Origin of the sequence: uncultured Luteimonas sp., assembly GCF_947492465.1 — a bacterium.
In the GTDB taxonomy this organism is placed as follows: Bacteria; Pseudomonadota; Gammaproteobacteria; order Xanthomonadales; family Xanthomonadaceae; genus Luteimonas.
Genome location: NZ_CANLNF010000008.1, coordinates 57,672 through 110,180 on the forward strand (window position 1 = coordinate 57,672; position 52,509 = coordinate 110,180).

Here is a 52,509-nt window from a genome sequence, read left to right on the forward strand (position 1 = left end):
ACGGCAGCGAGGACGCGGTCACCATGTATGGCGGCGAAACCACCGCACCCGGCACGGCAGTGCGACAGGAGTTCCCGGTCGATGCCGAATCGGTTGCGATGTTCGAGCGCGAGGGGTTGACGGCATCAGTCACCAATACCTGGGGGATGGAGATCGATCCGGGGCGACGTTTCGTCTACGAGCTGCGGCGCCCCGACGGCCGCCAGTTCCGGGTCGAGTTCGACCTGACCCTTCCGGTCGAGCTGCCGCCGGCTCCCTGGGGCAGCGCGCCGCAGGAATAGGCCAGGACCCGGCCCGCGGCGAAGCTGCCGCGGGTCCACCGCATCGGCTGCACCGGCGTGTGCCGCCCGCCTTGAATTCGGCTGCGCCGTCCCCACACTGCGCGCCGAGACGAATCCTCCATCCCGACATCGCCATGCCCATCTATGCGTTCCGCTGCGAACAGTGCGGCCACAGCTTCGACCGGCTGCAGAAGCTTTCCGACCCGGATCCCGAGACCTGTCCGTCCTGCAGCGCGGCCTCGGTGAAGCGCGCGGTCACCGCGCCTTCGTTCCGCCTGGCCGGCGGCGGCTGGTACGAGACCGACTTCAAGAAGGACGGCGACCGCAAGCGCAACCTGGCCGGCGACGACGGTGCCAAGGCGCCGAAGGCCGATGCGCCCTCCGCCGAGGCCGCCAAGCCGGCTGCCGCGCCAGCCGCCGCGACGCCCGCGGCCAAGTCCGGCGACGCCTGAGGCGCAACGCCGTCCTCCGGCCACGCGCGCGGCGCGGCGAGCGTCGCGCCTGCCCGGCTCAGGAGCGCGATCGCGGCGCGGTGCGCACCATCGCCAGGCTGTCGAGTTCCATGTACTCGGCCCAGTCCAGCCAGGCGCGGAACTCGAGATCGTCGATGGTGTCGTCCACGCCGATCTGCAGGCGGATCGGCTCGGTCGGACGGCGCCCCTTGGGCTGGATCCACTCGCGCGCGACCACGCGTCCGTCCGAGGCCACGGCTTCCAGCCAGAACGGATGGGTCGGCCACTCGCGCGGGCGCACCCGCAGCTGGTACTGGCCGGCCACCACTTCGGTTTCGTGGCCCAGCCAGATCGCGCGTCGCGGCCGAGGCCGCGGGCCGCTCGCCGCTTCCAGCGGCGCATCCACGCGCACGCCCCGCTGCAGGGCCGCGTCGGCGAACAGCTTGCGGTTGTTCTGCGCATCCACCAGCAGCGCGCACCACTCGCCGCTCAGGGCATCGCCGTCGAAGGCGGTGCAGCGGTCCACGTAGGCGCGCACGTTGGCCGGATCGTCGATCCCGAACTGTCGTGGCGCGTCCTCCATCGTGATCGCCTCCAGCGCCCAGTCCTCGTCGTACTCGATCATCACCGGCGGCTGCACGTGCTGCAGGCCGATGCGGATCTGGCCGTCGTCGATGCGCAGGGTGCGCGCGTCGCCACCGGTCCACAGCTCGCGCGCGTACGCCAGGTAGGGCGCGTAGTCCGTCCCGGAGCCGTCCAGCGCGGCCAGGCTCGCGCTCGGCGCCGCGCCCGGCGCCAGCAGCGAGCGGCCGAAGCCGAGCGCGTCGCGGGCCGGGTCGATCAGCGACAGCAGCGTGGCGCCCGAGTCGAGCGTCGTGCCCGGCACCGCCATCTGCTGGCCTTCGATCCCCGGGCCGAGGAACAGCAGCAGGTTCTCGCGACGCATCCCGGCCAGCACGTCGCCCAGGTCGTTGGGCATCGCCAGGTGGTCGGAGGCGAGCACGATCAGGGTGTCGTCGGCGTAGGGGCTGGCGCGGATGCGCTCGACCAGCCGCGAGATCAGCATGTCGCTGCACTTGATCGCGTGCAGCAGTCCGATGTCGCCCAGCGCGCTCTCGTAGCGCACGTCGCGGCAGGCCACGGGCAGGTGGCCTGCCGGGTGGTGGGTGTCCATGGTCAGCGCGTTGAGCATGAACGGCGTCCCGGCCGCCGACAGCCGGAGGAAGGTGTCGAACGCGTCCTCCAGCAGCACGTCGTCGTGCAGGCCCCAGTTGGAGAAGTGCGCAGGGGCGATGCCGGCCTTGCGGTAATGCGCCAGGTCGCGCACCTCGTCGAAGCCGTGCTGGCGCAGGAACCGGCCCTTGGCCGCGAAACCGGAATCCGCGCCGCCCAGGAACAGGTTGCGGTAGCCCTGGCCCTGCAGGAAATCGCCCAGGCAGTGCGCGCCAGGCAGGAACTCGCGCATCCGCCCCAGGCTGTTCTCGTCGCCGCGCGCGGCGGTGAGCGGCAGGCCGCACTGCGAGGTGACCAGTCCGGCGATCGTCCAGCCGCCGCCTTCGGGCGAGGCGATGTCGCGGAAGTCCAGGCCCTGCCGGACCAGCTGCGAGAGCTGCGGCATCAGGCCCGGGAACACCGTGTCGTCCAGGTAGGTCCGCTCCAGGCTCTCGGCGTAGATCCAGACGATGTTGGGGCGGCGCGGCAGTTCGCCGCCCGGCACGTGGTACTGGCCGGCGATGCCGGTGGCGTCCACCGGCGCCAGATGGCGCTGCAGGCGCTGGGCGTCGGCATACAGCGGGCTGGCCACGACGGCCGCGACGAAGATCGCCGCGAATCCCGCCGAGACGGCCGGCGCCGGATGCCGGCGGCGGAAACCCTGCAGCCGGCCGCGCAGCAGCGGCACCAGCGCCAGCGGCAGCAGCGACAGCAGGGCCAGTCCGAGAAAGCGTGCGATATCGCCGCTGAAATCGCCCACGCCCGCGCCCTGCAGGCCGGCCTGCAGGTGGTAGAGCGTGGCCGGGTCGATGCCGTTGCCGCTGAGCCGGTCGACCAGCCACCAGGCGCTGAGCCCGAGCAGCAGGATCGAGAGCAGCCCCGCCTTGAACCACGCAAACCGCTCGGAAGCGACCAGCAGGTAGGCCAGCAGGGACAGCGAGAGCAGCAGGATCATCGTCATGCGGACGGGCTTCCTCAGGGGGACGGGGCCGGTGCCCGCATGACGGGACCTCGTGACACGGTGCTGTCATATTGCTGAACGGCACGTCGACAGCGGCCGATTGCCGTCCCGTCGGGGTCGCTGTCGTTCACGTCCCGTCGCGCCTGGCGAAAAGCCCTTTAAACTTCCCGGTTTGCCGGCGCGTCCGGCACGACCTGCGGAGTTCCCGTTCCATGCGTACCCATTTCTGTGGCCTGGTCGACGAATCGCTGGTCGGCCAGACCGTGACCCTCTGCGGCTGGGCCGACGTCGCCCGCAACCTCGGCGGCGTCTGCTTCATCGACCTGCGCGACCACGAGGGCATCGTCCAGGTCGTGGCCGAGCCTTCGGATGCGGCCGGCAATGCCGGGGTCGTGGCGATGGCCGAGAAGCTGGGCTACGAGGACTGCCTGCGCATCACCGGTACCGTGCGCCGTCGCCATTCGGTGAACGCGAAGATCCGCACCGGCCAGGTGGAAGTGGTGGCCGAGGCGATCGAGGTGCTGAACAAGGCCGAGCCGCTGCCGTTCCACCACCACGAGAACCCGGGCGAGGAGACGCGGCTGAAGTACCGCTACCTCGACCTGCGCCATCCCGAGATGCAGCGCCGCATGCGCACCCGGACGAAGCTGGTCAGCGCCCTGCGGCACTGGCTGGATGCGCGCGGTTTCCAGGACATCGAGACCCCGATCCTGACCAAGGCCACGCCCGAGGGCGCGCGCGACTTCCTGGTGCCGGCGCGCATGCATCCGGGCGAGTTCTACGCGTTGCCGCAGTCGCCGCAGCTGTTCAAGCAGATCCTGATGATGGCGGGCTTCGACCGCTACTACCAGATCGCGCGCTGCTTCCGCGACGAGGCGCTGCGCGCCGACCGCCAGCTGGAATTCACCCAGCTCGACATGGAGTTCGCCTGGGTCTCCGAGCGCGACGTGCAGGACACCGTCGAGGCGATGATCCGCGACGTGTTCCGTGAGGTGGCCGACGTCGAGCTGGCGGCGGAGTTCCCGCGCATGACGTACGCGGAGGCGATGCGCCGCTACGGTTCGGACAAGCCCGACCTGCGCATCGCGCTGGAGCTGGTCGATGTGGCCGAACTGGTCAAGGACAGCGGCTTTGCGGTGTTCACCGGCCCGGCCGCTGATCCCGGCGGCCGCGTCGCCGCGCTGCGCATCCCGGGCGGCGCGACGCTCTCGCGCAAGCAGATCGACGAGTACGCCGCCCACGCCGGCAAGTACGGCGCCAGGGGCCTGGCCTACATCAAGATCGGCGAGGGCGGCGAGATCACCTCGCCGATCCAGAAGTTCTTCGACGAGCCCGCCTTCGCCGCGCTGGTCGCGCATGTCGGCGCGGGCAATGGCGACATCGTGTTCTTCGGTGCCGGCAAGTACACGACCGTGAGCGACTTCATGGGCGCGATCCGGCTCAAGGCGGGCAAGGATTTCGGCCTGGTCGAGGACGGCTGGCGGCCGCTGTGGGTCACCGACTTCCCGATGTTCGAGTGGGACGAGGAGGCGCAGCGCTACGTGGCTCTGCACCATCCCTTCACCGCACCGGCGGTGGACGACGAGGCCGACCTGCGCGCGAACGCGGCGACCGCGGTGTCGCGCGGCTACGACATGGTGCTCAACGGCAACGAGATCGGCGGAGGCTCGATCCGCATCCACCGTTCCTCGATGCAGAGCGCGGTGTTCGAGCTGCTCGGCATCGGCAAGGACGAGGCCGAACTCAAGTTCGGCTTCCTGCTCGACGCGCTCAGGTACGGCGCGCCGCCGCACGGCGGCATCGCCTTCGGCATCGATCGCATCGCCGCGCTGATGGCGGGCACCGAGTCGATCCGCGACGTCATCGCCTTCCCCAAGACCACCTCCGCGCAGTGCCTGATGACCGGCGCGCCGTCGCCGATCCCGGACGCGCAGCTGGCCGAGGTGCATGTGCAGGTGCGGCCGCAGGCCTGAGTTCGATGGACGGGAGCCGCCGGATGGGCGTCGCGATCCGCCGCGCGACCGTCGAGGACGCGCCGATCCTGTCGGCGCTGGCCGCGCACACCTTCACCGAGACCTTCGGTCACCTCTATCCACCGCAGGACCTGGCCGACTTCATCGCCGAGGTCTATGCGGTCGAGCGCCAGCGCACGATCCTCTCGCACCCGGACTACGCGGTCTGGCTGCTGGAGGACGGGGGTGTCGCGGTCGGTCACGCCGCCGCCGGTCCCTGCGGGCTGCCGCATCCGGAGGTCGCCCCCGGCGATGGCGAACTCAAGCGCCTGTACCTGCTGCGCAGCCACCAGTCGGGCGGGCATGGCGGCCGGATGATGGACACAGTGATGGACTGGCTGCTGCGCGAGGGGCCCCGCACGCTGTGGATCGGCGTGTGGTCGGAGAACCTCGCCGCGCAGCGCTTCTATGCGCGCCGCGGCTTCGAGCGGGTCGGGCAGTACCTGTTCCCCGTCGGCGCCACCCGGGACCTCGAGTTCATCCTGCGCCGGCCGGCCCAGGACCTCGCCGCGCGCTGAGCCTGCGCGTCGCCCCGCTGCACACGCGTCGCGACCCGGGCTTGCGCCTGGCGTTGCGCGCGGGCCCAATCGAAGCATGTCGACGCCACCCTCCACGACCCTTGCGGAGCTGCCTGACGCACGTCCGGTGCTGCTGATCCACGGCATCTGGAATGCGCGCCTGTGGCTGCTGCCGCTGGCCAGGCGGCTGCGCGCAGCCGGTCTGGATGCACGGATCTGGGGCTACCGCAGCGTGCTCGACGATCCGGCGCATGCCGCGCGGGTGCTGGCGGACGCCTTGCGCGGCGGCCCCGAGGTCGACCTGGTCGGCTACAGCCTGGGCGGCCTGGTGGCCCTGGAAGCCCTGCGCCTGGAGCCCGACCTGCCGGTGCGGCGCGTGCTGTGCCTGGGTTCGCCGCTGTGCGGGAGCTGCACTGCCCGCTGGCTGGGCGCGCACCGCTGGGCCTCGCCGGTGCTGGGACGCAGCGCCAGCCTGCTGCAACGTGGACTCGAAGGCTGGACCGGTACCGCGGAGGTCGGGGTGGTGGCGGGCTGCGTGCCGCGTGGTCTGGGACGCCTGCTGTCGGCGGTGGATCCGGAATCGGACGGCACCGTGGCGATCGCCGAAACGCGGATCCCCGGGTTGCGCGACCACTGCATCGTGCCGGCCAGCCACAGCGGTCTGCTGCTCTCGCCGCAGGCCGCACGGCAGGCGGCCCGGTTCCTGCGCGAGGGGCGCTTCGCGCATGGGGACGCCCCGCGAAACGTATAATCGGCGCGTCTTCCCGAACCGGCTCGTACGATCCATGGGACGCGGTCCATCCATCGAAGCACGCAAGAACGCCGTCGACGCACAGCGCGGCAAGATTTTCACCAAGATCATCCGCGAGATCGGCGTCGCCGCCCGCGCCGGCGGGGGCGACCCCGGGGGCAATCCGCGCCTGCGCGCGGCGATCGACAAGGGCCTGGGCCTGAACATGTCCAAGGACGTGATCGAGCGGGCGATCAAGAAGGCCACCGGCGAGCTGGAAGGCGTCGAGTACGAGGAGATCCGCTACGAGGGCTACGCGCCAGGCGGGGTCGCGGTGATCGTCGACTGCCTGACCGACAACCGCGTGCGCACTGTGGCCGACGTGCGCCACGCCTTCGGCAAGTTCGGCGGCAACCTCGGCACCGAGGGCTCGGTGGCCTTCATGTTCCGCAAGCTGGGCGTGCTGTCGTACGGCGCGGGCGCGGACGAGGAGAAGATCACCGAGGCGGCGATCGAGGGTGGCGCCGACGACGTGCTGGTGTATCCGGAGGACGGCGCGATCGACGTGCTCACCGCGCCGGAGTCCTTCGCCGAGGTGAAGCAGGCGATGGAGGCGGCCGGGCTGGCCCCGGACCTGGCCGAAGTGACCATGCGCGCCGACAACGACATCGCCGTCGATGGCGATACCGCCCAGCAGGTGGTCAAGCTGCTGCGCTGGCTCGAGGACATGGACGACGTGCAGAGCGTCCATTCCAATGCCGAGCTGGGCGATGCGGCGTTTGGCTGAGGCCCGGAGGGCGGGCGGCGGGAATCGCGACGTGTCGCTCCCGTGCCCGCCCACGCCGGGGCCCCTGCCGGGCCGCGACCGCAGCGCATGATCCGCATCCTCGGCATCGATCCGGGCTCGCAGCGGACCGGCGTGGGCATCATCGATGTCGACGCGTCCGGCCGGGCGACGCACGTGTACAACGCCGCGCTGGTCCTGCTGGGCGACGGCGACTTCGCGCAGCGGCTCAAGCGGCTGCTGCTGGGACTGGCCGAAGTGATCGAGACGTGGCGGCCGCAGGAAGTGGCGATCGAACGGGTGTTCCTGGCACGCAATCCGGATTCCGCGCTCAAGCTCGGCCAGGCGCGCGGCGCGGCGATCAGTGCCGTGGTGCTGCGCGACCTGCCGGTGCACGAGTACGCGGCCAAGGAAGTGAAGCTGGCCCTGGTCGGCAAGGGCGGGGCGGAGAAGGCGCAGATCCAGCACATGGTCGGGCTGATGCTCAACCTGCAGGGCAAGCTGCAGGCCGATGCCGCCGACGCGCTGGCCATCGCCATCACCCATGCGCACGTGCGCGCCACGGCGCGGCGTCTCGGCGTGAGCACGCAGCAGGCCTGGAGCAGGAAGTGATGGGAGCCGGGAATCGGGAATGGGGAATCGGGAATCGCAAGGGCGGCCTGAGCCGCAGCCGCGACTCCCGATTCCCGATTCCCCATTCCCGTGCCCGGAGGGCATACCCATGATCGGAAGACTCAAGGGCATCCTCGTCCACAAGCAGCCGCCCTGGCTGGTCGTCGACGTGCACGGCGTGGGCTACGAGCTCGAAGCGCCGATGAGCACCTTCTACGACCTGCCCGAGGCCGGGCGCGAGGTGGCGCTGTTCACCCACTATGCGCAGAAGGAAGACAGCGTCTCGCTCTACGGCTTCCTCAGCGAGGCCGAACGCAGGCTGTTCCGCGACGTGCAGAAGGTCACCGGCATCGGAGCGAAGATCGCGCTGGCGATCCTGTCGGGATCGTCGGTCGGCCAGTTCGCGATGCTGGTGCAGACAGGCGACGTGACCGCGCTGACCCGCATCCCCGGCATCGGCAAGAAGACCGCCGAGCGCATCGTGGTCGAGTTGCGCGACCGCGCCGCGGACCTGGCGGTGGGCGCGGTGCCCGGCGCTGCCGGTCCGTCGCCGGCCGATCCGCTGTCCGAGGCGATCGTCGCCCTGCAGCAGCTGGGCTACAAGCCGGCCGAGGCGCAGAAGATGGCCAAGGCCGCCGCGGTCGACGGCGATGCTGCAGAAACCATCATCCGCAAGGCGCTACAGTCCGCGCTTCGCTGAGCGCCCCGACGCCATCTCCCCATGTCACAGCCCGCCACGACGCCAGCAGGATCCGGAACGACCGCGCATGGCCACGGCCGGATCGGCATGGCCGGGCTGGTGGTCGGCGCCATCGGCGTGGTGTTCGGCGACATCGGCACCAGTCCGCTGTACACGATCCGCGAAGCGTTCTCGCCGCACTACGGCCTGGTCGCCGACCACGACACCGTGCTCGGCGTGCTGTCGATGATCTTCTGGGCGCTCAGCCTGGTGGTCACGCTCAAGTACGTGACCATCATCATGCGCGCCGACAACGATGGCGAAGGCGGCATCATGGCGCTGATGGCGCTGGCCCAGCGCTGCTTTCCCAAGGGGTCGCGTTCGGCCTACATGGTGGGCATCCTCGGCATCCTGGGCGCCTCCCTGTTCTTCGGCGACGGCGTGATTACGCCCGCGATCTCGGTGCTCTCGGCGGTGGAAGGCCTGGAGGTGGTCGCGCCCGGCCTGCACGCCTGGATCGTGCCGGTGACCCTGGTGGTGCTGGTCGCGCTGTTCTCCACGCAGCGCTACGGCACCGCGAAGGTCGGCAGGATCTTCGGCCCGATCACGGTGCTGTGGTTCATCGCCCTGGCCGCGCTGGGGCTGACGAACATCCTGCACGAGCCCGAGGTGCTGAAGGCGATCAACCCCTGGTGGGCGGCGCGCTTCTTCATCGACCACACCTGGGGCGGGGTCTTCATCCTCGGCGCGGTGGTGCTGGCGGTCACCGGTGGCGAGGCGATCTACACCGACATGGGCCACTTCGGTCCCAGGCCGATCCGCTACGGCTGGTACTTCTTCGTGCTGCCCTCGCTGATGCTCAACTACCTCGGCCAGGGTGCGCTGGTGCTCGAGGACCCCGCCGCCATCCGCAACCCGTTCTACCTGGGCGTGCCCGAATGGGCGCAGTGGCCGATGATCGTGCTGGCGACAATGGCCACGGTGATCGCCTCGCAGGCGGTGATCACCGGCGGCTATTCGGTCGCGCGGCAGGCGATGCAGCTGGGCTACATGCCGAGGATGCGGATCAAGCACACCTCCAGCGAGACCATCGGCCAGATCTACATCCCGGCGATCAACTGGACGATGATGGTGATCGTGGTGGGGCTGGTGGTTTCGTTCGGCAACTCCTCGTCGCTGGCGGCGGCCTACGGCATCTCGGTGTCGGCGACGATGCTGATCGATACGCTGCTGCTGGCCTTGGTGGCGCGCTCGCTGTGGCCCGAGTGGCGGCAATGGGTGCTGCCGCTGTGCGGGCTGTTCCTGGTCATCGACGTGGCGTTCCTGATCGCCAACGGCGCCAAGGTGCTGCAGGGCGCGTGGTTCCCGGTGGTGCTGGGCATGATCCTGTTCACCATGCTGCGGACCTGGCGGCGCGGTCGCGAGACCCTGCGCGATGAAATGCAGAAGGAAGGCATCCGCCTGGACGCCTTCATTCCCGGCCTGATGCTGGCGCCGCCGGTGCGGGTGGAGGGCACCGCCGTGTTCATGACCAGCGACAAGGGCGTGGTGCCGCATGCGTTGCTGCACAACCTCAAGCACAACAAGGTGCTGCACGAACGCAACGTGTTCCTCACCGTGGAAACGCTGACGGTGCCCTACGCCGCGACCGGCAGGCGGCTGTCCATCGATTCGATCGGCGATGGCTTCTACCGGGTCCTGGTGCGCTTCGGCTTCATGGAAACTCCCGACGTGCCGCAGGCGCTGATGCAGGCGGCCGACCACAGCACGCTGTGCTTCGACCCGATGGAAACGACCTACTTCGTCAGCCGCGAGACCATCGTCTCCAGCGCCAAGCGCGGCATGCCGGTCTGGCGCGACCGCCTGTTCGCGGTCATGCATCGCAATGCGGCGCCGGCCAACCAGTTCTTCCGGATCCCCGGCAACCGGCTGGTGGAACTGGGCGCGCAGGTCGAAATCTGACCCGGGGCGTCGCTTGCGCCGCTGGCGGTGCGTCACTCCGGTTGTGTGCGCGGGAGAAGGCGCTGTCCTCAAGTCGCGCGCGCCGGGGCCGTTAATTCCCGCGACGCCACAGCAGGTGCGGCCGAATGACCGTGCTCCAGCCCATCGTGCCCAGCTCGCCCCTGCCGCAGCGCGTGCTGCTGCTTGAGAACTCGCGTGCCTACGTGCAGACGGTGGCCGGCGCCATCGAGCAGCAACTCGAACTGCCGGTCATGATCGCCTCCACGCTGGCCGAGGCGCGCGCGCTGCTGGACCGGTACGACGACTGGTTCCTGGCCTTGACCGGGCTGGTGCTGGCCGACGGCGATCGCGACGAGGTGGTCGATTGCCTGCAGGACCGCGGCCTGTCGACCGTGGTGGTCACCGGGGTCTACGACGAGGACCTGCGCGAGCGGCTGCTGCGACGCCGGGTCATCGACTTCGTGCTCAAGAGCACGCCCGGCAGCCTGGACTACATCGTCTGGCTGGTGAAGCGGCTCGAGCGCAACCGGCGCATCTCCGCGCTGGTGGTCGACGACTCGGCCTCGGCGCGGATGCACACCGCCAACCTGCTGGAGACCTACGGTTACCGCGTGGTCCAGGCCGAGGATGGCGAGGCGGCCCTGTACCTGCTCGAGCGCGATCCGACGATCCGCCTGGCGATGGTCGACCAGGAGATGCCCGGCATGCAGGGGGTCGAGCTCACGCGGCGCCTGCGCGCGCTGCGGGCGCGCGACCGCGTCGCGGTGATCGGCGTCTCCGGGCGCGACGACGCCGGCCTGGTCGCCCGCTTCCTCAAGAACGGCGCCAACGACTTCCTGCGCAAACCGTTCTCGCGCGAGGAGTTCTTCTGCCGCGTCTCGCAGAACGTCGACCAGCTCGAGCTGATCGGCAGCCTGCAGGACCTGGCCACCCGCGACTTCCTCACCGGCCTGCCCAACCGCCGCCACTTCCTCGAACAGGCCGAACACCAGGTGCCGCGACTGCGCACCGCATGCCGTCCGGTGGCCATGGCGATCCTGGACATCGACCATTTCAAGCACATCAACGACGGCTGGGGCCACGAGGCCGGCGACCACGCCCTGCGCGCGGTGGCCGCGGTGCTGTCCCGCCACGCGCGGCAGCAGGACCAGGTGGCCCGCTTCGGTGGCGAGGAGTTCTGCATGCTGGTGCCCGACCTGGACGCCGGCGCCCTGCACACCTACTTCGATACCCTGCGCCAGCGCATCGAGGCCCTGCGGGTGAAGACCCCGGGCGGCGAACTACGCATGACCGTCAGCATCGGCGTGCGCGTCGCCGCCCCGGACGACGACCTGCACCGGCTGCTGGCCGACGCCGACCGGCGTCTGTACCTGGCCAAGGCGGGCGGTCGGAACCAGGTGGTGGCGGCGGGATAGCGGTCCAGAGGTGGGCGAAGCGGGCTCGCGCCGGGCCGCGCGGCCGTCCAGTGTTTGGCGACATGGCGGCCACCGGCTGGCGCGTCCCGTCCGCGGTCGCGCGGCCTGGGCGGCCCCGGCATGGAAAAGCGCGAGCGCGCCCCCAATTCATGTCCATGCCCAACAATCCCGCCCCCGCCATTCCGTTCTCCCTGCTCGACCTGGCGCCCGTCTGCGAAGGCAGCACCCCCGCGCAGGCCTTCGCCAATTCCCTCGACCTGGCGCGCCATGCCGAGGCGCTGGGCTACAGCCGCTACTGGCTGGCCGAGCACCACAACATGCCCGGGATCGCGAGCGCGGCGACAGCGGTGCTGATCGGCCACATCGCCGGCGGCACCTCGACCATCCGGGTCGGGGCGGGCGGGGTGATGCTGCCCAACCACGCGCCGCTGCAGGTGGCCGAGCAGTTCGGCACATTGGCCTCGCTGTATCCGGGGCGCATCGACCTGGGCCTGGGGCGCGCCCCGGGCACCGACCAGCCCACCACCCAGGCACTGCGTCGCTACTACGCGGGCGCCGATGCCTTCCCCTCGGACGTGATGGAACTGCTGCGCTACTTCGAGCCGGTGCAGCCGGGACAGCCGGTGCAGGCCGTGCCGGGCGCGGGGATCGACGTGCCGGTGTGGATCCTGGGATCCAGCCTGTTCGGCGCGCAGCTGGCTGCGGCGCTCGGTCTGCCGTACGCCTTCGCCTCGCATTTCGCGCCCGCGGCGATGACCGAGGCGCTGGCGCTCTACCACCGCGATTTCAAGCCTTCCAGGCGGCTGCGTGCGCCCTACGCGATGCTGGCGCTCAACGTGGTCGGTGCCGACACGCGCGCCGAGGCGCGGCGACTGTTCACCACCCAGCAGCAGAGCTTCGTGCGCCTGCGCCGCAGTGGGCCGCCGGGCTTGATCCCGCCGCCGATCGACGATATCGAGGCGTTCTGGACGCCGCAGGAAAAGGCGATGGTGGAACAGGCCCTGGCCTGCTCGGTGGTGGGTGATCCGGACGACGTGCGCGAAGGCATCGCCGCATTTGCCGCACGGCATCGTCCCGACGAACTGCTGCTGACGGCGAACGTGTTCGACCACGACGCACGACGCCACTCGTTCGCGCTTGCGGCCGCCGCGTTCCAGTCGCGTTGATGCGGCTACGACGTTGCGGACTGCGTCCCGGGGCTTGACGCCAGGCGACGCCGAGTCGTTTTCGTTCCGGCGGCGCGCCGCCGATGCGGCATCGTTGCATGCGATCGCGCCGGGTGTGAGCGCGAACACGTCGCGTCCCTTGGACTTGTCCTGCGGTCACGCTAGGCTAGCCCCTGCGAGCCGAAGCGCCAGCAGGAGAGACGCAGGGTGGAGACCAATGCCGACCGGCCCAGGAAGCGACGGGAAATCCTGCTGTTCCTGTTCATCACGGTGGTGCTGTTCCCGCTGCTGTCGGTGATGATCGTCGGCGGGTTCGGTTTCGCGGTCTGGATCTACCAGATGTTCGCCGGTCCGCCCGGTCCTCCGGGCGGCTGAGCGACGTGCCCGCTTCCCTGCCCGACCCGTCCCGCCGCGCCCTGCTGCGCGGGCGCCCGCGTGCAGAGCCCGTGCTGCGGCCGCCGTGGGGGCTCGGCGAATCGATGTTCGCCGACGCCTGCACCGGTTGCGGCGAATGCGTGCGCGCCTGCCCGGAACAGGTGCTGGTCCGCGGCGCGGGCGGCCTGCCGGTCTTCGAGCCCGCGCTGGGAGAGTGCAGCTTCTGCGGTGAGTGCGCGTCGGCCTGCCGCGTCGGCCTGTTCGGAGCGGTGGACCAGGCGCCATGGACGCTGCGTGCGATCGTCGGCTCCGGCTGCCTGGCGGCCAATGGCGTGGTCTGCTCCAGCTGCCGCGATGCCTGCGGCGCCACCGCGATCCGCTTCGCGCCGGCGCGCACGGTCCCGGTGCCCGATGTCCTGGCCGATCGCTGCACCGGCTGCGGCGCCTGCGTTGCCGGCTGCCCGACCGGCGCCATCGCGCTGGCAGCAGCGCCCGGAGCGTCCGTCGATGGCTGAGCGCAGGGCCGAATGGCATCTGGCCAGCCTGGTGGTGCGCCACCGGCCGGATGCGAAAGCGGCGCTGGCCGCCGCCATCGAAGGCGCCGAAGGACTCGAACTCGCCCTCCAGGACGACACCCGCAGCGTGCTGCTGCAGGAAAGCGACGGCACCGCCGGGCTGATGGACAACATCGGGCTGATCGAATCGGTGCCCGGCGTGTACGCGGTCAACCTCGTCTACCACCACATCGAACCGCAGGCGCCGGCCGACACCGCCGTGCCCGGGACCGCACCACAGGAGTCATTGCGATGAGTACCAGCCGCCGCGAGTTCATCCGCAACAGCGCCATCGCCAGCGCCGCCGCGGCGGCCGGGCTGCCGCTTCCCGCACAGGTCGCCGAGCCGGTGATGGAGGGCGACGGCGGGCTGAAGTGGAGCAAGGCACCGTGCCGCTACTGCGGAACCGGCTGCGGCATCAACGTCGCGGTCCACAACGGCCGCGTGGTCGCCACCCATGGCGACGTCAAGGCCGAGGTCAACCGCGGCCTGAACTGCGTCAAGGGCTATTTCCTGTCGAAGGTGATGTACGGCGCCGACCGGCTCACCACGCCGCTGCTGCGCAAGAAGGACGGCGTCTACGACAAGGAAGGCGACTTCACCCAGGTGAGCTGGGACGAAGCCTTCGACGTGATGGAGGAGAAGTTCCGCGCCGTGCTCAAGGCCAAGGGCGGCGACGGCATCGGCATGTTCGGTTCGGGCCAGTGGACGGTGTGGGAGGGGTACGCGGCCAACAAGCTGATGAAGGCCGGCTTCCGCAGCAACCACATCGACCCCAATGCGCGCCACTGCATGGCCTCGGCGGTCACCGGTTTCATGCGCACCTTCGGCATGGACGAGCCGATGGGTTGCTACGACGACATCGAGGCCGCCGACGCGTTCGTGCTGTGGGGCTCGAACATGGCCGAGATGCACCCGATCCTGTGGACCCGGGTCACCGACCGGCGGCTGTCGAACCCGCACGTCAAGGTCGCTGTGCTGTCGACCTACGAGCACCGCAGCTTCGACCTGGCCGACATCCCGATGGTGTTCACGCCGCAGACCGACCTGGTGATCCTGAACTACATCGCCAACCACATCATCCAGTCGGGCAAGGTCAATCGCGACTTCGTCGACAGGCACACCACCTTCAAGCGCGGCAACGACGACATCGGCTACGGCCTGCGCCCGGAACATCCGCTGCAGGTGGCGGCGAAGAACGCCGGCGACGCCAACGGCGGCACGCCGATCGACTTCGACGAGTTCGCGCGCTTCGTGGCGCCGTACACGCTCGACCGGGCGGTGGAGATGTCCGGTGTCGAGCGCGGCTGGCTGCAGCAGCTGGCCGAGCTGTACGCCGATCCGAAGATCAAGGTCATGTCGTTCTGGACCATGGGCTTCAACCAGCACACGCGCGGCACGTGGGCCAACAACATGGTCTACAACATCCACCTGCTCACCGGGAAGATCGCCACGCCGGGCAACAGTCCGTTCTCGCTTACCGGCCAGCCTTCGGCCTGCGGCACCGCGCGCGAAGTAGGCACCTTCAGCCACCGCCTGCCGGCGGACATGGTGGTGACCAACCCCGAGCACCGCAGGCATGCCGAGGAGATCTGGAAGATTCCGCACGGGATCATCAAGGACAAGCCCGGCTACCACGCAGTCGAGCAGAACCGCGCGCTCAAGGACGGCCTGCTCAACGCCTACTGGGTGCAGGTCAACAACAACATGCAGGCCGGTGCCAACATCCTCGAGGAAGGCTACCCGGGCTATCGCAACCCGGACAACTTCATCGTGGTGTCCGACGCCTATCCCACCGTCACCTGCCAGGCGGCCGACCTGATCCTGCCCACCGCGATGTGGGTGGAGAAGGAGGGCGCCTACGGCAACGCCGAGCGCCGCACCCACTTCTGGCACCAGCTGGTGGACGCGCCCGGCGAGGCGAAGTCGGACCTGTGGCAGCTGATGGAGTTCTCCAAGCGCTTCACCACAGACGAGTGCTGGCCCGAGGAGATCCTGGCGGCCAATCCGGAGTTCCGCGGCAAGACCCTGTTCGAGGTGCTGTACCGCAACGGCAAGGTCGACGCCTTCGGCGTGGACCAGATCGAGGCCGGCTACGCCAACCACGAGGCCGACGCGTTCGGCTTCTACCCGCAGAAGGGCCTGTTCGAGGAGTACGCCGAGTTCGGCCGCGGCCATGCGCACGACCTCGCGCCCTTCGACACCTACCACCAGGTGCGCGGGCTGCGCTGGCCGGTGGTCGAAGGCAAGGAAACCCGCTGGCGCTACCGCGAGGGCGCCGATCCATACGTCAAGGCGGGCAAGGGCTTCGAGTTCTACGGCAATCCCGATGGCCGCGCGGTGATCTGGGCGCTGCCCTACGAACCGCCGGCGGAATCGCCCGATGCCGAGTACGACCTGTGGCTGGTGACCGGGCGGGTGCTCGAGCACTGGCATTCGGGTTCGATGACCATGCGCATCCCCGAGCTGTACAAGGCGGTGCCGTCGGCGGTGGTATTCATGAATCCGGACGATGCGCGCGCGCGGGGACTCAAGCGCGGCGACGAGGTGGAAGTGGCCTCGCGACGCGGCGCGATGCGCACGCGGGTGGAGACGCGCGGCCGCAACCGGATGCCGCGCGGGGTGATCTTCGTGCCGTGGTTCGACGCCGCGCAACTCATCAACAAGGTCACCCTCGACGCCACCGATCCGATCTCCAAGCAGACCGACTTCAAGAAATGCGCGGTCCGCGTGGCCGCGGTGGGAGGGGCCTGACATGCGCGCGATCCTCGTGAACTCCATGCTCGCGCTGTTCCTGCTGGTGCTGGCCGCCTGCAGCCGCGACGAGCCCCGACCGCAGGTGGTCGCGCCCGCTCCCGAAGTGGGCGCGCGCGGCAACCCCGCGCAGGACATCGACGGGCTGCGCCGGAATATCCCGATCACCACCGAGGTCACGCCGCTGCCGATGGCGGCGGTCGAGAACTTCGACCTGCGCCGCGAGCGCGCCTATCCGATGCAGCCTCCGACCATCCCGCACAGCATCGACGGCTACCAGGTCGACCTGAACTCGAACCGCTGCATGCTCTGCCACGCGCGCAACACCGCCGCGCAGTTCCAGGCGATCCCGGTCAGCGTCACCCACTACATGGACCGCGACGACCAGTTCCTGGCCGAGGTCTCGCCGCGACGCTACTTCTGCGTGCAGTGCCACGTGGTGCAGACCGACGCCAGGCCGCTGGTCGCGAACGGTTTCCGCGACATCGACAGCATGCTGCGCGATGAGCGCGCCGGGCAGGCCGGGCAGGCGCATCAATGAACCTGCTGCGCCGTGTCACCGACACCCTGCGCGCCTTCTGGCGCCAGTTCAACGCGCCGGCGCGGTACCTGAGCCTCGGCTTCCTCACCCTGGGCGGCTTCCTCGCCGGCATCATGTTCTGGGGCGGCTTCAACACCGCGCTGGAGGCGACCAATAGCGAGGAGTTCTGCACCAGCTGCCACGAGATGCGCGACAACGTCTTCGAGGAGCTCAAGACCACCATCCACTACAGCAACCGGTCCGGCGTGCGCGCCACCTGTCCCGACTGCCACGTGCCCCACGACTGGACCGACAAGATCGCGCGCAAGATGCAGGCCTCCAAGGAGGTCTGGGGCAAGATCTTCGGCACCATCAACACCCGCGAGAAATTCCTCGACCATCGTCTGGTGCTCGCCACCCACGAATGGGCGCGGCTCAAGGCCAACGACTCGCTGGAGTGCCGCAACTGCCACGACTACGACTCGATGGACCTGACCCGCCAGGCCAGCCGCGCGGCGCGGACCCACCGCACCTTCCTGGCCACCGGCGAAGCCACCTGCATCGACTGCCACAAGGGCATCGCCCACAAGCTGCCCAGCATGGCCGGCGTGCCGCAGGGCGTGCAGGCAGCGCCCGCGGCCCAGGTGCAGGGGCACTAGCACGGGAAGGAGCGTCGCCCGGAACGCGCCCGCGGTTGCGCGGTGGCCCTGGCGATTCGCCGCTGCGAACGTGCCTGAGGGCCGCGGCAGGGGGCGGCGGGCGATGCGTCCGCCGGGGCGCCGTGCGACCATAGCGCGATGGACGAACAACGCATCATCGGCGCCGGCGCCACCCGCGAGGACGAGGCGGTCGAGGCCAGCATCCGCCCGAAGCGGCTGGACGAATACCTCGGCCAGCAGCCGGTGCGCGAGCAGATGGGGCTGTACATCGAGGCCGCGAAGCATCGCGGCGAAGCACTCGACCACGTCCTGATCTTCGGCCCGCCGGGCCTGGGCAAGACCACGCTCAGCCACGTGATCGCCAACGAACTGGGGGTGAGCCTGCGGGTCACCTCCGGGCCGGTGATCGAGAAGGCCGGCGACCTGGCCGCGCTGCTGACCAACCTGCAGCCGCACGACGTGCTGTTCATCGACGAGATCCACCGCCTCTCGCCCGTGGTCGAGGAAGTGCTGTACCCGGCGATGGAGGATTTCCAGCTCGACATCATGATCGGCGAGGGCCCTGCCGCGCGCTCGATCAAGATCGACCTGCCGCCCTTCACCCTGATCGGCGCCACCACCCGCGCCGGCCTGCTGACCGCGCCCCTGCGCGACCGCTTCGGCATCGTCCAGCGCCTGGAGTTCTACAGCGCCGCCGAGCTGACCCGGATCGTCCGTCGTGCGGCGGCGATCCTGGGCGTGGACTGCGTGGAGGACGGGGCGGGCGAGATCGCGCGCCGTTCGCGCGGCACCCCGCGCATCGCCAACCGCCTGCTGCGGCGGGTCCGCGACTACGCCCAGGTGCGCGCCGGTGGCCGCATCGACCGCGACGTGGCCGACGCGGCGATGAAGATGCTCAAGGTCGACCCGGAGGGCTTCGACGAACTCGACCGGCGCCTGCTCCACCTGATCATCGAGAACTTCGACGGCGGCCCGGTCGGCGTGGATTCGCTGGCCGCGGCGCTGAGCGAGGAGCGCGGCACGCTCGAGGACGTGATCGAGCCCTACCTGATCCAGCAGGGCTTCCTGGTCCGTACCGCGCGCGGGCGCATGGCCAGTTCGAAGGCGTGGCGGCACCTGGGACTCAAGCCCCGGCGCGAACCGGGTCCCGGCGAGGGCGAGCCGGAGCAGCTGTTCTGATCCGTCGCGACCGCCATTCCCGGTTCCACGACCCCGAGGCACGACCTTGAGCCGACCGTCCCCCAGTTCCGAATCTCCCGCGTTCAGCATCCCGACAAGGGTCTACTGGGAAGATACCGACGCTGGTGGCGTGGTCTATCACGCGCAATATGTCGCGTTCCTCGAGCGGGCGCGCACCGAATGGGTGCGGGCGCTCGGGTACGGACAGGATGCGCTGCGACTGACCCACGGGCTGGTGTTCGCGGTGCGGGCGATGCGGATCGATTTCCGCAGGCCGGCGCGGCTGGACGATGCACTGCAGGTTTCGGTGTCGCTGCGCCGCTGCCGTCACGCGAGCATCGTGTTCGCGCAGTCGATCCTGCGCGATGGCGAGCTGCTGCTGGACGCGGAGGTGCGCTGCGCGGCGCTGGAAGCATCGACGTTCCGCCCGCGGGCGATCCCCGATGCGCTGTACCAGGAACTGACAAGACTCGTCGAACCCGGAGCCCAGGACGAATGATGCCCCTCGCGATGCTGCTGCAGGCCACCCAGATCGAGCCGCTGCCCGAAGAGGCCGCCGCCACGGCGACCGAGCTGGCCGATACCGCCACGGCCGCCGCAGCCGCCACCGCCCACGAGGGCATCAACTACATCGACCTGATGCTCAAGGCGAGCCTGCCGGTGCAGCTGATCGTGCTGTTGCTGCTGGTCGGTTCGGTGATCAGCTGGGTGATCATTTTCCGCAAGGCGCGCATCTTCAAGCTCGCCAATCGCGACGCGGACGAGTTCGAGAACCGGTTCTGGTCGGGCGCCGACCTGGGCAAGCTGTACTCCGGCGCCACCGACCGCAACCGCCGCGTCACCGGGCTGGAGGCGATTTTCGAGGCTGGTTTCCGCGAGTTCGCACGGCTGCGCGACAAGCGCGGTTTCGACGCGCGAGCACAGCTCGAGGGCGCGCAGCGTGCGATGCGGGTGAGCTATACGCGCGAGGTCGACCAGCTCGAACGCAACCTGGAGCTGCTGGCCAACATCGGTTCCACCGCGCCCTACGTGGGCCTGGTCGGCACCGTGTTCGGGATCATGGTGACCATGCACGACATGCTCAACAGCGGCGAGCAGACCGGCATCGCCGCGGTCGCGCCGGGCATCTCCGAAGCGCTGTTCGCGACCGCGATCGGCCTGTTCGTGGCGATCCCGGCGGTGTGGGCCTACAACCGCTTCACCACGCGCGTCGAACGCCTGGCGGTGCGTTACGAGAGCTTCGCCGAGGAGTTCAGCACCATCCTGCAGCGCCAGAGCACGATCGAGTAGGCGCGCAGCCCATGGCCGGAAGCATCATCCACCGCAAGCGGCGCAAGCTGAAATCCGAGATCAACGTCGTGCCGTACATCGACGTGATGCTCGTGCTGCTGATCATCTTCATGGTGACCGCGCCGCTGCTGACGCTGAGCGTGGACGTCAAGCTGCCCTCGTCGGAGGCGCGGGCCACCCAGGAACGCACCGACCCGGTGATCGTCATCGCCTATCCCGACGGCAGCCTGGGCCTGCAGCTGCCCGGCGACGGCCGTCCGCGCGTCATCGACGCGGCGCAGATGGAAGGCATGCTCGCGCCGATCCGCGATCAGCAGGGCAACGATTTCCGGGTCATGGTCGCCGCGCAGGGCGATGCGCCCTACCAGACCGTGCTCGATGCGATGGACGTGCTGCGCCGGGCCAAGGTGAGCAACGTCAGCCTGATGACCAACGCGGGCGGTGATGCACGCTGACGCGCTCCAGCGCCCCGGCGGGGCGCCGCCGGAGGAGGGCCTGGGCCGAGCGATCGCCTGGGCCATCGTCGTGCATGTGCTGGTGGTGGCGATCCTGCTGCTATCGCCGCTGCTGAACTGGGATCCGGACCGCATCAGCGTGGCGGGCGCGCCGTCGATGGAGGCGGTGCTGGACGTGTCGAGTTCGGACCAGCGCGCGGTCGAGCGTGCACTTGCGCTGGAACCCGAGCCGCTGCCCGAGCCGGTGGTCCAGCCCTTGCCCGAGCCGGTGGAGGACGAGGTGGTGCCGCCACCGCCGCAGCCGCTGCCCGAGCCAGTGCCGGACGACGCACCGGTCGAGCGCCAGCCAACGCCGCAGGAGCGCGTGCCCGATCCCGAGCAGGTCAACCAGGAGGAAGTGCGCCGCGACGCCGAGGCCGAGCGCGCGCGCGTGGACCGCGAGCAGGAGGAAAAGCGCCGCCAGGAGCAGATCGACCTGACCGAGCGCAAGCGCCAGGAGGAGGCCGAGCAGAAGCGGCGGCTGGCGCAGCAGCAGCTGGAGAAGATCCGGGCCGAGCGCGAGAAGCTCGAGCGCGAGCAGCGCCTGGCACAGCAGCGCCTGCAGCAGATCGCCGACCGCGAGGCTCGGCAGGCCTCGCAGCAGGCGCAGTCCGCGTCGGCGCCGCCGCCACCGGGCAACCAGGGCGTGGACACCGGGCTGTCCGCGCGCTACGCGGCCGCGCTGCAGGAGGCGATCCTGCGCAACTGGACGCGACCGGACACTGTCGCGATCGGGCAACGCTGCCGCATCGTGATCCGCCAGATTCCCGGCGGCGAGGTGGTGGAAGCGCGGGTGGATCCGTCCTGCCCCTACGACGAACTCGGCCGGCGTTCGGTCGAGGCGGCGGTGCTGAAGGCGCAGCCGCTGCCGTATGTCGGATTCGAGTCGGTGTTCCAGCGCACGATCACGCTGAACTTCCAAGCCCAGGACCGCTGAGGCGGTCGCCTCGCGCTCTTCACCCGCGCCCGGATATCGTCCGCCCGGTGCGTGCGGGAGCGGCTTCAGCCGCGAACGGGTCCTCGATGCCCTCGAGGGCCGTCAGGACGATCGCGACTGAAGTCGCTCCCACTTCAGAGTGATGCATCTTCCGGTCTCCGGCCGCATGTTGCCGATTTGGCGGCCGGGTGCATTGAAGCCGGAATCCATCCCCCGTTCATCTTCGTGCGACGATTCACGGCCAAGCTGTCGGCCGCCCATTGAACCGCTTCGAGGGATTCTCCCGATGACTTTCGCCAAACGCTGCCTGTTCGCCATGCTCGCCCTGCTGCTGCCCTTCGCTGCGGCCGCGCAGCAGCAGGGACTGGAGATCGACATCATCGGCGGCAACGCTTCGGCCCTGCCGATCGCGGTCGTGCCGATGCCCTACCAGGGCGGCGGGACCGCGCCCGCGACCGACGTCGCGGCGGTCGTGCGCGCCGACCTCGAGCGCTCCGGCCAGTTCCGCGCGTTGCCCGAGCGCGACATGGCCAGCCGCCCGACTCGTGGGTCGGAGGTCGACTACCCGGCGTGGCGCGCCTTGCGCCAGGACTTCCTGGTGGTCGGCCGCGTGGTCGACGCCGGCTCGGGCAGCTACCGGGTGGAGTACGAGCTGTTCGACGTCGCCAAGCAGGAGCGCCTGCTCGGCCTGGCCCTGACCGCGCCGGGCAGCGCGATGCGCGACGTCGCCCACCAGGTGGCCGATGCCATCTACGAGAAGATCCTCGGCGTGCGCGGCGCATTCTGGACGCGGATCGCCTACGTCACCGCCACCGGGGCGGGGCAGGCCACGCGCTACGCGCTGATGGTCGCCGACGCCGACGGCTACAACCCCCAGACCGTGGTGCGCTCCAACGAGCCGCTGCTGTCGCCGGCGTGGAGCCCGGACGGCCGCAAGCTGGCCTACGTGAGCTTCGAGCGCGGCAACTCCTCGATCTACATCCAGGACATCACCACCGGCAGTCGCGAATTGGTGTCGAGCTTCCGCGGCATCAACAGCGGCCCGGCGTTCTCGCCCGACGGCCGCCGGCTGGCGCTGACCCTGTCGCGCAGCGGCAATCCCGAGATCTACGTGATGGACCTGGGCAGCAAGGCGCTGACCCAGATCACCAACCAGTTCGGCATCGATACCGCGCCGGTCTGGAGCCCCGACGGCAACAGCATCTACTTCACCTCCGATCGGGGCGGCCGTCCGCAGATCTACCAGGCGCCGGCGTCCGGTGGCGGCGCCAGCCGGGTCACCTTCGAAGGCAGCTACAACGCCGACCCCAGCATTTCCTGGGACGGCCAGAAGATCGCCGTGGCCCAGGGCGCAGGCAACACCTACCGGGTGGCGGTGATGGACCGCAGCATGGGTTCGCCGCGCTGGTCGACCCTCTCCCCGGGCTCGCTGGACGAGTCCCCGAGCTTCGCCCCGAACGCCAGCATGATCCTCTACGCGGCGCGTGAAGGCCGGCGTGGCGTCCTGTATGCTGTTTCGGCCGATGGCCGCGTAAGACAGCGCCTGGTCCTGGCCGACGGCGACGTACGTGAACCAGCCTGGGGTCCCTACCGGACTCCGCGCTGACGTGTTCTGCACAACCATTCAATCAACCTGAACGTCCGTTTCAACGCCTGAGGATCGACGAGAATGAACACCCACAAGTCCGCCGTGCTCGGCAAGGCCCTGCTCATCGCCATGATGTGCGTCGCCATGGCCGCCTGTTCGAAGAAGGTCAAGGAAGCCCCCCCGGCCGACACCACCCCGCCGCCGGCGCAGACCGATGGCACCACCGCTCCGGGTGCCTACGGCCCGTCGGATCTCGATACCGATGCCTGCCTGCGCCAGCGCGTGGTGTACTTCGACCTGGACCAGGACGCGCTGCGTCCGGAATTCCAGGCTGCCATGTCCTGCCACGCCAAGTATCTGCGTGACCGTCCGTCCTCGCGCATCACGCTGGAAGGCAACGCCGACGAGCGCGGCAGCCGCGAGTACAACCTCGGTCTGGGCGAGCGTCGTGGCAACGCGGTGTCCTCGGCGCTGCAGGCCAACGGTGGTTCGGGTGGCCAGCTGACCGTGGTCAGCTACGGCGAAGAGCGTCCGACCTGCACCGAGTCCAGCGAGGATTGCTGGGCGAAGAACCGCCGCGTCGAGATCGTCTACACGGCGAAGTAAGACGCGAAGATGCGTGCTTTCATTGTTCCAATCGCGTTCGCGGCGGCCTTCATGGCCGCCGCGCCCGCGTGGGCCCAGCGCGCGAGCCTGGCTGACCGCGTGGCCGTGCTCGAGCAGCGCGCCGCCGACAACCGCGGCAACGTCGACCTGCTCAACCAGGTGACCGAGCTGCGCCGGGAAGTGCAGACCCTGCGTTCCCAGGTCGAGGAGCTGCAGCACCAGAACGAGCAGCTCAAGTCGACGGCCCGCAGCCAGTACCTGGATCTCGACGGACGGCTCAACCGGCTCGAAGGCACGGGTCTGCCGCCGCCAGCGGACGGGGCCGTACCGGTAGATCCGGTCGGCGCCGCACCCGCGGCCGTGCCGGCCGACACCGTGCCGACCGTGCATGGCGACGCCGGCCTGATCGCCAACGCCGCCGGCGAACGCGGTGCCTACGAGACCGCGTTCGACGCGCTCAAGGCCGGCAACTACGCCGAGTCCGCACAGTTGTTCCAGGACTTCCTGCGCGTGTATCCGGAAGGCGTGTACGCGCCTAACGCCCGTTACTGGCTGGGCGAGAGCTATTACGTCACCCAGAACTACGAGCTGGCGCGCGAGCAGTTCCAGGCGCTGGTGACGCGCTATCCCACGCACGACAAGACCCCCGGCGCGCTGCTCAAGATCGGCCTGTCCCAGTACGGGCTGCGCGACCTGGACGGCGCCGAGGCGACGCTGTCGCAGGTGTCGGCGCAATTTCCCGGCACCGATGCGGCGCGCACCGCCGAGGATCGGCTGCACGCGATCCAGCTGGCGCGCGTCACCCGCTGAGCCATGAATGCCGTCGCGCCCGATGCGGCCGCCGCATCGACGGCGGACCGGCTGAAGATCACCGAGATCTTCCTGTCGCTGCAGGGCGAGGCCCGCGACGCGGGCTGGCCCACCGTGTTCGTGCGCCTGACCGGCTGCCCGCTGCGCTGCGTGTACTGCGACACCGCCTATGCCTTCCATGGCGGGCAGTGGTGGGAGATCGACGCGATCCTGGCCGAAGTGGCGCGCCACGGCGTGCGCCACGTCTGCGTCACCGGCGGCGAACCGCTGGCGCAGAAGCGCTGCCTGTCGCTGCTTTCGCGCCTGTGCGACGCGGGATACGTGGTGTCGCTGGAGACCTCCGGCGCGATCGACATCGGCGGCGTCGACCCGCGCGTCTCGCGCGTGCTGGACATCAAGACGCCCGCCTCCGGAGAGGTCGAACGCAACCGCTGGGACAACCTGCCGCTGCTGACCCCGCACGACCAGATGAAGTTTGTGATCTGCGGCCGCGCGGACTACGAATGGGCGCGCGAGGTGCTGCAAGCCCGCGCGCTGCACGCGCGCTGCGATGTGCTGTTCTCGCCCAGCAAGTCCGAACTGTCGCCGACCGAGCTGGCCGACTGGATCGTCGCCGACCGCCTGCCGGTGAAATTCCAGATGCAGCTGCACAAGTTGCTGTGGAACGACGCACCGGGGCGCTGAGCCGGCAATCGCGTGCGGGTCGCGCCAACCCGGTCGTGCGCGGCGCCAGACTGTCCTTGAACCTACCGACTTCCACGATTCCAGTCCCATGAAGAAAGCCGTCGTCCTTGTTTCCGGTGGCATGGATTCCGCCGTCGTGCTGGCCATCGCGCGCGAGCAGGGCTTTGCCGTTCACGCGCTGAGCGTGAGCTATGGCCAACGGCACACGTCCGAACTGGAGGCGGCCGATCGCGTGTCGGCGATGCTGGCTGCGGTGGAGCACAAGACGGTGCAGGTCGACCTGCGGGCCTTCGGCGGCTCCGCGCTGACCGACGACATCGACGTGCCCGAGGCCGGCGGCCCCGGCATCCCGGTGACCTACGTGCCGGCCCGCAACACCATCATGCTGTCGCTGGCGCTGGGCTGGGCCGAGGTGCTAGGCGCCAACGACCTGTTCTGCGGCGTCAATGCGGTGGACTATTCGGGCTATCCCGACTGCCGGCCCGAATTCATCGAGGCCTTCGAGCGCCTGGCCAACGTGGCGACCCGCTCCGGCGTGGAGGGCGCCGGCATCCGCGTGCACGCGCCGCTGCTGCGCCTGGGCAAGGCCGACATCGTGCGCGAGGGCCTGCGCCTGGGCGTGGATTTCGCCGCCACCGTGTCCTGTTACCGCGCCGACAGCACGGGTCGTGCCTGCGGCCACTGCGATGCCTGCAGCCTGCGCGCCGAAGGCTTCGCCGCGGCGGGCGTGGACGATCCGACCCGCTACGTGGGCTGATCGCCACCGTCGTGATGGTGGTGGTTGCAGCCGGGGCCGCCGGTGTCGCGGCGCTCGCGCCGCAGCGGGTCGATGTCCAGGCCGATGCGCAGCGAGCGGCCGATGCGCTGCGCGGTCTCGAACACATGGCGGGCCTGCAGCGGCGGCAGCACCTCGCGCGCGGTCGCGTCCCACAGCGCCAACCAGCGTGCGAAGTGCTGGTCGTCCAGCGCGAGCGGCCGGTGCGCCGCCATCGGATTGCCGCGGTAGGTCCCGGCGCGCAGCAGCACCGAGCACCAGAACCGCACCAGCGTGTCGAGGTGCGCGGGCCAGTCGTCGACCGCGGTCTCGAACACCGGGCCCAGCAGCCAGTCGCCGCGGGCGCGCGCATAGAACGCGTGCACCAGCCGCGCGATGCTGGCTTCGTCGGGGAGGTGCTCGCCCTCTACAGGCGGGGCGAGCGGCGGCCGGCGGGTGCCTGGAGTCAACATGCGCACAGTGTGCCCGTGCGCCGCTGTCCGGGCGTTGACCCAGGTCACGCAGGGCCCGCCCGGCGGCATGACATATAATTCCACGACTGCAGGGGCCGTTAGCTCAGTCGGTAGAGCATCGGACTTTTAATCCGCTGGTCGATGGTTCGAATCCATCACGGCCCACCAGCTGCATCAACCACTTGCGCGCGCCGCACACCGCCCAGCGTAAAATTCTCCGTAAAACTCCGCGCTATGCGGAAGGTTTCACGGTCGGCACGCTCTTGTCGTAGACCTTCATCATCTGCTCGGTGAGGCCCAAGGCGTCCTGCTTTTCGGCACGGGTGCCGGGCGTGTCGGTGCCGCCCTTGCGCTTGAGGTCGTGCAGGCTGAAGCGGTCTTCTTCGGCGATCACGCCCTCGGCGATCGCGGCGCGCACCAGGCGCTGCCAGGCACTGTCGAGGCCGGAGCGGGTGAGGGGTTCGCCGTTCTCGGCGAGGATCAGGTAGCGGTCCTCGGCGCGCATGGGGTGCAGCCTTGTGGTGCGGGCGATGATGTCGCGGCGGTAGGTCAGGGCGGAGTTCCAGACGGCGCGCAGACGCGGCGACCAGGCGACGACGTTGTCGCGGCTGCCCTTGCGGCGGTTGGTGCGGATCCCCTCGGGGGTCTCCTGGGCCTCGGTGAGGTTCAGGGTTTCGATGCCGCGCAGGCGGCACAGGTAGCCCAGCTCCATCACCAGCGGCAGGTAGGGCGCGTGCGAACCCCGGGTGCGCGCAGTGCGCGCCGCGGCGTCGACGGCGTAGCCAAGCATGGCCAGATAGGCCTGCTGGGCCGGGAGGCGCTGCCGGCGGCGTTCCTCCGGCGCCTCGAGGCCCTTGCCAGGGTTCTGGCTGACCAGGCCGCGCCGCAGGCCCCAGCTGAAGAGCAGGCGCGCGTAGCGCAGCACCTTGGCGGCCTTGGTGGGCGTGCCCTCGGCGGCGATGCGGTCGACCAGGCGCTGCAGGTGGTGGGTGCGCAGGCGGTCGGCCTGCAGCAGGCCGACGCGGCCGCCGGAGGTCGTGGGCTGGGCCAGCATCACGTCGCGGCTGTATTCGTAGTCCGCGCGGGTGGTCCTGGCCAGTGCCTTGAACTTGGGGCTGTCGTGGTAGGCCGCGGCCAGCCAGTCGACGGTGCCCGTGCCGGCCTTGTCCTCGACGAAGCCGTGCAGTTCCGACAGGCGCGCGTCGCGGCCGGCAATGGTCTTGCGCACCTTGCGGCCGCTGTCGCCCAGCTCGAACATGAACCAGCGGCCGGTGCCGCTGGCATCCCAGTACACGCCCTTGGGCACCCGCGCGTAGTCGATGTGCGGCGGCAGGTTGGCGGGGACCTTGCGCGGGCGGCCGGCGGGAGGCATGGCTCAGATGATGTCCGGTTTGTAGGCGGCGCGATCGTCGTTCGCGGCCGCGACGCCCAGGGCGACGTTGACGGCCTCGATGGTGGTGAAGATGCCACCCTTCCCGTCGTAGCGGTAGCGGATGCCCTCGCGCTTGGCCCAGGCCTCGACCGTCGCGCGGCGTGGGTGCTCGCCGGGGCGGCACAGCTGCTGCAGGGTTTCGAAGGGGACGATGGACGGGTGCAGCACGGTGGTCAGCCCTCGTCGTCCACGCGGGCGGCGTCGTTGATCAGCTGCTGGCGGCAGTAGTCGAAGACGCCGGCGGCGAACAGGGGGTGGGGCGGCATGCCTGGCGCGCGATCGGCGATGAAGAACGCGGGCTTGGCCTCGCCGGCCTGGATGATGGTGAGCGCGGCGAACTCGAGCTGGACGCCGTCCGCGGTGTCGCGCTCGATCACGTCGGCCCAGTGCCGCAGCATGTGCGGCACGTTGGCAAGGGCGTGGGCGGTCGGGAGGCGGGTCACGTCAGCCATGCGACTTCGGCTCCTGGTGCTGGGTGGCGATGGCGTCCAACAGGTCTGCAACGTCACGGCTGCGCACCTCCGAAGCCAAAACAACGCCGCCGCTGCCGTCCGGGGAGTAGACCTCCCAGCGCTCGTCGCACGCCTGCCACGACCCCGTGAACGGCATGACTCGCCAGCCCTCGGCCATCGCCTCATCCACGGCGGCGGGCTGCCGTGCAGTCGCCTCGTACTCCGCATTGCACTCCGGGCACACGACGCCGACGAAAGGATTGGCTGCGGGCTGCTGGGCGAGGGCGGACGCGACGGCGCGCTTGACGTGGTTCAGGGCGCCGTCGAATACCTCGGAAATTTCGTCCTCGCCAGCGTCTCCGCCCTCGTTGATCGCGCCGATGTGCGGCCCTGCGGATTGCCGGAGCGCCTCGGCGATGGTGTCGAAGCTCTCCACCGATACCCACGCCCAACCCGGAACCTGCACCGGGCCGGGGCCGTCGTCATCCTCCACCCCCACGGGCGCGCTCGGGGGTGCGGTGTTGCATTTCGGGCAGTAGGCTTCGATTTCCGTACCGCAATCCTCGCAGCAGACACACACCGGCAGCTCCTCCCCGCCGCCCTGCTGCATGGGCTGGGAGTTCAGCAGTTCCAGAAGGTCGCGCGATTCGGCGGTGACGCTGAACGGGTGACGCCAGTCGCCGTCCACGGTCGGCACGCTGGTGCCTTCGCGGACGTACCAGCCGCGCCGCTTCGCCTCGTCGCGCAGGCTGGCCTCCGTCCACGCCACCGCCTGCCCCCGCTTCCTCCCCGGACAATGCGGATCGTGGTGTTGCGGCGGCTCGCTCATATCCAGATGCGGGCACTCACACACCGCCTGCCCCTGCTGCTGCTGCGCCCGCCCGAACAGTGGAACGAAACGCTCGCTTTTAACAGTCGGCTCTACAAGGTGACGAACGCGCGGGTCCACTCGTTCCACATGCAGGGCAGGCTTCGTGGGGCCGTGCGAATACGTCGGCCCTCGTTTGCCGTAAATCCATTCGATGAAGTGTAGCCATCCGGTCGGCTCTGCGGCCTGCCCCCGCTGCTGCGCGGCGGTGAGGATGGATTGCACATGGTTGCGAAGTTCCAGCAGCGCCATGAAGCCATCATCTGTGCTCTCCGGCCACAGCCTGCAACGGTCGTAGAGTTCGCGAGCCGTCTGCATCCACGCCTCATCCACCACGCCCCGCGCCTCGGGCTTCGGCGTGAAGGCGGAAGGCGGCGGCGTCAGCTCGTACTCGACGATGAAATCGAAGTCCGGCGGGTCGTCCGGTCCTGCTGGCCGGCGGGATCCTTCGACCTCGCGCGCCTCTCCCAGCACGGCGCCGTACACGATGGACGGGCCGCCGTCAGGCCAGCCGTCGTCGCCGGCATAGTCCAGCGCCTCCTGGGCGGAGGAGACAGCTTCGGGGAGCGTGTCGTACTCGTTGTAGTCGCCGTTGTCGCTGTCGTAGGCGAAGTAGCGCAGTGGCTCGGCCGCCGGCGCCACCGCGTCTGCCGATGACGGCGGGGTGTCCTCCACCAGCTCCCACCCGTACTCGCCGCGCTGCATCTGGTCGACGCTGGCCAGGAACGGGTTGCGCCGGCGGCGCTTGAGCATGGCGTAGCCGTCGGCGACTGCGATCACGCGCACGCGGCCGCGCTCGCAGTCGGACCAGACCTGGCCAGCGCGCACCTGGGGTTGGGTGGGCGCGCTCATGCTGCGGCCGCCTTGGCGTGTGGCTTGGTCGGGTCGGCCAGCCAGAAGCCGACGTAGGCCCGCGATTTGCCGATCATGGTTGCAAATCGGGCCTGATTGCCTTGCGCCACTTCGTCGATCAGGTCGCGCAGGCGCTGGCGGCGGGTGTCGGTGACCGGCTGGATCATGTGGCTCTCCGAAGGCTTGGGCATGCTGATCATGCCCCCGGGCGGCGCTGGTGCGCTCGACGTCGGTCCTCACGCGGCATTCGCCTTCGCGCCCGTGGTCGGGTTCTTGGCGCGGGGCTTTGCCTTCGTCTTCTCCGCTGCGAGATGTGTCGAACGGTGCCTGGGGCGTCATGCGGCCTCCTGGAGGGGCTGGCGAGAGGGGTCGAGATTCGCGACGAGCAGCGCCTCGTAGGGCGGCGGGCTCACGCTGTTGCCGCACATGGCCACGCTTCGGCTGACGGTCAGCGGCCGGCCGTCGGCGGTGCGGTCGATGATGTAGCCCCGGGGGAAGCCCTGCGCCCTGAACAGCTCGTGCTTCTGCAGCATGCGCAGGCCAATGTCGACGATCACGTACGGCGTGCCGCGGATCGTCACCGTCACCAACGCCAGCCGGTCCCTGGTGCTGATGGTGGTCAGCGGCGCGCGCGCATCCGCGTCCTGGCCACCGGTGCCGTGGTAGCGCATCAGGAACGCGGCGGCGCGCAGCGCGCCGGCCTCGTGCTCGGGGCTCAGGGTGCACTCGACCACCGCGTGGTGCTCGCCGCCGGCCGACACAGTGCGCAGCGGCGCGCCAGCAGCGGCGCCCGTGTTGTCGCCGCGCAGGGTGATCATGTTGGCGGTCACCAGGCGCTGCTGGCTGCCTGTCTGGGCAATCGTCGACACCGGCTCGTCGGCGCCGCGCGGGCGGCTGGTGTTGCTATTCGGGCCGCCGGCAGCCTGCTCGAGGAAGGCGGTCATCACGCCCAGGGCGTGGGCCGCCCCTGCGGGCCTGGCCGCGCCGGCGCCGCTGGTGATGGTGGGGGCCGGTTCGTCGATCGCGCTGCCGTCGCTCTCGCCCCGGAACTTGACTAGCGTCGCCGTGGCGATCGCGCAATCGGCCTTGCCTGTGGTGGTGTACCCCGGTTGGCCGACCGACCGCGGCTCGGAATCCCCTGCCCGACCGCCGACGCCGCACAGCACGGCGGACACCAGCGACGCGCCGTTCCCGGTGGGCACGACGGTGGCCAGCGGTTCCGCGACCGACGCGGCGCGCGGCGCCTGGCCGTCGCGCTCGCCGTAGCGCGGCACCAGCGTGGGCGCCACCACCGCGTGCGCGCCGCCCTTCGGCCAGCCGGTGATCGTCGGCAGCGGCTCGTCGCCCGGATGTACGCCGCTGGCGCTGGCGTTGGCGCACTGGACGATGAACGGCTCGGCGGTGTCGAGGACGTAGCGACGGATGCCGCGCGCGATGCGCCGCATCGTGGCGTCGGCCAGCGGCTTGCGACGGTCGAAGATGGAGGGGCACGGGATCGACCAGTCGATGCAGTCGGCCGCCGTCACGTACGGTTGCGCGCGGCCGGGGCCGTGCGTCGGCTCGGGCCACCGGATCGGCTCGCCGTCGCACCGGGCGACCATGAACAGCCGGGTGCGGCTAGTGCCGGCGCCGAAGTCGCAGGCCTTCAACTTCTGCCACTCGACCGCGTAGCCGAGCGCGCGCAGCGCGGCGACGAACTGGCGCCAGGTCCTGCCGGCGTGGCGCTTGTCCGGTACCAGGAACTGCTCGTGGCGCGGCACGCGCTCGCCCGGCGCGGCCACGGTGCCGTCCAGCCGGATCACCCGACCGGTCCCCCTGCACCGCTTCGCGACCAGCGGACCCCACTTGAGGATCTGCTCGACGTTCTCCAGTGTGATGATGCGCGGCGCGTTGCCGCCGCGGCGCAGGCTGCCGGCCCACTTCACCAGCACCCACGACAGGCCACGGATCACGGTGCTACGCGGCTGGCCGCCTTTCGCCTGGCTGAAGTGGGTGCAGTCCGGCGAGCCGTGCAGCACGCCGACCAGGCGGCCGCCCACCTCGGCCCGCGGGTCCGCGGCGTAGACGTCCTCGCACAGGTGGCGCGTGAACGGGTGGTTCGCGGCATGCATGCCGATCGCCCACGGGTTGTGGTTGATCGCGATGTCCACTGCACGCGCCAGTGCGGATTCGAGCGCATGGCTCGCGCCGCCGCCGCCGGCGAACAGGTCGACCACGATCTCTCCGGGGCGCAGGCGCGAGCGCGCGACGACCTGCGGGAAGTGAAAGCCGTGTTGGGGCGAGCGGCTACCGTCTGCCATCGGTGTTCCTTAGTGGTGGCGGGCGCCGCACGCGGCGCGCAGGGCGGTGTTGATGTCGACGACGACGGCGCCGCGCTCTGCGAGCTTCTCGGCGGTGGCTTTGTCGTTGGTGAGGACGAGGTCGCCGCTGCGCAGCTTCACGTCGCCCACGCCATTGCGGACCCCGTTGCGGACGACATGGAAGGCGTCGTCGACGATGCGGCGGCAGCCGTAGTGCCGCTTCAGGGCTTCGGCGTTCCGGGTCTTGCCGGATGCCTGCGGGCCATAGATCACTGTGATCATGATTCCTCCAGGGTCAGGCGGCGGCAGGTGCCGCGGCCGGTTGGTTGGCGGCTTCGATGGCCTGCAGGGCGGCGTGGACGCGATCGGCGACGGCGGCAGCGGGCTGCCCGGTGCGCATGCAGTCGTAGTCGCGGCAGACGGGCGGGCGGGTGGCGTAGATGCGGCAGCGGTGGAGGCCGTGAGCGACTTCGAGGTGGCGGCAGGCGATCAGCTCGCCGTCCACCAGGGCGGAGCAGCACGCGCCGCAGCGCTGGCAGAGGGCGGGGGTGATGGGCATGCCGGCCGTGGCTCAGCGCAGCGGCGCGTGGTCGCGCTGCGGCCCGCCGTTGGTCGTGCCGGTGACCTCGCCCTTGGCGACTCCGACACCCGTCACCTCGATGCGGCCCTCGTCGAACCATTCCGACGCGCGCACCTGTCCGTCGCCGCCGACCGGCGGCGTCAGGCCGTACTGCGTGCAGCCAGTGAGGTACTCCGCGCGGCTGGTGACGATGCCGCTGAAGCCGGTGATCTTGTCGCGCGCTTCGTTGCCGAGTTCGATGATCATGCTGTTGCTCCTGGATCAGGCCGCAGGTGCGGCGGTGGCGCGGGCCGGCGAATCGTTCGCGGCCTGCAGGGTCTTCTTGATGTCGTCCAGCACGCGCGCCTGGTCGTCAGCGGTGCGCAGCTGGCGCTGGAGGTGGGCGACCTGGGCTTCGAGGGCTTCGATGCGCTGCAGGTCGGCTTGCCAGTCGCGGCCGCGCTGGCGGAACTCTGCTGCGTTGACGTCCAGGCCGCTGGCGGCGTTCTGGTTGGCCATCGCGTCGAGGAAGTCGGGCCCGGTGAGGCGGTGGGTGTCGGTCACGGTGTGGTCCCTTGGGGTTTGCGGGCGAAGACGGAGGCGCCGTAGGCGAAGCGGTCGTCGCCGATGTGCTTGAGCACGCGCGTGGTGCCGATGCGCTCGATCACGCCGCCGCGCGCCTGGAAGGCGGCGATGTCGGCGGCGATGCGGTCGCTGGCGGCGAGGTTGGCCTGCGGGATGCCATCGAGCGTGCAGGCGACTGCGGCGCGGCGGCGCGCCGGCGGCGGTGCCGCGGCGAGGGTGCGCGGCACGTCGCGCGCAGTCAGCTGCGGGCCGCTGGCGAGGATGCGCGGGCGGGGCGCGGCCGGCGCCTTCGCCGGGCGCGCGGCCTTGGCGGGCTTCGGGGGCTTCGCTGCCTTCGGCGGTGTCGGCGGCTTCGGCTTGCGACGCGGGGTGGTCCTGGGCCGCGGCGGCCGGCCCCACGCGCGCGCGGGCCGGCCGCAGGTGAAGCGCACTTCCTTGCCCTCGCCAGGCTCGCGCACGGCGTGGCCCTTGCGCACCAGGGAGGCGAGCATGGCCGAGACGACGCGGATGTTGCGGTGGGGCAGCACGGCGTCCAGCACCTCGCGGGACGTGACCGGGCGTGCCACGCTGGCCATCCACTCGCGGATGCGGGCGGAGGCCGTGGGCGCGCGGGCGTCGTCGTTGGCGGCCGGCTGCGTGGCGATCGCCGCGGCCACGGCGTCGGGGTGGGCGAAGTGCGGGCGGCCCTGGCGGTAGATGCGCAGCAGGTGGCCCGCCTTCACCAGGGTGTTGAGCGAGCCGAGCATGTTTTCGATCTGCGTGTGCGGCTCGATCGCGTCGACCAGCTCGCGGGCCGTGCAGGCCTTGGGCTGGCTGCGCAGGTATTCGCGCACGCGCTCGGCGCGGCCGGTACGGGTGGTGGCGTGGCTGGCGGCCATCACCGCGTGCCCTCGTTGGCGGCGTCCAGCAGCTCGCGCGCCAGCGCCGCGCCTTCGTCGGTGAGCGTGAGGCTGCTGGGGCAGAACTCGTCGTCCAGCTGCACCAGGTCGGCGCGCTGCAGGCGCAGGGCCATGCGCTTGGTGACGTTGTGCGCCTGCACGGTGCCGGTGGTGGCGTCCCGCGGCGGCGGGGCCACGAAGCCGCTGCCGAAGCGGCGCAGGGTGTGCCCGGGCGCGCCGTAGGCGGTCAGCAGGGCACTGCGCTCCAGCGGCGTGACGTGGGCGGTGCCGGCGGTGGATGCGGACACGGTAGGTTCCTTTGCCGGCCTGGGCCGGCGTTGTGGTGTTCGGGGTCAGGCCGCGCGCAGCGCGATCAGCGCGGCGGTGGTGGCCAGCGGCAGGGCGACGATCAGCACGGCGCGCCAGTGGCGGCGGCGGGTGCGGTGGAAGCGGCCGGCCTGCGCGCTGGTGGCCTGGATGTGGTGGAGGAGGCTGGCCATGGCTCAGCCCCCGGCGAAGTAGGCGAGGGCAACCAGGCCCCAGCCGACGATGGCGCCGACGACGATCACCGCGCGCAGGAAGCGCTTGGTGGCGTCGCGCATGGCGTCGAAGTGGGGGAGGTCGGGGTTGCGTCGACGATCAGCCACGGAGGTTCGCCTCCTGCGCTTCCTGTTGGCGGGTGAGCGGGTAGAGCGTCGACTCGCTACGCACGTCGGCGTTGCCGTGCTGGATCTCGGGCATGCCGGTGAGCTGGGAGAGGCGCTCGCGCAGGCGGAAGCGAAGTTCGTCTATGTGCCGCCGGCGATCGCCAAGCACGATGAGCATGCGGGCCTGCGAACCGTTCTGGCTCTCCTTGGCCACCAGGTTGCCGGTGTGGTTGTCGGCGTTGCCAAGGGCGTGCATGGCCTCGCATAGCAACACCAGGTCTTCGACGTTGAGTTGCTGGATCACGAGGCACCCCCCGGCGCGCTGTACGCGCTCACCTGGCGGCGCAGGCGCTCGGTGTAGAGGTCGGCCAGCTTGCCGCCGTGCACGTGGCGCTCGATGGCGTCGGCCACCATGCGGCGCACCACGGCCTCGCGAGGCTCGGGCATGCCCAGGCGCGCGGACTGGTCGACGGCGTTGCGCACGCGGCCCAGGTCGATGACGAGGCCGCTCATGCCTGCACCGCCGCGGCCGGGGTGGCGATGTCGCGCGGCAGGGTGCCCGGGCATGGGTCGGCCACGGGGCGCGGGCGGCTTGCCAGCCAGGCTTCCACAGTGGCGGCGGTGGCGTCGTCGATGTCGATGGCGGCGCCGGCCAGCCACAGCACCGGCGGGGCGTGCTTGTGCGTGCGCGCGTCGACGTACACCTGCGTCCAGATGTCGCCGCCGGCGAAGAACGCCGCGGTGCGGTCGATCAGGCTGGCGCCCGGGTCGGCCTTGCCTTCCGGCACGTACAGCGTGGCGCAGACGTGGCCGTCGGGGTGGTGGCGCAGCTCGAGCGTCAGGCCCGCCGCGGTGGGCACGCTCAGGGTCTGGCCCGCGCTCATCGGGGGCCCCCGCGCATCTGCGCGCGGCGCGTGCCGCTGCCTTCGTCGTTGGCCGCGCTGGCGCGTGCCCAGCCGTCAGAGGCGCGGGCAGCGGATACGCGGGCGCGGGTGAGCTCGGCCTCGGCGCGCAGCCTGCGCTCGGCGGCCTGGGCGCCGTAGTGGATCAGGCCCGCGGCGGCCACGGCGCCAGCGCAGAAGCCGGTGATGTTGCCCAGGACGAAGCCCGGGTCGAACAGCAGGAAGTCCATGTCGCCTCCTTCGGGTGGAAGAAGGCGGCCGGCAGGTCACTGGGAGGGGAGGCCCATTCAGCCGGTCAGGGGAGGACCGGCTGGCGACCTGCCGGTCGCCCGTCCCGGCGGGGAGGGCCGGGATGGGTGCAGCCTATGGCATCCCATAACTTGTTGTCAATGGGATTCCGTAACTTTCTGCAGGAGGATTAGTCGACCGTCGATTTCCCTTTTGGCGGGAACGTCTGATAGATCAATGCGGCATCTTCGTCGGTCAGCGGGCGGCGACCGCTGCCCTTGGCGATGATGAGCGCGTGCCGACGACAGCAATCGAGCTGATGCAGCGGCACTGCGCCGCCCTGATCTTCGGTTGCGAGCCGAAAGGCGGCTTCCGCAACCAAGGCGTCTGGGAGGCCGCGCTTATCGGCGACCAGGTCCAAAACAAAGTCTGCGAAGCGGTCCTTCTCTCGCTGGCGGAAGCCGCGAGTCCGCGCCACGTATGCACGCATTCTGTGGATCGCGGCGAAGTAGGGACGGAGGACGACACGAGCAGGAACTGTGCCGTCCGGGTTATCCACTTTCCAGGGTGCGACAGCCTCGCCCGTGTCGGTGAACGCCGCCGAGATGATGCGGTCAACGCGAAAGGACTTCCACCGCCCACTACCGATCTCTAGTCCCTCGAGATAGTGCACCCCGGGCACGTGCGGCTCTGAACGGTACTCATAGTCTTCAAGGACCCTGGTTGTCTCGCTGCCAGCTGCATCTTCGTACTCGATCACCAGCGGTCGCTTCATGGTCAGTCTTCCCAGCTGCCAATCCAGCGCACTCGCCCGAGGATTTCAAGCCCGTCGCCGAACTGCACTGGGAGGGGCTTCCGCCACTTCGGGTCGCTGGTGTTGTCGCTCACCAAGAACCACTGCTCGCCATATTGGTGAAGACGTTTCACGTAGTAAGTGCCGTCGTACTGGACGACATAGATCGCCCCGTCACGAGGCACCGTGTCGTCGCTGTCGAAAAGCAGAGCGTCGCCGTCGTGGATGCGCGGCTCCATGCTGTCGCCGCGCGCGTAGAACACGTGAAGCTTGCGGGCATACAAGCCCTTGCGCTGGAGGCTGCTCGCCTTGAACTTTAGGCTGTGCGTTTCGGCATATTCGACGGCGGTCATCCCGTCTCCTGCGGCGACGTCCTGAGCGTACGCGGTGACGTCTGTCCAGCCATAGTCAGCCGACGCCTCACGCACAGCATCCCTTGGTCCCTTGCCGGTCCGTAGCCAGTCCAGGTTGATCGCCAGCGCTCGGGCGATGTCGGGCAGGAACGTGGACGTCCCCTGGTCGTCGTTCTCGATGCCTGCCAAGGTTGGGTACTTCACTCCCGATAGTTTCACCAGATCGGTCCGCGACAGGCCGCGGAGTGCTCTGGCTTCCCTGATTCTCTGGCCGACGGTCATCATCAGCACAGTGTTATGGCGTTCCGTTATGGGATGCCGTTGACTTCGGCCTATGGGATGCCATAGGCTTCCCGCTATGGATAACTGGGCAGCCAAAGTTTCAGACCTCGAAGGCCAGGGCTGGTCGCTGACTGCGCTCGGCAAGGCCATCGGGCTATCGCCCCAGGCTGTCAGTGACATCAAGCAGGGCCGCACCAAGGCCCCCAGTGGTATGGCTGCTGTCCGCCTGCACGAGATCCACCAGCGGATTGTGCTGCCCGCCGCCAACGACGACACCGCCGCAGCCGAGGGCGAGGGCGCGCTCTAATGCACCTTCGTCGGACTTTCCCAGACGGCTCCCTGCTGATCCACTCGCAGGGCACGGCGCCGACGTCAATGCGCTGTGCCGCTGTCCGGACGCTCCTGGCTGAGGAACACCCGCAGGCTTGCCGCGTGCGCCGGGGTGAGGGTGAAGGCCAGCCAGCCCAAGCCCTCGTTGCGCAGCCAGATCCGGAGCCCTCCGTTGAGTAGGGTCCGGATGTCGAACTTGGCCTCGTCCTGCAGCAGGACCTCCTCTTCCGCTGACAGGAGGCTCGGCGGGTGCTCCGGTACCGCGGGCAGCATCCCCGCCCTGGCCTTGGCCAAGTCGCGCAGGATCTCGTCCAGTTGGGGTGCGCTGAAGTCCCCATTCAACTCGATTCGCACCTTCGTTTCGCCCATGCCGACCTCCGAAGTGGGGGGTTCCCCCGGGGATCCAGCCTACATCGGTAGCGGGCGCCATTCGGAAGAAGACGGCGGCCACGCGCGCGCGGTGGCCGTCCTGGATTTCCCACAGGGGGGAAAGCGTCGTGTCGCTGCAAGTGCCTGTGTCCATGAAAAAATTTTGGCCGGCGGGAGTCTCTCAACTCCACTCAACTCGGTTGAGCGGCGATGAGTAGCCAGCTGGCGATGCCGCTGCCGCTGCGGCCGGAAGAGGTGGTGCGGGAGAAGACGCTGGGCGACGCGATCGCCCTGTGCGCCAAGGCCGGCGGGTACACCCTCGACAAGGCTCTGCAGCTGGAGCTGGAAGTGGACAAGGCGCAGTTCTCGCGCTGGATGTCAGGCACCGAGGGCATCGTGTGGCCCAAGCTGGACCGGCTGATGACCACCTGCGGCAACGACGCGCCGCTGCTGTGGATGCTGCACCAGCGCAACTACGACCTGCACAGCCTGCGCCACCAGGAGACCGAGGTGGAGCGCCAGAACCGCCTGCTTCGGGAGGAAGTGGCGGCCCTGCGCCGCGTGCTGCAGGCGGGGGTTGCCAACGATGCCTGACGCCATGGACGCCGTACAGGCCGACGTGGACGCGCGCATCGCCGATGCGCTCAAGCGCCACCAGGCCAGCGCCACCACGCGCCGCCCGGGCCTGCCCGCGTGCGAGCAGCTGGACTGCGGCGAACCGATCGAGGAAGCACGCCAGCGCCTGGGCGCCCGGCTGTGCACCGACTGCCAGCGCGAGGAAGACATCCGCGCGCACCAATACGCACCTGGGAGGGGAAGGTGACCCATGGGACTCCCGCGAGGCCGCCGCTGGGTGGACTTGCCGCGAAAGCCGGCGCCGAACGCGTCGGAGAAGTGGAGGGCATGCGTGCTGCTGGCGCTGCAGGCCGATCCACCGTCGAACGATCCGGACCCGATCGCCACGCGCGACCAGCTGCATCGCGAGGTGGAAGCGGCCAGGCGAAGGCAGGGCGAGCTGAAGTTCAGCAGCGCCTGAAGCGCCGGCCGTTCGTCGAGATGGTGGACGACTTCGAAGCCCGACCCGCCGAGGACCTCGATGCGGAGATCACGTGGCTGGCCAAGACCATCCCGATGCTGCAGCGGCAGAAGGCCGCAGCCCTGCAGGCGCGGCGCCGCAAGCGCCGCAAGGTGGCGAAGTGATGGCTGTTCGATCCCCGCGCCCCTTGGTGAGGGGATGCGCGCGCGCGTTCGCAGCGTCGTGCTGCGGGCGGCGCGGCACGGCGTCGATCAGGCGGGGGGCCGGTCATGGGTCCTCCCTGGCGACCCCCCACGCGGGTAATTCGGACCCCGTTCGCCGGGTAGTCAGCGGGCCTGCGGGTTACTGAAATGGCCTCGAATCACGACGACGTCGTCCGCCAGCTCACCGCCGCTGGCCTGATCCTCCCGCGCGGCGGACTCGAGGTCGGTTCCTCGCGCACCGTCCGCTGCCTGGTGCAGGACGGGGGCAGGGAGAAGCGCGGCTGGTACAGCCTGCACGAGCTGCCGTCGACCGCGCACCCCGGCCAGTTCATCATCGTCGGCAGCTACGGCATCTGGCGCGGCAACGATCCGAACAGCCAGAAGATCGAGCTGTCGAAGAAGGATCCGCTGACGCCCGACCAAGCCGCGGCGCTGCGCAAGAAGCTGGCCGAGGATCGCAAGCGCGTGGAGCGCGAGCGCGCCCGCGATGCGGCCAAGGCGGCAGACGTCGCCGCGAAAGCCTGGGCGAAGCTGGCGCCGGACGGCGAGTCGCCGTACCTCAAGGCCAAGGGCGTCTGCGCCCACGGCCTGAAGTTCACGAAGCACGGCAGCGCCGTGCTGCCGCTGGTCGACACCACAGGCAAGATCCATGGCCTGCAGTTCCTGCGCACCGGCGCCCAGGCGAAGGAGGGCAGGCGGCCGGCGAAGGAGTTCTGGCCGGCGGGCGTGGCGAAGAAGGGCCACTTCCACCTGATCGGCCACCAGCCGCACTGGATCGTCCTCGTCGCCGAGGGCTACGCCACCGCCGCGTCGCTGTACGAAGCCACCGGCTTCCCGGTGGCCGTGGCGTTCGACGCCGGCAACCTGCTGCCCGTGGCCGAGGCCCTGCGCAAGCGGTACAAGAAGGCGCGCATCCTGGTGTGCGCCGACGACGACGCCTTCGGCAACTGCCAGCACCACAACGAGAGCGGTCAGCGATGCAACGCCCGCCTGGTGCTCGCCGAGCATCCGACCACCTGCCCGGAGTGCGGCAACCCGCACCGCTGCAGCAACGCGGGCGTCAACGACGCCAGCGCCGCGGCGCTCAGTGTCACCGGCGCCTGGCTGCAGCCGGCGTTCGCCGACGAAGACGCGCGCCGCGCCAAGTTCCTGGCCACCGGCCACAAGCTCACCGACTTCAACGACCTGCACGCGGTCGAGGGCGTCGCCGCAGTCGGCGCGCAGGTGCGTGCCCGCCTCTCGGAATTGCGCTGGGACCCCCCGCAATTGCGCGCGGTTACTTCCTCCACAGCCGGGGAGGGGGGCGGCAAGCTGCGGGTGATCCAGCACCTCGATGAGCTGCTCGAGCGGTTCAGCACGGTCTACGGCAGCAACGGTGGCGTGTTCGATCGACAGGAGCATGCCCTGGTGGCGGAGCAGGACGTGCGCCGGCTCACCATCCGCGCCGACCTGTTCAAGGCCTGGAACGAACACCCCGACCGGGACGTCGTGCGCCAGGACGAGGTCGGCTTCGACCCGGCATGCACCGATCCGAAAGTCACCTGCAACCTGTGGGGCGGCTGGCCCACCACGCCGCGCAAGGGCAAGTGCGATCGCCTGCTCGAGCTGCTGCATTACATGTGCAGCGGCGAGGCCAACAGCCGCGACCTCTACGACTGGGTGCTGCGCTGGGTCGCCTATCCAATCCAGCACCCCGGCGCCAAGCTAAAGTCCACCATCGTCGTGCACGGCCCGCAGGGCACCGGCAAGAACCTGTTCTTCGAAACGGTCATGGCCATCTACGGCAAGTACGGCCGGATCCTCGACCAGGATGCCCTGACCGACAAGCACAACGACTGGGCCAGCCGCAAGCTGTTCCTGATCGCCGACGAAGTGGTCGCCCAGGCGCACCGCTTCGAGGTCAAGAACAAGCTCAAGACGCTGATCACCGGCACGTGGATCCGCATCAACCCCAAGCACATCGCGGCCTACGACGAAGCCAACCACGTCAACCTGGTATTCCTGTCGAACGAATCGATGCCGGTGGTGCTCGAAGAGGACGACCGGCGGCACTGCATCATCTGGACGCCGCCGAAGAAGCCGAAGGAGTTCTACGCCGAGCTGCTGCGCGAGATCGAGACCGGCGGCGTCGAGGCGCTGCACGACCACCTCCTGCACCTGGACCTCGGCGACTTCAACCCCGGCACCCTCCCGCCCGACACCGAAGCCAAGCGCGAGCTGATCGACCTGGCGCAGGACAGCCCGGTGGAGTTCGTCGACGCCGTCTTCCGCATGGACGTGAAGGGCACCGTCGCCGACGGCCGCGTGCTGGCCGGCCTCACCCAAGACTGGTTCGACATCTATCGCCACTGGTGTTCGCTGGTGGGCGTCAAACCGGCCTCGCTGAAGCGGTTCGTCAACGCGCTGGAGAAGCGGCGCGGCCTGCGCGCCGAGCGCAAGCGCTACTACACCTGGAGCGACTACGACATCGCGCCGGAGAAGGTGGGTCCCCACAGCGTGATCACCTTCGGCAATGAGCCGCCGGAGGGCGAGGACGAGCTCGCCTGGCTGGGCAAGCAGGTCGGGCAACTGCGCTCCCGCGTCAACGACATGAAGGGCTCCCGGTGATCGCGCGCAGGGCTGTGCGGCCACCGTCCCCGCACAGTGCGGCCACCGGTGCGGGCAGGAACGGCGTAATTCCGCGCCTGTGCGGCCTGTGCGGCCAGATTGCGCGCCCGCGTACGCGGGAGGCCCATCGGCGGTGCGGGCAGGTGCGCGCACACGTGCGCGCACACGAGAACATGCCCGCACAGGCCGCACAGGCCGCACAGGCCTGCGCGATCAGGCACTTGCGCGAATGCGTGCCCGCACTCGTCCCCGCACTGCCTGCCACCACGCCGCACAGGCCCGCTCGCGCGCGCCCGCGCGGTCTCCTCGTTTCGACTCTCGAAAAGAAAATGGAAGGAAGCCGCCACCATGGCTGACGCCGCCGTGCCCGAGACCCTCGGCTTCCGGGACTTCGCCCGCCGCTGCGGCTGGAAGGCCAGCTACGTCACCGAGCTCAAGGATGCCGGCCGCCTGGTGCTGACCGCCGACGGCCGGCGCGTCCAGGTCGCCGCCAGCCTCCGGTTGATCGAGGACACCCGGGATCCGTCCAAGGCCGGCGTGGCCGCCCGCCACGCCGCCACGCGCGGCGCCGCGAGCCCTTCCACCTCCGCCGCCCCGGAAGCGGGGCAGGGCGGCGCTGGCGGCGACGACGAAGCCGAGGACCGCGCTCCGGTCGCCTACGACGATCCGCTGGCCCTCCGCCGCGCCCGCGCCCAGGCGGAGATCCAGGAGGCCGCCCTGCGCAAGGCCCTGCGCGAAGAACAGCAGGAACTGGGCGAGCTGCTGCAGCGCGACGACGTGCTGGCCGTGATCGCCGACGCCATCACCACCCTGCGCACCGGCCTGGAGAACCTGCCCAACACCCTGTCGGCCTCTCTCGCCGCGGAGCAGGCGGAAGAACGCTGTCGCGTGATCCTGGCCAACGGCATCGAGCACGCGCTCGAGCAGCTGAGCCGGAAGTGCCGGCAGATCGGCGGCGTCGCATGACCTACGCCGCAGCCCGCCCCCTCGTCTATCAGGCAGTCGCGAAGGCCATCGCTCCGCGCAAGCCCATGCGCGTCAGTGAGTGGGCGGAGGCGAAGCGAGTCCTGTCGACCAAAGGCAGCCAGAACGCGGTGGAGTGGCGCAACGACACCAACCCGCTGCAGGTCGAGATCATGGACTGCTTCAGTGCCCGCAGCCCGGTGCGCGACGTGGTGGCGCGCCTGCCCATCCAGTTCGGCAAGTCCGAGATCGAGACCAACATCCTCGGCTACACCATGTGCGAGAACCCGATGCCGATCATCGTGGCGCTGCCGGCCGAGGTCTCCATGAACAAGTGGATCGACCAGAAGCTCAACCCGCTGATCGAAGAGACGCCGGCCATCCAGGCGGTGCTCACCAGCATGTCCAGCCGCGAGGCGTCCAATCGGCGCACGTTCAAGGATTTCCACGGCGGCCAGCTGTACGTCGAGCACGCCGGCAACCCGGTGCGGCTCAAGTCCACCTCCGCCGGCATGGTACTGGCCGACGAGTTCAGCAGCTTCGCCTCGCTGCTCAAGTCTGGCGACGACCCCGCCGAGATGCTCGACGGCCGCACCTCCGCCTTCCCGTCGAAGTACAAGCGGCTCAAGGTGGGCACGCCCGAGATCGCCGGCCGTTGCCGCATCACCGAGCTGTACGACAAGTCCGACCAGCGCCGCTACCACGTGCCGTGCCCGGACTGCGGCCACGAGCAGCCGCTGGAATGGAGCGGCCTGCAGTGGACGCCCGACGGCATGCACGCCTGGTACGTCTGCCGCGAGTGCGGCGTGGTGATCGAGGAGCACCAGAAGACCGCCATGATCGCGCGTGGCCGGTGGGTCGCCGAGAACCCTGGCGCGCGGATCCGCGGCTACCACGCCAACGCCCTGTACTACCCGATCGGCCTCGGCCCGCGCTGGGTGGAGCTGGTAGCCACGTGGCGCGATGCCCAGGGCGACCCGGCCAAGCTCAAGACCTTCATCAACGACCGCCTCGCCGAGCCGTGGGAAGACCCGTCCATGCGCGCGGTGAAGTTCAACATCATCGCCGACCGCGCCGAGCCGCTGCCGCTGCGCCCGGTGCCCAACTGGGTGCTGGCCGTCACCGCCGGCATCGACACGCAGGACAACCGCCTGCCGGTGCAGATCGTCGGCTGGGGCCGAGGCATGACCTGCTGGCCCATCGACTACGTGGAGCTACCCGGCGACCCGAACGAAGACGAAGTCTGGACCGCGCTCACCGCGCTGCTCAACGCCCCGATCGAGCGCGCCGACGGCGCGGTGCTGCGCGTCGACGCCGCCCTGCAGGACATGCTGGGCCACCGCACCGAAGCGGTGAAAGCCTACGTCCGACAGAAGCGCGTGCGCCGCCTGGTGGCCGGCTTCGGCGCCACCGCCAACAACGCACCCTCGTTGGGCAAGGCGCGCCTGCACGACATCAACTACCGCGGCCTGGTCGACAAGCGCGGCGTGCACGCCTACCCGGTGGGCACGGTGGCTATCAAGCACCACCTGTTCGCCATGCTGAGTACCGACGCCGACAAGGAAGCCGCAGACCGCAAGGTGCGCTTCAGCGACGAGCTGAGCCGCGACTACTTCGGCGGCCTGGTGTCGGAAACCTACGACCCCCGAAAGAACCGCTTCGAGAAGATCCGCGGCACCCCGCGCAATGAGCCGCTCGACACCTGGGTCTACGCCTACGCCGCCGCCCTGCACCCGGAGCTGCGCCTGCACCGCTGGACGCGCGCCAACTGGGACGTCCGCGAGGCGCAGGTGCTGGCCAGCATCCAGCAGCGGGCGGCAAACGATGATTCCCGTGAAACACGCGCGCCCGCGTCGCCGGCAGCCGGGCGCCCCATCGATTCCCGTGGAACACGACAGCGCCGCCGTGGCGGCTGGAAGGATTGAGGAGGGGGCATGGCAGAAGACGTGAAGGCCGACGAGCTGGTTGACCAGCTGCGCGACAGCTTCAACCAGAAGCTGCGCGAGGAGATCAAGGATCTTCCCGCGCACCAATCCCTGCAGCTGGCCGATGCGTTGGCGCTGGTGCAGCTGGACGTTCTGGCTGGTCTTCGAGTGCGGTACCGCCAGGCGGTGCCCATCGACGCCGAAGGCATCGCCGAGTCATGGCGGCGCGGGCTGTCGATCGTTGAGGTCTGCCAGGCACACAAGATCAGCAGGGCAACTGCTTACAGGCACCATCCGAACAAGAAAGCCCGTCGCGCGAAGACGGGCTGAAAAAGTCTCCCGGCCGCCATGACGCGAGACAGGGCGGTGTATAGCTTGTCTGTCCATGTCGACCGCACAAGAACGGCTGGACCTCTACCTCGCCGCCGAAGCCCGCATCCTCACTGCGGGTTTCAGCTGGCGGCTCGACATCCGGCAAAAGCAGGAAGCCGAACTCGCCGAGATCCGCAAGGCCATCGCCTCCCTGCAGCGTGAAGTCGCCGCCGAGCAGTGCAGGCATCCGGGGCGCGGCAGCCTCCGCTACGTCACCACGGTGTTCAACCGGTGATCGCGCGCGCAACGACGAAGCCGGCCCCGGCCAGGCCCAACCTGATCGAGCGCGGCATTGCCGTGTTCGCGCCGCGCGTCGCCGCCCGCCGCATGTTCGCCCGCCAGGTGCTGTCGCTGTACGAAGGCGGCCGCAGCTCGAAGCGCCGCAAGAAGAGCCGGGACAACAGCAGCGGCGAGCGCCTGGTGGTACGCGACGCCGCCACGGTCCGCGCCACCATCCGCGACCTCGAGCGCAACTACGACCTGGTCGACGGCGCGCTGTCCACCCTGGTGCGCAACATCATCGGCCCGTCCGGCATCAGCATCGAGCCGACGCCACGCAACGGCACCGCGGGCGACAGCTTCGACGACATCGACGACGACTTCGCGCGCACCCTGCTCAACGAGTTCCGCGACTGGTGCCGGCGGCCCGAGGTGACCCGCACCCTGAACTGGGTGCAGGCGCAGGACCTGGCCTGCCGCTCCTGGCTGCGCGATGGCGACCAGTTCACGCAGCTGGTGGAGGGCACCGGCGCCTTCATCCAGCATGCCAGCCGGGTACCACTGTCGCTCGAGCTGCTGGAAGCCGACGTCTGCCCGCTGGACCATGCGCCGACGGAGAACGTCGATGCGGGCATCGAGCGCAACGCTTGGGGCCAGCCGGTCGCGTTCTACTTCTACAAGCACCATCCGGGCAACGGTCGTGGCTTCATCCATGGCGACCTGAAGCGCGTGCCCGCGCAGCGCGTGCTGCACCTGGCGGTGCGGCGCCGCCTGTCCGGCCTGCGCGGCATCAGCCTGTTCGCCCCCGCGATCGACCGCCTGCTCGACATCAAGGACTACGAGGAGTCCGAGCGCACCGCGGCGCGTATTGCCGCGCGCATCGCCGCGTACATCAAGCGCGACAAGGAAATGGAGTGGACACCGGCGCCGGTCGAGACCGACGCGCAGGGCAACCCTGTCGAGCGCGATTTCTTGCTGGAAGCCGGCGCAATCTTCACCGACACCATGCCGGGCGAGTCGATCGAGATGATCAACCCGAACCGGCCGAACACGGTGCTGGAGCAGTTCCGCACCGCGATGATGCGCGCGGTCTCCCGTTGCATCGGCCTCAGCTACTCCAGCCTCTCCGGCGACTACGACGGCACCTACAGTGCCCAGCGGCAGGAGCTGATCGAGGCTTACGACGGCTACCGCACGATGACGCAGCAGTTCGTGGCGTCGTTCGTGCAGCCGGTCTGGGAACGTTTTGTCGACCTGGCCATCGCCTCCGGCACGATCAAGGTACCCGCGCACATCCGGCGCGACTCCGTCGCCCAAGCCGTGTTCCGTGGCCCGAAGATGCCGTGGATCGACCCGCTGAAGGAAGCGAACGGCCTCAAGGCCCTGTTCGAGGCGCGCGTAGAGTCGCGCACCGCCGTGATCGCCGAGCGCGGCGGCCGCGTCCAGGACAAGTTCGAGGAGATCGCCCGCGAGCGCGAGCTCGCCGCCGAACTCGGCTTCCCGCTCGACACCGTGTCGAACGCGCCCACGGACGCGCCACCGGCCGACGACCGGGACGACGACGAACAGCGCCGCCTGCCCAGGCAGCGCGGTCACCGCATGCGCCTGGTGCGCACTACCGGAGATACCCCGTGACCCATCGCAACGCCCTGTTCCTGGCCGGCGCCGCCGCCTACGCCACCGCGCCGTTTGCGGCGCCGCGCGACCGGCAGGACCGCCCGCGGATCGAGCCGCAGATGACCCTGCGCCCCAGCGCCGCAGACGACAGTGCCTACGAACTGCTGGTCTATGGCGACATCGGCGACAGCTGGTGGGGCGAGTCGGTCACCGCGCAGTCGGTGGCCGAACAGCTGAACGGCCTGGCCGACACCGTCTCCACCATCAACGTGCGCATCAACAGCTACGGCGGCAGCGTGGCCGACGGCCTGGCGATCTACAACGCGCTCAAGCGGCACAAGGCCACGAAGGCGGTGACCATCGACGGCGTTGCCATGTCCAGCGCCTCGCTGATCGCCATGGCGGGCGACACGGTGTCCATGCCGCCGACGTCCATCCTCATGATCCACGCGCCGTGGGGCGGCTGCTGGGGCAACGCGAAGGAGATGCGCCAGTACGCCGACGTGCTGGACAAGTTCTCCGACTCCATGGCCGACGCCTACGTCAAGAAGTCGGGCAAGGCCAAGGACGACATCCTCGGCCTGCTCAAGGACGGCGAGGACCACTACTACACGGGCGACGAAGCCGTGGCCGAAGGCTTCGCCGACGCCGTGACCAGCGACGACGACGGCAACGACAGCCCCGACGAGAACGCGCGCGCGTACGCCAATCAGCTGCTGGAGCGCATCAGCGCCCGCGGCGCACCGGCGAAGTACGCCGGCATGGTGGTGACCGCCGCCCTCCGCGGGTCGCCGAAGAAGACAACCGCATCGTCCCAGGCATCGCCCGCTTCCACGCTCACCGTTCGCGTGGACGCAAGCGCCGTGAGCGAGGCCGTCGCCAATGCCCTCGCCGCACTGAATCCGCCGGCCGCACCGGCCGCGACCCCGCCGGTGGATACCGGTTCCGACCCCTCTGGAGCAAGTCCCATGACCGAAGAAGAGAAGAAGGCCGCGGCCAAGGCCGCGCTCGCCGCCGACAAGGCGCGCCGCGAGGCGATTCGCAACCAGTTCGCCCCGTTCGTGGCGCGCACCGACCTGGACGTGTCCGCGCTCCAGGTGCTGCAGCGCACCTGCGAGGACGACAGCGACACCACCCCGGAGGCCGCCGGCCAGCAGCTGCTCGCCATGCTCGGCAAGGACACCACCCCCACCGGCGGCCCGCGCGCAGAGCCGGGCACGCAGGACGAGACCGCGACGTATCGCGAAGGCGCAATCCTGTCCCTGCTGCACCGCAAGGATCCGCAGGGCTTCAAGCACGACGAGAAGTCGCAGCAGTTCCGCGGCATGAACCTGCTCGACCATGGCCGCGACTGCCTGGAGCGCGCCGGCAGCAAGACGCGCGGCATGTCCCGCCAGGAAGTCGCCGTGCAGGCCCTGCAGTCCACCAGCGACTTCCCGCACATCCTCGAGGCCGTCATCACCAAGAGCCTGCGCCGCGCCTACGAGGCCAGCGAGCGCACCTTCGTGCCGTGGACCCGCCAGGCCACCCTGCCGGACTTCCGCCAGGTCAGCCGTGCCCAGCTCGCGGGCGCGCCGAGCCTGAAGCGCGTGGTGGAAGGCGCCGAGTACGAGTTCGGCACCATCGGCGACGGTTCCGAGAAGTACGCGGTGCAGAAGTACGGCCGCATCGTCGCGATCACCTGGGAGGTGATCATCAACGACGACATGGATGCGCTGACCCGCATTCCCGAGATGTTCGGCGCCAGCGCGGCGGACCTCGAGTCCGACATCGTCTACGGCATCCTCAACGCCAACCCGAACATGGCGGACGGCAATGCGCTGTTCAGCGCCGCGCACGGCAACCTGGGCAGCCCGGCCGCCGCGCTGATCGATGCAGTCAGCCTGGACCCGACGGTCGCGAACCCGCTGGCGGCCATGCGCGCGGCCATGCTGCTGCAGAAGGGCGCCGAGGGCCGGTACATCACGGTGCGCCCGAAGTACCTGCTGGTGCCCCCGGGCCTGGAAGAGGCCGCGCTGAAGGTGACCAACGCCGCCATCGTCGCCGCCCGCGGCAGCGACGTGAACGTGGTGGGCCCCACGCTCACCCCGATCACCGAGCCGCGCCTGCACGACGGCAGCTCCACTGCCTGGTACGGCGCCGCCGACCCGTCGCGCGTCGACACCATCGAGTACGCCTACCTCGAAGGCCACGAGGGCGTCTTCACCGAGACCCGCCAGGGCTTCGAAGTGGACGGCGTGCAGGTCAAGTGCCGCCACGTCTTCGGCGCCAAGGCCATCGACTGGCGCGGCCTGTTCAAGAACGCCGGCGGCACCCCGTCGCCGTTCCCCGGCACGCCCTGAGGCTGACCGCCGGCGCGGCTCAGGCCGCGCCGGTGTAGCCGCGGTCGTCGCGCACCGACTCACCTTCCCTGGAGATTGCACCCATGCTCAACGCACACAGCATCGCCGACACGATCACCGTGCCGGCTCCCTCGGGCGGCGCCACCTCGGGCGTTCCCTTCATCGTCGGCACGCTGCTGGCCATTCCGGTCACCGACGCCGCCGCGGGCGAGGACGTCGCCGTCCAGATCGAGCGTGCCTTCACCCTGCCGAAGCTTTCGACGGCCGTCATCGCCGCCGGTGACAAGCTCATCTGGGATGTCAGCGCCGGCCAGGTGATCGTCGCCAGTGCGGCCACCGGCGATCTCAACAACTTCGGTGTGGCAATCGCCGCGGCTGGCAACGGCACGACGACCTGCGTCGCGAAGCTCACCCCCGGCTCGGGTTCGGTCCAGGCCTGACAGGAGCGGCAGCCCTCGCCGCACGCATGACGCCCCACGGGGCACGTGTGGCGAGGGGTCTCACACCAGATCGGACAGGGGCGATGAGCGAACAGCACATGCACATCGAAGACGCCATGGAATCGAAGTTCGCCAAGGTCGGTGTGCGGATCTTCGTGGGGCTGGCGCCCTTCGTCGCCGCGGCCTTCGCCTGGTTCATCACGTCGCAGCTCGGCGACATCAAATCCATGCAGGCCGAACAGACCACGAAGCTGCAAGGCGTCACGGGCGATGTCCAGGTGCTCAACGCCAAGCTGGACAGCGGCGTGATCTGGCGCATCACCGAACTCGAACGCCGCGTCAACACCGTCGAACAGGCTCAGAAAACGCCATGATCAACCTTGCGCGTATCCGCAAGTTCTTCTACGCCTCGCAGGAATTCACCCTCTGGCTGCCCGGGTTGGTGCTGCTCAGCGTGCTGGGGTACGTGGTCCTGGGGAGCTTCGTGCGCCTGGGAGGTGACGCGATCGCATGGCTGGCCGAACTGCCAGTGCTGTGCGCATACGCCGCCGCCTGGCTTGGCTGCGGCTGGCTGATCAAGGCTGTCTACCTCCATGACATCCCTCGCCCGCGGGAGATCGAGCTGCAGGCGTGTGCACTCGCTGGCGACCTGCACGCGCAGTGGCTGATCCGGCAGGACCGCTTCGAAACCGCAGGCGCCCTGGTGCTGGCGCTCGTCTTCTTCTGGCCGCCGAGATGATTGCCATGCGCGCATTCGCCGCCGCCACGCTCTCGCTGCTGCTGGTCGCCTGCACCCAGGCGCCGGCGGCGGCGCTGCCGCCCGTCGCAATGACGCCGGCATCCGACACCGTTCCCGCGGAACCGGTGGTCGAGGAAGTGCGTTCCGCAACGGCCACCATCGTGGCGCCCACGCTGGTTGCCGCCCGCGAGGCGGTGCAGGCCGTGGTGGCACCGCCGCCGGCAGACGTTACTAAGCACGTCATGCCGGCGGCGGCTGGCCCCCGCCTGTCGTCCGTTGGCCTCGCGCACCTGGTGCGATGGGAGATCGGCAGCGTGCAGCGCTACGATCGCCTGTACCGCGCCCCCATCTGGCCGCAGGGTTCCAGCGGCATCACCTGGTGCATCGGCTACGACGGCGGCCACCAGACCGCGCGGACCATCCATGACGATTGGGCGCAGCACCCTGCTGTCGAGCGCCTTGCAACCACCGCCGGCCTCACCGGAAGCGCCGCCCGCGCAGCACTGCCGCGCTACCGCGACATCACCACACCGTTCCCCTATTGCCAAGACGTGTTCCTCAGCGCCAGCGTGCCCGCGTACATGCGCAGCACCACGCGCGCCTACGCAGACGACATGTTCGCCCACCCGCAGGGCGTGGTGGACGCGCTGTTCGGCAACACCTATAACCGCGGCGGCAGCATGGTGGGCAGCCGTAACGTGGAAAAGCGTCGCATCCGCGACGAGTGCTTGCCGGACAGTGATTACGCGTGCCTCGCGGCGCAGCTGCGCGCGCAGTGCCGCCTGTGGATCGGCACCAGCCTCGAAGCCGGCCTGTGCGCCCGCCGCGAGAGTGAGGCCGCATTGGTGGAGGTCTCGCGATGAACTGGCTGTCCAAGCTCACGGTGACGCCACTGCTGTGGGCCTGCGGCCTGCTGCTGGTAGCCGTGGCTGGGCTCGGCGTGCGCGTGCACATGCTGGGTGCGACCGCGGACGCAGCCGAGGCCGCAACCGAGGCGGCTGCGGCCCGCGCGGCCCAGCACGTCGCCGAGCGCGACGCCTGGAAGCACGCTGCCCAGGCCTCGGCGTCCGCCGCCGGCAAATGGGAGGCCGCCTTCCGCAACGTGCAGCAGCTGCTGCGCGACTCCCAGGCGGAAGCTCGTCGGCTGGACGAAGCCGGCCAGGCGGCCCTCTCCGCGGCCCGCGAGCGCGAGGCGGAGGCCAACCGCGCCCTGGCCAGCTGGACCCAGCGCTATGCCGACCAGGTGCGCGTAGGCGACTGCGCGGCCGCGCTCAACGCCGTGCAGCAAGCCTGCCCGGCCTTCGGGGGGTACTGACCATGCGCCTGCTGCTCGCCATCGCCATCGCCGCCGTCCTCGCCGGCTGCTGCCGCGAGCGCCACGACCTCAAGCCCGACCTGCCCGGCGCCGGCACCGTCGTCGCGCCCGAGGTCGTAGTGGTGGAGAAGCGCGTCTACGTGCCGATCCCGGCCGCCATCACCCGGCCCGAGCCGATCGCAGAGGGACCCATCGCCCAATGCTTCGAAGTCGCCGCCCAGCGCCGCGCCGCCCTCGAGCGCGCGAACGCCAAGCTGTCCCAGTGCGCCGCGGTGCAGGGCACCGAGGTGCAACCGTGAGCCGCCTCCGCCGTGGGCCGATGCAGGCCGGCTTCGAGCCGTACCAGGACAAGGGCGGCCAGTGGCGCTGGCGCCTGTTCGCCGCCAACGGCCTGGTGGTGGCCACCGGCAACGAGGGCTTCAACAGCCGCCGCAACTGCT

At 69.8% G+C, this 52,509-nt stretch carries 69 protein-coding genes and 1 tRNA gene (2 of these 70 running past the window's edge); 47 read left to right on the top strand and 23 right to left on the bottom strand.

All coding sequences use genetic code 11. The annotated features are described in order from the left end of the window. Together Q0863_RS15365 and Q0863_RS15370 are read left to right on the top strand one after the other, a co-directional pair. Positions 1-281 carry the final stretch of a hypothetical protein gene (locus Q0863_RS15365; RefSeq protein ID WP_298580712.1) on the top strand. It extends 292 nt beyond the left edge of the window, so only the last 281 of its 573 coding nucleotides appear in the window; the start codon falls outside the window, past its left edge; the stop codon is at positions 279-281. Positions 282-415: 134 nt separating this feature from the next. Beyond that, on the top strand, positions 416-733 hold the full coding sequence (locus Q0863_RS15370) for a zinc ribbon domain-containing protein (protein ID WP_298580401.1): 318 nt from the start codon (positions 416-418) through the stop codon (positions 731-733). Between the two features lie 58 nt (positions 734-791). Here the strand turns inward: Q0863_RS15370 and Q0863_RS15375 are convergent, their stop codons facing one another. Continuing rightward, positions 792-2,906 carry a phosphoglycerol transferase I gene (locus tag Q0863_RS15375; protein WP_298580405.1) on the bottom strand — a complete coding sequence of 705 codons (2,115 nt, stop codon included), beginning with the start codon at positions 2,904-2,906 and terminating at the stop codon, positions 792-794. A 212-nt stretch (positions 2,907-3,118) separates the two neighbouring features. Here Q0863_RS15375 and aspS point away from each other — a divergent pair, with 212 nt between their 5' ends. From aspS to queC, 25 genes are all read left to right on the top strand, one after another. Beyond that, the gene (aspS, locus tag Q0863_RS15380; RefSeq protein ID WP_298580409.1) at positions 3,119-4,879 is read left to right on the top strand and encodes an aspartate--tRNA ligase; all 1,761 of its coding nucleotides are present in this window, start codon (positions 3,119-3,121) and stop codon (positions 4,877-4,879) included. Positions 4,880-4,902: 23 nt separating this feature from the next. Continuing rightward, positions 4,903-5,436: a GNAT family N-acetyltransferase gene (locus tag Q0863_RS15385; protein WP_298580412.1), complete on the top strand. Its 534-nt coding sequence runs from the start codon at positions 4,903-4,905 to the stop codon at positions 5,434-5,436. Positions 5,437-5,512: 76 nt separating this feature from the next. Continuing rightward, positions 5,513-6,187, top strand: coding sequence for an alpha/beta hydrolase (locus Q0863_RS15390; RefSeq protein WP_298580415.1), 675 nt, complete (start codon positions 5,513-5,515; stop codon positions 6,185-6,187). Positions 6,188-6,221: 34 nt separating this feature from the next. Next, a complete protein-coding gene (locus tag Q0863_RS15395; RefSeq protein ID WP_298580417.1) occupies positions 6,222-6,953 on the top strand; it encodes a YebC/PmpR family DNA-binding transcriptional regulator in 732 nt (243 codons plus the stop codon). An 87-nt stretch (positions 6,954-7,040) separates the two neighbouring features. Further along, positions 7,041-7,562, top strand: a complete 522-nt coding sequence (gene ruvC, locus Q0863_RS15400) for a crossover junction endodeoxyribonuclease RuvC (RefSeq protein ID WP_298580420.1) — start codon at positions 7,041-7,043, stop codon at positions 7,560-7,562. A gap of 109 nt (positions 7,563-7,671) precedes the next feature. Beyond that, positions 7,672-8,262 carry a Holliday junction branch migration protein RuvA gene (ruvA, locus tag Q0863_RS15405; protein ID WP_298580423.1) on the top strand — a complete coding sequence of 197 codons (591 nt, stop codon included), beginning with the start codon at positions 7,672-7,674 and terminating at the stop codon, positions 8,260-8,262. 87 nt (positions 8,263-8,349) lie between these two features. Beyond that, positions 8,350-10,203 (top strand): potassium transporter Kup, encoded by a 1,854-nt coding sequence (locus Q0863_RS15410; RefSeq protein WP_298580715.1) that lies wholly within the window; start codon positions 8,350-8,352, stop codon positions 10,201-10,203. A 125-nt stretch (positions 10,204-10,328) separates the two neighbouring features. Next, positions 10,329-11,618 carry a diguanylate cyclase gene (locus Q0863_RS15415; RefSeq protein ID WP_298580426.1) on the top strand — a complete coding sequence of 430 codons (1,290 nt, stop codon included), beginning with the start codon at positions 10,329-10,331 and terminating at the stop codon, positions 11,616-11,618. A 155-nt stretch (positions 11,619-11,773) separates the two neighbouring features. Further along, entirely contained in the window at positions 11,774-12,784 is a 1,011-nt protein-coding gene (locus tag Q0863_RS15420) for an LLM class flavin-dependent oxidoreductase (RefSeq protein ID WP_298580429.1), read from the top strand. A 207-nt stretch (positions 12,785-12,991) separates the two neighbouring features. Next, positions 12,992-13,159 (top strand): periplasmic nitrate reductase, NapE protein, encoded by a 168-nt coding sequence (gene napE / locus Q0863_RS15425; protein WP_298580432.1) that lies wholly within the window; start codon positions 12,992-12,994, stop codon positions 13,157-13,159. A gap of 5 nt (positions 13,160-13,164) precedes the next feature. Further along, positions 13,165-13,674, top strand: coding sequence for a ferredoxin-type protein NapF (napF, locus tag Q0863_RS15430; RefSeq protein ID WP_298580434.1), 510 nt, complete (start codon positions 13,165-13,167; stop codon positions 13,672-13,674). Next, positions 13,667-13,969 carry a chaperone NapD gene (locus Q0863_RS15435; protein ID WP_298580437.1) on the top strand — a complete coding sequence of 101 codons (303 nt, stop codon included), beginning with the start codon at positions 13,667-13,669 and terminating at the stop codon, positions 13,967-13,969. The genes napF and Q0863_RS15435 overlap by 8 nt, the downstream gene beginning before the upstream one ends. Then, positions 13,966-16,467 carry a periplasmic nitrate reductase subunit alpha gene (napA, locus tag Q0863_RS15440; protein ID WP_298580440.1) on the top strand — a complete coding sequence of 834 codons (2,502 nt, stop codon included), beginning with the start codon at positions 13,966-13,968 and terminating at the stop codon, positions 16,465-16,467. The genes Q0863_RS15435 and napA overlap by 4 nt, the downstream gene beginning before the upstream one ends. A gap of 1 nt (position 16,468) precedes the next feature. Beyond that, on the top strand, positions 16,469-17,008 hold the full coding sequence (locus Q0863_RS15445) for a nitrate reductase cytochrome c-type subunit (RefSeq protein WP_298580443.1): 540 nt from the start codon (positions 16,469-16,471) through the stop codon (positions 17,006-17,008). Further along, positions 17,005-17,646, top strand: coding sequence for a cytochrome c3 family protein (locus tag Q0863_RS15450; RefSeq protein WP_298580446.1), 642 nt, complete (start codon positions 17,005-17,007; stop codon positions 17,644-17,646). The genes Q0863_RS15445 and Q0863_RS15450 overlap by 4 nt, the downstream gene beginning before the upstream one ends. A gap of 138 nt (positions 17,647-17,784) precedes the next feature. Continuing rightward, positions 17,785-18,825 carry a Holliday junction branch migration DNA helicase RuvB gene (ruvB, locus tag Q0863_RS15455; protein ID WP_298580448.1) on the top strand — a complete coding sequence of 347 codons (1,041 nt, stop codon included), beginning with the start codon at positions 17,785-17,787 and terminating at the stop codon, positions 18,823-18,825. A 46-nt stretch (positions 18,826-18,871) separates the two neighbouring features. After that, the gene (gene ybgC / locus Q0863_RS15460) at positions 18,872-19,324 is read left to right on the top strand and encodes a tol-pal system-associated acyl-CoA thioesterase (RefSeq protein ID WP_298580451.1); all 453 of its coding nucleotides are present in this window, start codon (positions 18,872-18,874) and stop codon (positions 19,322-19,324) included. Next, positions 19,324-20,115, top strand: a complete 792-nt coding sequence (tolQ, locus tag Q0863_RS15465; protein ID WP_298580454.1) for a protein TolQ — start codon at positions 19,324-19,326, stop codon at positions 20,113-20,115. The genes ybgC and tolQ overlap by 1 nt, the downstream gene beginning before the upstream one ends. Positions 20,116-20,126: 11 nt before the next feature. Next, positions 20,127-20,570 carry an ExbD/TolR family protein gene (locus Q0863_RS15470; RefSeq protein WP_298580457.1) on the top strand — a complete coding sequence of 148 codons (444 nt, stop codon included), beginning with the start codon at positions 20,127-20,129 and terminating at the stop codon, positions 20,568-20,570. After that, a complete protein-coding gene (locus Q0863_RS15475) occupies positions 20,560-21,546 on the top strand; it encodes a cell envelope integrity protein TolA (RefSeq protein ID WP_298580460.1) in 987 nt (328 codons plus the stop codon). Before Q0863_RS15470 ends, Q0863_RS15475 begins: the two co-directional genes overlap by 11 nt. A 286-nt stretch (positions 21,547-21,832) precedes the next feature. Continuing rightward, positions 21,833-23,152, top strand: a complete 1,320-nt coding sequence (gene tolB, locus Q0863_RS15480) for a Tol-Pal system beta propeller repeat protein TolB (protein ID WP_298580463.1) — start codon at positions 21,833-21,835, stop codon at positions 23,150-23,152. A 63-nt stretch (positions 23,153-23,215) separates the two neighbouring features. After that, positions 23,216-23,740, top strand: a complete 525-nt coding sequence (pal, locus tag Q0863_RS15485) for a peptidoglycan-associated lipoprotein Pal (protein WP_298580466.1) — start codon at positions 23,216-23,218, stop codon at positions 23,738-23,740. 9 nt (positions 23,741-23,749) lie between these two features. Next, on the top strand, positions 23,750-24,550 hold the full coding sequence (gene ybgF / locus Q0863_RS15490) for a tol-pal system protein YbgF (RefSeq protein WP_298580469.1): 801 nt from the start codon (positions 23,750-23,752) through the stop codon (positions 24,548-24,550). Between the two features lie 3 nt (positions 24,551-24,553). Further along, positions 24,554-25,234 carry a 7-carboxy-7-deazaguanine synthase QueE gene (gene queE, locus Q0863_RS15495; RefSeq protein ID WP_298580472.1) on the top strand — a complete coding sequence of 227 codons (681 nt, stop codon included), beginning with the start codon at positions 24,554-24,556 and terminating at the stop codon, positions 25,232-25,234. Between the two features lie 88 nt (positions 25,235-25,322). After that, positions 25,323-25,991, top strand: a complete 669-nt coding sequence (gene queC, locus Q0863_RS15500; protein ID WP_298580475.1) for a 7-cyano-7-deazaguanine synthase QueC — start codon at positions 25,323-25,325, stop codon at positions 25,989-25,991. On the opposite strand, the gene Q0863_RS15505 is transcribed toward queC, so the two are convergent. After that, entirely contained in the window at positions 25,979-26,461 is a 483-nt protein-coding gene (locus Q0863_RS15505) for a group III truncated hemoglobin (RefSeq protein WP_298580478.1), read from the bottom strand. The genes queC and Q0863_RS15505 overlap by 13 nt on opposite strands. A gap of 92 nt (positions 26,462-26,553) precedes the next feature. Between Q0863_RS15505 and Q0863_RS15510 the strand changes: the two genes are divergently transcribed. Then, a tRNA-Lys gene (locus Q0863_RS15510) sits at positions 26,554-26,629 on the top strand. Positions 26,630-26,693: 64 nt separating this feature from the next. On the opposite strand, the gene Q0863_RS15515 is transcribed toward Q0863_RS15510, so the two are convergent. From Q0863_RS15515 to Q0863_RS15610, 20 genes are all read right to left on the bottom strand, one after another. After that, entirely contained in the window at positions 26,694-27,833 is a 1,140-nt protein-coding gene (locus Q0863_RS15515) for an integrase (protein WP_298580480.1), read from the bottom strand. Between the two features lie 3 nt (positions 27,834-27,836). After that, a complete protein-coding gene (locus tag Q0863_RS15520; RefSeq protein ID WP_345780530.1) occupies positions 27,837-28,061 on the bottom strand; it encodes a hypothetical protein in 225 nt (74 codons plus the stop codon). 5 nt (positions 28,062-28,066) lie between these two features. After that, positions 28,067-28,345, bottom strand: a complete 279-nt coding sequence (locus Q0863_RS15525; protein WP_298580482.1) for a hypothetical protein — start codon at positions 28,343-28,345, stop codon at positions 28,067-28,069. Further along, positions 28,338-30,065, bottom strand: a complete 1,728-nt coding sequence (locus Q0863_RS15530) for a hypothetical protein (RefSeq protein WP_298580484.1) — start codon at positions 30,063-30,065, stop codon at positions 28,338-28,340. The genes Q0863_RS15525 and Q0863_RS15530 overlap by 8 nt, the downstream gene beginning before the upstream one ends. After that, entirely contained in the window at positions 30,062-30,232 is a 171-nt protein-coding gene (locus Q0863_RS15535; RefSeq protein WP_298580487.1) for a hypothetical protein, read from the bottom strand. Before Q0863_RS15535 ends, Q0863_RS15530 begins: the two co-directional genes overlap by 4 nt. A gap of 168 nt (positions 30,233-30,400) precedes the next feature. Beyond that, a complete protein-coding gene (locus tag Q0863_RS15540; protein WP_298580489.1) occupies positions 30,401-32,365 on the bottom strand; it encodes a DNA cytosine methyltransferase in 1,965 nt (654 codons plus the stop codon). Positions 32,366-32,374: 9 nt separating this feature from the next. Beyond that, entirely contained in the window at positions 32,375-32,647 is a 273-nt protein-coding gene (locus Q0863_RS15545; RefSeq protein WP_280942765.1) for a hypothetical protein, read from the bottom strand. 13 nt (positions 32,648-32,660) lie between these two features. Continuing rightward, positions 32,661-32,924 carry a hypothetical protein gene (locus Q0863_RS15550; protein ID WP_298580496.1) on the bottom strand — a complete coding sequence of 88 codons (264 nt, stop codon included), beginning with the start codon at positions 32,922-32,924 and terminating at the stop codon, positions 32,661-32,663. Positions 32,925-32,936: 12 nt separating this feature from the next. Then, entirely contained in the window at positions 32,937-33,191 is a 255-nt protein-coding gene (locus tag Q0863_RS15555) for a hypothetical protein (protein ID WP_298580499.1), read from the bottom strand. 15 nt (positions 33,192-33,206) lie between these two features. Further along, positions 33,207-33,488, bottom strand: a complete 282-nt coding sequence (locus tag Q0863_RS15560; protein ID WP_298580502.1) for a hypothetical protein — start codon at positions 33,486-33,488, stop codon at positions 33,207-33,209. Then, on the bottom strand, positions 33,485-34,387 hold the full coding sequence (locus tag Q0863_RS15565; RefSeq protein ID WP_298580503.1) for a hypothetical protein: 903 nt from the start codon (positions 34,385-34,387) through the stop codon (positions 33,485-33,487). Before Q0863_RS15565 ends, Q0863_RS15560 begins: the two co-directional genes overlap by 4 nt. Next, positions 34,387-34,695: a hypothetical protein gene (locus Q0863_RS15570; protein WP_298580506.1), complete on the bottom strand. Its 309-nt coding sequence runs from the start codon at positions 34,693-34,695 to the stop codon at positions 34,387-34,389. The genes Q0863_RS15565 and Q0863_RS15570 overlap by 1 nt, the downstream gene beginning before the upstream one ends. A 45-nt stretch (positions 34,696-34,740) precedes the next feature. Then, positions 34,741-34,887 carry a hypothetical protein gene (locus Q0863_RS15575; RefSeq protein ID WP_298580509.1) on the bottom strand — a complete coding sequence of 49 codons (147 nt, stop codon included), beginning with the start codon at positions 34,885-34,887 and terminating at the stop codon, positions 34,741-34,743. 3 nt (positions 34,888-34,890) lie between these two features. Then, a complete protein-coding gene (locus Q0863_RS15580; protein ID WP_298580512.1) occupies positions 34,891-35,034 on the bottom strand; it encodes a hypothetical protein in 144 nt (47 codons plus the stop codon). After that, positions 35,027-35,338 (bottom strand): hypothetical protein, encoded by a 312-nt coding sequence (locus Q0863_RS15585; RefSeq protein ID WP_298580515.1) that lies wholly within the window; start codon positions 35,336-35,338, stop codon positions 35,027-35,029. The genes Q0863_RS15580 and Q0863_RS15585 overlap by 8 nt, the downstream gene beginning before the upstream one ends. After that, the gene (locus Q0863_RS15590; protein ID WP_298580518.1) at positions 35,335-35,547 is read right to left on the bottom strand and encodes a hypothetical protein; all 213 of its coding nucleotides are present in this window, start codon (positions 35,545-35,547) and stop codon (positions 35,335-35,337) included. Before Q0863_RS15590 ends, Q0863_RS15585 begins: the two co-directional genes overlap by 4 nt. Continuing rightward, a complete protein-coding gene (locus Q0863_RS15595) occupies positions 35,544-35,918 on the bottom strand; it encodes a hypothetical protein (RefSeq protein ID WP_298580521.1) in 375 nt (124 codons plus the stop codon). The genes Q0863_RS15590 and Q0863_RS15595 overlap by 4 nt, the downstream gene beginning before the upstream one ends. Further along, positions 35,915-36,166: a hypothetical protein gene (locus tag Q0863_RS15600; protein WP_298580524.1), complete on the bottom strand. Its 252-nt coding sequence runs from the start codon at positions 36,164-36,166 to the stop codon at positions 35,915-35,917. Before Q0863_RS15600 ends, Q0863_RS15595 begins: the two co-directional genes overlap by 4 nt. Before the next feature lie 188 nt (positions 36,167-36,354). Continuing rightward, positions 36,355-36,939: a hypothetical protein gene (locus Q0863_RS15605; RefSeq protein ID WP_298580527.1), complete on the bottom strand. Its 585-nt coding sequence runs from the start codon at positions 36,937-36,939 to the stop codon at positions 36,355-36,357. Positions 36,940-36,941: 2 nt separating this feature from the next. Beyond that, the gene (locus tag Q0863_RS15610; protein WP_298580530.1) at positions 36,942-37,595 is read right to left on the bottom strand and encodes an XRE family transcriptional regulator; all 654 of its coding nucleotides are present in this window, start codon (positions 37,593-37,595) and stop codon (positions 36,942-36,944) included. 73 nt (positions 37,596-37,668) lie between these two features. Between Q0863_RS15610 and Q0863_RS15615 the strand changes: the two genes are divergently transcribed. Continuing rightward, the gene (locus Q0863_RS15615) at positions 37,669-37,899 is read left to right on the top strand and encodes a helix-turn-helix transcriptional regulator (protein ID WP_298580532.1); all 231 of its coding nucleotides are present in this window, start codon (positions 37,669-37,671) and stop codon (positions 37,897-37,899) included. 65 nt (positions 37,900-37,964) lie between these two features. On the opposite strand, the gene Q0863_RS15620 is transcribed toward Q0863_RS15615, so the two are convergent. Next, complete coding sequence (locus tag Q0863_RS15620) at positions 37,965-38,291, bottom strand: hypothetical protein (protein WP_298580535.1); 327 nt, start codon at positions 38,289-38,291, stop codon at positions 37,965-37,967. Between the two features lie 210 nt (positions 38,292-38,501). Here Q0863_RS15620 and Q0863_RS15625 point away from each other — a divergent pair, with 210 nt between their 5' ends. The 18 genes from Q0863_RS15625 to Q0863_RS15710 all read left to right on the top strand — a co-directional run. After that, on the top strand, positions 38,502-38,885 hold the full coding sequence (locus Q0863_RS15625) for a hypothetical protein (protein ID WP_298580538.1): 384 nt from the start codon (positions 38,502-38,504) through the stop codon (positions 38,883-38,885). After that, positions 38,878-39,114 (top strand): TraR/DksA C4-type zinc finger protein, encoded by a 237-nt coding sequence (locus Q0863_RS15630; protein ID WP_298580540.1) that lies wholly within the window; start codon positions 38,878-38,880, stop codon positions 39,112-39,114. The genes Q0863_RS15625 and Q0863_RS15630 overlap by 8 nt, the downstream gene beginning before the upstream one ends. Positions 39,115-39,198: 84 nt before the next feature. Then, positions 39,199-39,327 carry a hypothetical protein gene (locus Q0863_RS15635; RefSeq protein WP_298580543.1) on the top strand — a complete coding sequence of 43 codons (129 nt, stop codon included), beginning with the start codon at positions 39,199-39,201 and terminating at the stop codon, positions 39,325-39,327. Positions 39,328-39,347: 20 nt separating this feature from the next. Continuing rightward, positions 39,348-39,491: a hypothetical protein gene (locus Q0863_RS15640; protein ID WP_298580546.1), complete on the top strand. Its 144-nt coding sequence runs from the start codon at positions 39,348-39,350 to the stop codon at positions 39,489-39,491. Between the two features lie 186 nt (positions 39,492-39,677). Next, positions 39,678-42,137, top strand: coding sequence for a DUF5906 domain-containing protein (locus tag Q0863_RS15645; protein WP_298580549.1), 2,460 nt, complete (start codon positions 39,678-39,680; stop codon positions 42,135-42,137). Between the two features lie 348 nt (positions 42,138-42,485). Then, the gene (locus Q0863_RS15650) at positions 42,486-43,103 is read left to right on the top strand and encodes a hypothetical protein (RefSeq protein ID WP_298580551.1); all 618 of its coding nucleotides are present in this window, start codon (positions 42,486-42,488) and stop codon (positions 43,101-43,103) included. A gap of 65 nt (positions 43,104-43,168) precedes the next feature. Then, a complete protein-coding gene (locus Q0863_RS15655; RefSeq protein WP_298580554.1) occupies positions 43,169-45,025 on the top strand; it encodes a phage terminase large subunit family protein in 1,857 nt (618 codons plus the stop codon). 9 nt (positions 45,026-45,034) lie between these two features. Continuing rightward, entirely contained in the window at positions 45,035-45,355 is a 321-nt protein-coding gene (locus Q0863_RS15660; protein ID WP_298580557.1) for a hypothetical protein, read from the top strand. Positions 45,356-45,410: 55 nt separating this feature from the next. Next, entirely contained in the window at positions 45,411-45,632 is a 222-nt protein-coding gene (locus tag Q0863_RS15665; protein WP_298580560.1) for a hypothetical protein, read from the top strand. Next, a complete protein-coding gene (locus tag Q0863_RS15670; protein WP_298580563.1) occupies positions 45,629-47,251 on the top strand; it encodes a phage portal protein in 1,623 nt (540 codons plus the stop codon). Before Q0863_RS15665 ends, Q0863_RS15670 begins: the two co-directional genes overlap by 4 nt. Continuing rightward, positions 47,248-49,575, top strand: a complete 2,328-nt coding sequence (locus tag Q0863_RS15675) for a ClpP-like prohead protease/major capsid protein fusion protein (RefSeq protein ID WP_298580566.1) — start codon at positions 47,248-47,250, stop codon at positions 49,573-49,575. The genes Q0863_RS15670 and Q0863_RS15675 overlap by 4 nt, the downstream gene beginning before the upstream one ends. Before the next feature lie 83 nt (positions 49,576-49,658). Next, positions 49,659-50,015, top strand: a complete 357-nt coding sequence (locus tag Q0863_RS15680) for a DUF2190 family protein (RefSeq protein WP_298580568.1) — start codon at positions 49,659-49,661, stop codon at positions 50,013-50,015. An 83-nt stretch (positions 50,016-50,098) separates the two neighbouring features. Continuing rightward, positions 50,099-50,389: a hypothetical protein gene (locus Q0863_RS15685; RefSeq protein ID WP_298580571.1), complete on the top strand. Its 291-nt coding sequence runs from the start codon at positions 50,099-50,101 to the stop codon at positions 50,387-50,389. Then, positions 50,386-50,754, top strand: coding sequence for a hypothetical protein (locus Q0863_RS15690; RefSeq protein ID WP_298580574.1), 369 nt, complete (start codon positions 50,386-50,388; stop codon positions 50,752-50,754). Before Q0863_RS15685 ends, Q0863_RS15690 begins: the two co-directional genes overlap by 4 nt. Before the next feature lie 5 nt (positions 50,755-50,759). Continuing rightward, a complete protein-coding gene (locus tag Q0863_RS15695; protein WP_298580577.1) occupies positions 50,760-51,617 on the top strand; it encodes a hypothetical protein in 858 nt (285 codons plus the stop codon). Further along, on the top strand, positions 51,614-52,069 hold the full coding sequence (locus Q0863_RS15700; protein ID WP_298580580.1) for a hypothetical protein: 456 nt from the start codon (positions 51,614-51,616) through the stop codon (positions 52,067-52,069). Before Q0863_RS15695 ends, Q0863_RS15700 begins: the two co-directional genes overlap by 4 nt. A gap of 2 nt (positions 52,070-52,071) precedes the next feature. Then, a complete protein-coding gene (locus tag Q0863_RS15705; protein ID WP_298580583.1) occupies positions 52,072-52,368 on the top strand; it encodes a hypothetical protein in 297 nt (98 codons plus the stop codon). Continuing rightward, positions 52,365-52,509, top strand: the 5' portion of a protein-coding gene (locus Q0863_RS15710; RefSeq protein ID WP_298580586.1) for a DUF1508 domain-containing protein. Its footprint extends 47 nt past the window's final position; the window shows 145 of its 192 coding nt (coding positions 1-145); its start codon is at positions 52,365-52,367; its stop codon lies beyond the right edge, outside the window. The genes Q0863_RS15705 and Q0863_RS15710 overlap by 4 nt, the downstream gene beginning before the upstream one ends.

Excerpts from the sequence above, each read along its gene's own strand:
- Q0863_RS15370 (WP_298580401.1), top strand. The coding sequence starts at position 416 with ATGCCCATCTATGCGTTCCGCTGCGAACAGTGCGGCCACAGCTTCGAC.
- Q0863_RS15375 (WP_298580405.1), bottom strand. The coding sequence starts at position 2,906 with ATGACGATGATCCTGCTGCTCTCGCTGTCCCTGCTGGCCTACCTGCTG.
- aspS (WP_298580409.1), top strand. The coding sequence starts at position 3,119 with ATGCGTACCCATTTCTGTGGCCTGGTCGACGAATCGCTGGTCGGCCAG.
- Q0863_RS15385 (WP_298580412.1), top strand. The coding sequence starts at position 4,903 with ATGGGCGTCGCGATCCGCCGCGCGACCGTCGAGGACGCGCCGATCCTG.
- Q0863_RS15390 (WP_298580415.1), top strand. The coding sequence starts at position 5,513 with ATGTCGACGCCACCCTCCACGACCCTTGCGGAGCTGCCTGACGCACGT.
- Q0863_RS15395 (WP_298580417.1), top strand. The coding sequence starts at position 6,222 with ATGGGACGCGGTCCATCCATCGAAGCACGCAAGAACGCCGTCGACGCA.
- ruvC (WP_298580420.1), top strand. The coding sequence starts at position 7,041 with ATGATCCGCATCCTCGGCATCGATCCGGGCTCGCAGCGGACCGGCGTG.
- ruvA (WP_298580423.1), top strand. The coding sequence starts at position 7,672 with ATGATCGGAAGACTCAAGGGCATCCTCGTCCACAAGCAGCCGCCCTGG.
- Q0863_RS15410 (WP_298580715.1), top strand. The coding sequence starts at position 8,350 with ATGGCCGGGCTGGTGGTCGGCGCCATCGGCGTGGTGTTCGGCGACATC.
- Q0863_RS15415 (WP_298580426.1), top strand. The coding sequence starts at position 10,329 with ATGACCGTGCTCCAGCCCATCGTGCCCAGCTCGCCCCTGCCGCAGCGC.
- Q0863_RS15420 (WP_298580429.1), top strand. The coding sequence starts at position 11,774 with ATGCCCAACAATCCCGCCCCCGCCATTCCGTTCTCCCTGCTCGACCTG.
- Q0863_RS15435 (WP_298580437.1), top strand. The coding sequence starts at position 13,667 with ATGGCTGAGCGCAGGGCCGAATGGCATCTGGCCAGCCTGGTGGTGCGC.
- napA (WP_298580440.1), top strand. The coding sequence starts at position 13,966 with ATGAGTACCAGCCGCCGCGAGTTCATCCGCAACAGCGCCATCGCCAGC.
- Q0863_RS15445 (WP_298580443.1), top strand. The coding sequence starts at position 16,469 with ATGCGCGCGATCCTCGTGAACTCCATGCTCGCGCTGTTCCTGCTGGTG.
- Q0863_RS15450 (WP_298580446.1), top strand. The coding sequence starts at position 17,005 with ATGAACCTGCTGCGCCGTGTCACCGACACCCTGCGCGCCTTCTGGCGC.
- ruvB (WP_298580448.1), top strand. The coding sequence starts at position 17,785 with ATGGACGAACAACGCATCATCGGCGCCGGCGCCACCCGCGAGGACGAG.
- tolQ (WP_298580454.1), top strand. The coding sequence starts at position 19,324 with ATGCCCCTCGCGATGCTGCTGCAGGCCACCCAGATCGAGCCGCTGCCC.
- Q0863_RS15470 (WP_298580457.1), top strand. The coding sequence starts at position 20,127 with ATGGCCGGAAGCATCATCCACCGCAAGCGGCGCAAGCTGAAATCCGAG.
- Q0863_RS15475 (WP_298580460.1), top strand. The coding sequence starts at position 20,560 with ATGCACGCTGACGCGCTCCAGCGCCCCGGCGGGGCGCCGCCGGAGGAG.
- tolB (WP_298580463.1), top strand. The coding sequence starts at position 21,833 with ATGACTTTCGCCAAACGCTGCCTGTTCGCCATGCTCGCCCTGCTGCTG.
- pal (WP_298580466.1), top strand. The coding sequence starts at position 23,216 with ATGAACACCCACAAGTCCGCCGTGCTCGGCAAGGCCCTGCTCATCGCC.
- ybgF (WP_298580469.1), top strand. The coding sequence starts at position 23,750 with ATGCGTGCTTTCATTGTTCCAATCGCGTTCGCGGCGGCCTTCATGGCC.
- queE (WP_298580472.1), top strand. The coding sequence starts at position 24,554 with ATGAATGCCGTCGCGCCCGATGCGGCCGCCGCATCGACGGCGGACCGG.
- queC (WP_298580475.1), top strand. The coding sequence starts at position 25,323 with ATGAAGAAAGCCGTCGTCCTTGTTTCCGGTGGCATGGATTCCGCCGTC.
- Q0863_RS15505 (WP_298580478.1), bottom strand. The coding sequence starts at position 26,461 with ATGTTGACTCCAGGCACCCGCCGGCCGCCGCTCGCCCCGCCTGTAGAG.
- Q0863_RS15515 (WP_298580480.1), bottom strand. The coding sequence starts at position 27,833 with ATGCCTCCCGCCGGCCGCCCGCGCAAGGTCCCCGCCAACCTGCCGCCG.
- Q0863_RS15525 (WP_298580482.1), bottom strand. The coding sequence starts at position 28,345 with ATGGCTGACGTGACCCGCCTCCCGACCGCCCACGCCCTTGCCAACGTG.
- Q0863_RS15530 (WP_298580484.1), bottom strand. The coding sequence starts at position 30,065 with ATGAGCGCGCCCACCCAACCCCAGGTGCGCGCTGGCCAGGTCTGGTCC.
- Q0863_RS15535 (WP_298580487.1), bottom strand. The coding sequence starts at position 30,232 with ATGATCCAGCCGGTCACCGACACCCGCCGCCAGCGCCTGCGCGACCTG.
- Q0863_RS15540 (WP_298580489.1), bottom strand. The coding sequence starts at position 32,365 with ATGGCAGACGGTAGCCGCTCGCCCCAACACGGCTTTCACTTCCCGCAG.
- Q0863_RS15545 (WP_280942765.1), bottom strand. The coding sequence starts at position 32,647 with ATGATCACAGTGATCTATGGCCCGCAGGCATCCGGCAAGACCCGGAAC.
- Q0863_RS15550 (WP_298580496.1), bottom strand. The coding sequence starts at position 32,924 with ATGCCCATCACCCCCGCCCTCTGCCAGCGCTGCGGCGCGTGCTGCTCC.
- Q0863_RS15555 (WP_298580499.1), bottom strand. The coding sequence starts at position 33,191 with ATGATCATCGAACTCGGCAACGAAGCGCGCGACAAGATCACCGGCTTC.
- Q0863_RS15565 (WP_298580503.1), bottom strand. The coding sequence starts at position 34,387 with ATGGCCGCCAGCCACGCCACCACCCGTACCGGCCGCGCCGAGCGCGTG.
- Q0863_RS15575 (WP_298580509.1), bottom strand. The coding sequence starts at position 34,887 with ATGGCCAGCCTCCTCCACCACATCCAGGCCACCAGCGCGCAGGCCGGC.
- Q0863_RS15590 (WP_298580518.1), bottom strand. The coding sequence starts at position 35,547 with ATGAGCGGCCTCGTCATCGACCTGGGCCGCGTGCGCAACGCCGTCGAC.
- Q0863_RS15595 (WP_298580521.1), bottom strand. The coding sequence starts at position 35,918 with ATGAGCGCGGGCCAGACCCTGAGCGTGCCCACCGCGGCGGGCCTGACG.
- Q0863_RS15600 (WP_298580524.1), bottom strand. The coding sequence starts at position 36,166 with ATGGACTTCCTGCTGTTCGACCCGGGCTTCGTCCTGGGCAACATCACC.
- Q0863_RS15605 (WP_298580527.1), bottom strand. The coding sequence starts at position 36,939 with ATGAAGCGACCGCTGGTGATCGAGTACGAAGATGCAGCTGGCAGCGAG.
- Q0863_RS15610 (WP_298580530.1), bottom strand. The coding sequence starts at position 37,595 with ATGATGACCGTCGGCCAGAGAATCAGGGAAGCCAGAGCACTCCGCGGC.
- Q0863_RS15615 (WP_298580532.1), top strand. The coding sequence starts at position 37,669 with ATGGATAACTGGGCAGCCAAAGTTTCAGACCTCGAAGGCCAGGGCTGG.
- Q0863_RS15620 (WP_298580535.1), bottom strand. The coding sequence starts at position 38,291 with ATGGGCGAAACGAAGGTGCGAATCGAGTTGAATGGGGACTTCAGCGCA.
- Q0863_RS15625 (WP_298580538.1), top strand. The coding sequence starts at position 38,502 with ATGAGTAGCCAGCTGGCGATGCCGCTGCCGCTGCGGCCGGAAGAGGTG.
- Q0863_RS15630 (WP_298580540.1), top strand. The coding sequence starts at position 38,878 with ATGCCTGACGCCATGGACGCCGTACAGGCCGACGTGGACGCGCGCATC.
- Q0863_RS15640 (WP_298580546.1), top strand. The coding sequence starts at position 39,348 with ATGGTGGACGACTTCGAAGCCCGACCCGCCGAGGACCTCGATGCGGAG.
- Q0863_RS15645 (WP_298580549.1), top strand. The coding sequence starts at position 39,678 with ATGGCCTCGAATCACGACGACGTCGTCCGCCAGCTCACCGCCGCTGGC.
- Q0863_RS15650 (WP_298580551.1), top strand. The coding sequence starts at position 42,486 with ATGGCTGACGCCGCCGTGCCCGAGACCCTCGGCTTCCGGGACTTCGCC.
- Q0863_RS15655 (WP_298580554.1), top strand. The coding sequence starts at position 43,169 with ATGCGCGTCAGTGAGTGGGCGGAGGCGAAGCGAGTCCTGTCGACCAAA.
- Q0863_RS15660 (WP_298580557.1), top strand. The coding sequence starts at position 45,035 with ATGGCAGAAGACGTGAAGGCCGACGAGCTGGTTGACCAGCTGCGCGAC.
- Q0863_RS15665 (WP_298580560.1), top strand. The coding sequence starts at position 45,411 with ATGTCGACCGCACAAGAACGGCTGGACCTCTACCTCGCCGCCGAAGCC.
- Q0863_RS15680 (WP_298580568.1), top strand. The coding sequence starts at position 49,659 with ATGCTCAACGCACACAGCATCGCCGACACGATCACCGTGCCGGCTCCC.
- Q0863_RS15685 (WP_298580571.1), top strand. The coding sequence starts at position 50,099 with ATGAGCGAACAGCACATGCACATCGAAGACGCCATGGAATCGAAGTTC.
- Q0863_RS15690 (WP_298580574.1), top strand. The coding sequence starts at position 50,386 with ATGATCAACCTTGCGCGTATCCGCAAGTTCTTCTACGCCTCGCAGGAA.
- Q0863_RS15695 (WP_298580577.1), top strand. The coding sequence starts at position 50,760 with ATGCGCGCATTCGCCGCCGCCACGCTCTCGCTGCTGCTGGTCGCCTGC.
- Q0863_RS15700 (WP_298580580.1), top strand. The coding sequence starts at position 51,614 with ATGAACTGGCTGTCCAAGCTCACGGTGACGCCACTGCTGTGGGCCTGC.
- Q0863_RS15705 (WP_298580583.1), top strand. The coding sequence starts at position 52,072 with ATGCGCCTGCTGCTCGCCATCGCCATCGCCGCCGTCCTCGCCGGCTGC.